The sequence below is a fragment of the Comamonas koreensis genome, assembly GCF_014076495.1.
GTDB lineage: Bacteria > Pseudomonadota > Gammaproteobacteria > Burkholderiales > Burkholderiaceae_C > Comamonas > Comamonas squillarum.
Window position 1 is genome coordinate 4296240 of record NZ_CP043575.1, and the last position, 55637, is coordinate 4351876.

Annotated in this window: 53 protein-coding genes (1 of these 53 only partly in view); 22 read left to right on the plus strand and 31 right to left on the minus strand. The window is 64.1% G+C overall.

The window, feature by feature from the left end; all coding sequences use genetic code 11:
* Positions 1 to 112: 112 nt before the first annotated feature.
* The 11 genes from F0Q04_RS19600 to F0Q04_RS19650 all read right to left on the minus strand — a co-directional run bounded on the left by F0Q04_RS19600 (position 113) and on the right by F0Q04_RS19650 (position 13957).
* Positions 113 to 940, minus strand: coding sequence for an SDR family oxidoreductase (locus F0Q04_RS19600; RefSeq protein ID WP_116927204.1), 828 nt, complete (start codon positions 938 to 940; stop codon positions 113 to 115).
* Between the two features lie 72 nt (positions 941 to 1012).
* Positions 1013 to 1885, minus strand: coding sequence for a DMT family transporter (locus F0Q04_RS19605; protein WP_116927228.1), 873 nt, complete (start codon positions 1883 to 1885; stop codon positions 1013 to 1015).
* A 77-nt stretch (positions 1886 to 1962) separates the two neighbouring features.
* Complete coding sequence (locus F0Q04_RS19610; protein WP_182343039.1) at positions 1963 to 3270, minus strand: DUF3422 family protein; 1308 nt, start codon at positions 3268 to 3270, stop codon at positions 1963 to 1965.
* Positions 3271 to 3395: 125 nt separating this feature from the next.
* Positions 3396 to 4046: a hypothetical protein gene (locus tag F0Q04_RS19615; protein WP_116927202.1), complete on the minus strand. Its 651-nt coding sequence runs from the start codon at positions 4044 to 4046 to the stop codon at positions 3396 to 3398.
* A 277-nt stretch (positions 4047 to 4323) separates the two neighbouring features.
* Positions 4324 to 6738 carry a TonB-dependent siderophore receptor gene (locus tag F0Q04_RS19620; RefSeq protein ID WP_182343041.1) on the minus strand — a complete coding sequence of 805 codons (2415 nt, stop codon included), beginning with the start codon at positions 6736 to 6738 and terminating at the stop codon, positions 4324 to 4326.
* Positions 6739 to 6887: 149 nt separating this feature from the next.
* Positions 6888 to 8060: a FecR family protein gene (locus F0Q04_RS19625; RefSeq protein WP_182343043.1), complete on the minus strand. Its 1173-nt coding sequence runs from the start codon at positions 8058 to 8060 to the stop codon at positions 6888 to 6890.
* A 60-nt stretch (positions 8061 to 8120) separates the two neighbouring features.
* Positions 8121 to 8618, minus strand: coding sequence for a sigma-70 family RNA polymerase sigma factor (locus tag F0Q04_RS19630; RefSeq protein WP_232539411.1), 498 nt, complete (start codon positions 8616 to 8618; stop codon positions 8121 to 8123).
* Positions 8619 to 8790: 172 nt separating this feature from the next.
* On the minus strand, positions 8791 to 10305 hold the full coding sequence (locus F0Q04_RS19635) for a tripartite tricarboxylate transporter permease (protein ID WP_116927198.1): 1515 nt from the start codon (positions 10303 to 10305) through the stop codon (positions 8791 to 8793).
* Between the two features lie 14 nt (positions 10306 to 10319).
* Positions 10320 to 10808, minus strand: coding sequence for a tripartite tricarboxylate transporter TctB family protein (locus F0Q04_RS19640; protein WP_116927197.1), 489 nt, complete (start codon positions 10806 to 10808; stop codon positions 10320 to 10322).
* A 255-nt stretch (positions 10809 to 11063) separates the two neighbouring features.
* Complete coding sequence (locus F0Q04_RS19645) at positions 11064 to 12827, minus strand: GspE/PulE family protein (RefSeq protein WP_116927227.1); 1764 nt, start codon at positions 12825 to 12827, stop codon at positions 11064 to 11066.
* A gap of 344 nt (positions 12828 to 13171) precedes the next feature.
* Positions 13172 to 13957 carry a spermidine synthase gene (locus tag F0Q04_RS19650; RefSeq protein ID WP_182343047.1) on the minus strand — a complete coding sequence of 262 codons (786 nt, stop codon included), beginning with the start codon at positions 13955 to 13957 and terminating at the stop codon, positions 13172 to 13174.
* 226 nt (positions 13958 to 14183) lie between these two features.
* On the opposite strand from F0Q04_RS19650, the gene F0Q04_RS19655 reads away from it, so the two are divergent.
* A complete protein-coding gene (locus tag F0Q04_RS19655) occupies positions 14184 to 14477 on the plus strand; it encodes a DUF2798 domain-containing protein (RefSeq protein ID WP_182343049.1) in 294 nt (97 codons plus the stop codon).
* Here the strand turns inward: F0Q04_RS19655 and F0Q04_RS19660 are convergent.
* From F0Q04_RS19660 to F0Q04_RS19675, 4 genes are read right to left on the minus strand one after another with little or no spacing between them, the layout of a single operon-like run.
* Positions 14456 to 14962 (minus strand): DNA-deoxyinosine glycosylase, encoded by a 507-nt coding sequence (locus F0Q04_RS19660; protein WP_232539412.1) that lies wholly within the window; start codon positions 14960 to 14962, stop codon positions 14456 to 14458. The genes F0Q04_RS19655 and F0Q04_RS19660 overlap by 22 nt on opposite strands.
* On the minus strand, positions 14955 to 15827 hold the full coding sequence (locus tag F0Q04_RS19665) for a TatD family hydrolase (RefSeq protein ID WP_182343053.1): 873 nt from the start codon (positions 15825 to 15827) through the stop codon (positions 14955 to 14957). The genes F0Q04_RS19660 and F0Q04_RS19665 overlap by 8 nt, the downstream gene beginning before the upstream one ends.
* An 18-nt stretch (positions 15828 to 15845) precedes the next feature.
* Positions 15846 to 16529 (minus strand): lipoprotein-releasing ABC transporter ATP-binding protein LolD, encoded by a 684-nt coding sequence (lolD, locus tag F0Q04_RS19670; RefSeq protein ID WP_116927192.1) that lies wholly within the window; start codon positions 16527 to 16529, stop codon positions 15846 to 15848.
* The gene (locus tag F0Q04_RS19675; RefSeq protein ID WP_182343055.1) at positions 16522 to 17778 is read right to left on the minus strand and encodes a lipoprotein-releasing ABC transporter permease subunit; all 1257 of its coding nucleotides are present in this window, start codon (positions 17776 to 17778) and stop codon (positions 16522 to 16524) included. The genes lolD and F0Q04_RS19675 overlap by 8 nt, the downstream gene beginning before the upstream one ends.
* Before the next feature lie 100 nt (positions 17779 to 17878).
* Here F0Q04_RS19675 and F0Q04_RS19680 point away from each other — a divergent pair, with 100 nt between their 5' ends.
* The 3 genes from F0Q04_RS19680 to F0Q04_RS19690 all read left to right on the plus strand — a co-directional run bounded on the left by F0Q04_RS19680 (position 17879) and on the right by F0Q04_RS19690 (position 22065).
* Positions 17879 to 18799 (plus strand): phosphoglycerate mutase, encoded by a 921-nt coding sequence (locus tag F0Q04_RS19680; RefSeq protein WP_182343058.1) that lies wholly within the window; start codon positions 17879 to 17881, stop codon positions 18797 to 18799.
* The gene (gene recJ, locus F0Q04_RS19685; RefSeq protein ID WP_116927189.1) at positions 18796 to 20511 is read left to right on the plus strand and encodes a single-stranded-DNA-specific exonuclease RecJ; all 1716 of its coding nucleotides are present in this window, start codon (positions 18796 to 18798) and stop codon (positions 20509 to 20511) included. The genes F0Q04_RS19680 and recJ overlap by 4 nt, the downstream gene beginning before the upstream one ends.
* Positions 20512 to 20805: 294 nt before the next feature.
* Positions 20806 to 22065, plus strand: coding sequence for an NAD(P)/FAD-dependent oxidoreductase (locus tag F0Q04_RS19690; protein ID WP_182343060.1), 1260 nt, complete (start codon positions 20806 to 20808; stop codon positions 22063 to 22065).
* Positions 22066 to 22122: 57 nt separating this feature from the next.
* On the opposite strand, the gene F0Q04_RS19695 is transcribed toward F0Q04_RS19690, so the two are convergent.
* From F0Q04_RS19695 to F0Q04_RS19715, 5 genes are all read right to left on the minus strand, one after another.
* The gene (locus F0Q04_RS19695) at positions 22123 to 22803 is read right to left on the minus strand and encodes an aspartate/glutamate racemase family protein (RefSeq protein WP_116927187.1); all 681 of its coding nucleotides are present in this window, start codon (positions 22801 to 22803) and stop codon (positions 22123 to 22125) included.
* Positions 22804 to 22811: 8 nt separating this feature from the next.
* On the minus strand, positions 22812 to 23282 hold the full coding sequence (locus F0Q04_RS19700; protein WP_021026316.1) for an Lrp/AsnC family transcriptional regulator: 471 nt from the start codon (positions 23280 to 23282) through the stop codon (positions 22812 to 22814).
* 18 nt (positions 23283 to 23300) lie between these two features.
* Positions 23301 to 24074, minus strand: a complete 774-nt coding sequence (locus F0Q04_RS19705) for an amino acid ABC transporter ATP-binding protein (protein ID WP_182343062.1) — start codon at positions 24072 to 24074, stop codon at positions 23301 to 23303.
* Between the two features lies 1 nt (position 24075).
* Positions 24076 to 24744 carry an amino acid ABC transporter permease gene (locus F0Q04_RS19710; protein ID WP_116927185.1) on the minus strand — a complete coding sequence of 223 codons (669 nt, stop codon included), beginning with the start codon at positions 24742 to 24744 and terminating at the stop codon, positions 24076 to 24078.
* 94 nt (positions 24745 to 24838) lie between these two features.
* Positions 24839 to 25678 (minus strand): transporter substrate-binding domain-containing protein, encoded by an 840-nt coding sequence (locus tag F0Q04_RS19715; protein WP_232539413.1) that lies wholly within the window; start codon positions 25676 to 25678, stop codon positions 24839 to 24841.
* 275 nt (positions 25679 to 25953) lie between these two features.
* On the opposite strand from F0Q04_RS19715, the gene F0Q04_RS19720 reads away from it, so the two are divergent.
* From F0Q04_RS19720 to F0Q04_RS19750, 7 genes are all read left to right on the plus strand, one after another.
* A complete protein-coding gene (locus tag F0Q04_RS19720) occupies positions 25954 to 26841 on the plus strand; it encodes a 3',5'-nucleoside bisphosphate phosphatase (protein ID WP_182343064.1) in 888 nt (295 codons plus the stop codon).
* A gap of 57 nt (positions 26842 to 26898) precedes the next feature.
* Positions 26899 to 27534 carry an L-threonylcarbamoyladenylate synthase gene (locus F0Q04_RS19725; protein ID WP_182343066.1) on the plus strand — a complete coding sequence of 212 codons (636 nt, stop codon included), beginning with the start codon at positions 26899 to 26901 and terminating at the stop codon, positions 27532 to 27534.
* A 173-nt stretch (positions 27535 to 27707) separates the two neighbouring features.
* Entirely contained in the window at positions 27708 to 28361 is a 654-nt protein-coding gene (locus tag F0Q04_RS19730) for a site-2 protease family protein (RefSeq protein WP_043339503.1), read from the plus strand.
* Positions 28362 to 28412: 51 nt separating this feature from the next.
* Positions 28413 to 29705, plus strand: coding sequence for a tryptophan--tRNA ligase (locus tag F0Q04_RS19735; RefSeq protein ID WP_182343068.1), 1293 nt, complete (start codon positions 28413 to 28415; stop codon positions 29703 to 29705).
* A 157-nt stretch (positions 29706 to 29862) separates the two neighbouring features.
* Positions 29863 to 30570 (plus strand): response regulator transcription factor, encoded by a 708-nt coding sequence (locus F0Q04_RS19740; RefSeq protein ID WP_116927181.1) that lies wholly within the window; start codon positions 29863 to 29865, stop codon positions 30568 to 30570.
* Positions 30571 to 30690: 120 nt separating this feature from the next.
* Positions 30691 to 32394 (plus strand): FecR domain-containing protein, encoded by a 1704-nt coding sequence (locus F0Q04_RS19745; protein WP_116927180.1) that lies wholly within the window; start codon positions 30691 to 30693, stop codon positions 32392 to 32394.
* Positions 32395 to 32456: 62 nt separating this feature from the next.
* Positions 32457 to 34802: a CHASE2 domain-containing protein gene (locus F0Q04_RS19750; protein WP_182343070.1), complete on the plus strand. Its 2346-nt coding sequence runs from the start codon at positions 32457 to 32459 to the stop codon at positions 34800 to 34802.
* Positions 34803 to 34832: 30 nt separating this feature from the next.
* Here the strand turns inward: F0Q04_RS19750 and F0Q04_RS19755 are convergent, their stop codons facing one another.
* The 5 genes from F0Q04_RS19755 to F0Q04_RS19775 all read right to left on the minus strand — a co-directional run bounded on the left by F0Q04_RS19755 (position 34833) and on the right by F0Q04_RS19775 (position 40116).
* The gene (locus F0Q04_RS19755) at positions 34833 to 35975 is read right to left on the minus strand and encodes an MFS transporter (protein WP_409935201.1); all 1143 of its coding nucleotides are present in this window, start codon (positions 35973 to 35975) and stop codon (positions 34833 to 34835) included.
* A gap of 288 nt (positions 35976 to 36263) precedes the next feature.
* Positions 36264 to 37505 carry a radical SAM family heme chaperone HemW gene (gene hemW / locus F0Q04_RS19760; protein ID WP_182343072.1) on the minus strand — a complete coding sequence of 414 codons (1242 nt, stop codon included), beginning with the start codon at positions 37503 to 37505 and terminating at the stop codon, positions 36264 to 36266.
* 1 nt (position 37506) lies between these two features.
* Positions 37507 to 38142: a non-canonical purine NTP pyrophosphatase gene (locus tag F0Q04_RS19765; protein WP_116927176.1), complete on the minus strand. Its 636-nt coding sequence runs from the start codon at positions 38140 to 38142 to the stop codon at positions 37507 to 37509.
* A 145-nt stretch (positions 38143 to 38287) separates the two neighbouring features.
* Positions 38288 to 39127: a PP2C family protein-serine/threonine phosphatase gene (locus F0Q04_RS19770; protein ID WP_182343074.1), complete on the minus strand. Its 840-nt coding sequence runs from the start codon at positions 39125 to 39127 to the stop codon at positions 38288 to 38290.
* Positions 39124 to 40116: a serine/threonine protein kinase gene (locus F0Q04_RS19775; RefSeq protein WP_021026330.1), complete on the minus strand. Its 993-nt coding sequence runs from the start codon at positions 40114 to 40116 to the stop codon at positions 39124 to 39126. Before F0Q04_RS19775 ends, F0Q04_RS19770 begins: the two co-directional genes overlap by 4 nt.
* A gap of 72 nt (positions 40117 to 40188) precedes the next feature.
* Between F0Q04_RS19775 and F0Q04_RS19780 the strand changes: the two genes are divergently transcribed.
* The 4 genes from F0Q04_RS19780 to F0Q04_RS19795 all read left to right on the plus strand — a co-directional run bounded on the left by F0Q04_RS19780 (position 40189) and on the right by F0Q04_RS19795 (position 44303).
* Complete coding sequence (locus tag F0Q04_RS19780) at positions 40189 to 41100, plus strand: YicC/YloC family endoribonuclease (protein WP_182343076.1); 912 nt, start codon at positions 40189 to 40191, stop codon at positions 41098 to 41100.
* Between the two features lie 17 nt (positions 41101 to 41117).
* Positions 41118 to 41756: a guanylate kinase gene (gene gmk, locus F0Q04_RS19785; RefSeq protein WP_116927173.1), complete on the plus strand. Its 639-nt coding sequence runs from the start codon at positions 41118 to 41120 to the stop codon at positions 41754 to 41756.
* A complete protein-coding gene (gene rpoZ, locus F0Q04_RS19790; protein WP_021026333.1) occupies positions 41756 to 41959 on the plus strand; it encodes a DNA-directed RNA polymerase subunit omega in 204 nt (67 codons plus the stop codon). Before gmk ends, rpoZ begins: the two co-directional genes overlap by 1 nt.
* 166 nt (positions 41960 to 42125) lie before the next feature.
* The gene (locus F0Q04_RS19795) at positions 42126 to 44303 is read left to right on the plus strand and encodes a RelA/SpoT family protein (RefSeq protein WP_116927225.1); all 2178 of its coding nucleotides are present in this window, start codon (positions 42126 to 42128) and stop codon (positions 44301 to 44303) included.
* Positions 44304 to 44384: 81 nt separating this feature from the next.
* Here F0Q04_RS19795 and greB read toward each other — a convergent pair whose 3' ends face one another.
* The 5 genes from greB to F0Q04_RS19820 form a co-directional block, all read right to left on the minus strand.
* A complete protein-coding gene (gene greB / locus F0Q04_RS19800) occupies positions 44385 to 44945 on the minus strand; it encodes a transcription elongation factor GreB (protein WP_116927172.1) in 561 nt (186 codons plus the stop codon).
* A gap of 98 nt (positions 44946 to 45043) precedes the next feature.
* Positions 45044 to 46555 (minus strand): amidase, encoded by a 1512-nt coding sequence (locus F0Q04_RS19805; RefSeq protein ID WP_182343078.1) that lies wholly within the window; start codon positions 46553 to 46555, stop codon positions 45044 to 45046.
* Entirely contained in the window at positions 46552 to 47505 is a 954-nt protein-coding gene (locus tag F0Q04_RS19810) for a Bug family tripartite tricarboxylate transporter substrate binding protein (protein ID WP_232539414.1), read from the minus strand. The genes F0Q04_RS19805 and F0Q04_RS19810 overlap by 4 nt, the downstream gene beginning before the upstream one ends.
* On the minus strand, positions 47502 to 48101 hold the full coding sequence (locus tag F0Q04_RS19815) for a TetR/AcrR family transcriptional regulator (protein WP_116927170.1): 600 nt from the start codon (positions 48099 to 48101) through the stop codon (positions 47502 to 47504). Before F0Q04_RS19815 ends, F0Q04_RS19810 begins: the two co-directional genes overlap by 4 nt.
* A gap of 179 nt (positions 48102 to 48280) precedes the next feature.
* Positions 48281 to 48478 (minus strand): hypothetical protein, encoded by a 198-nt coding sequence (locus F0Q04_RS19820; RefSeq protein WP_116927169.1) that lies wholly within the window; start codon positions 48476 to 48478, stop codon positions 48281 to 48283.
* Between the two features lie 237 nt (positions 48479 to 48715).
* On the opposite strand from F0Q04_RS19820, the gene F0Q04_RS19825 reads away from it, so the two are divergent.
* The 5 genes from F0Q04_RS19825 (at position 48716) to F0Q04_RS19845 (ending at position 54210) form a co-directional block, all read left to right on the plus strand.
* Complete coding sequence (locus F0Q04_RS19825) at positions 48716 to 50584, plus strand: IPTL-CTERM sorting domain-containing protein (RefSeq protein ID WP_182343080.1); 1869 nt, start codon at positions 48716 to 48718, stop codon at positions 50582 to 50584.
* 86 nt (positions 50585 to 50670) lie between these two features.
* Positions 50671 to 52218: an IPTL-CTERM sorting domain-containing protein gene (locus tag F0Q04_RS19830; RefSeq protein WP_182343082.1), complete on the plus strand. Its 1548-nt coding sequence runs from the start codon at positions 50671 to 50673 to the stop codon at positions 52216 to 52218.
* A gap of 153 nt (positions 52219 to 52371) precedes the next feature.
* On the plus strand, positions 52372 to 52746 hold the full coding sequence (locus tag F0Q04_RS19835) for a hypothetical protein (RefSeq protein ID WP_116927223.1): 375 nt from the start codon (positions 52372 to 52374) through the stop codon (positions 52744 to 52746).
* A 49-nt stretch (positions 52747 to 52795) separates the two neighbouring features.
* Positions 52796 to 53338: an RNA polymerase sigma factor gene (locus F0Q04_RS19840; protein WP_116927166.1), complete on the plus strand. Its 543-nt coding sequence runs from the start codon at positions 52796 to 52798 to the stop codon at positions 53336 to 53338.
* A gap of 2 nt (positions 53339 to 53340) precedes the next feature.
* Entirely contained in the window at positions 53341 to 54210 is an 870-nt protein-coding gene (locus tag F0Q04_RS19845) for an anti-sigma factor family protein (RefSeq protein ID WP_182343084.1), read from the plus strand.
* Positions 54211 to 54551: 341 nt separating this feature from the next.
* On the opposite strand, the gene F0Q04_RS19850 is transcribed toward F0Q04_RS19845, so the two are convergent.
* A complete protein-coding gene (locus F0Q04_RS19850; RefSeq protein WP_021026347.1) occupies positions 54552 to 54725 on the minus strand; it encodes a hypothetical protein in 174 nt (57 codons plus the stop codon).
* Positions 54726 to 55012: 287 nt separating this feature from the next.
* Between F0Q04_RS19850 and F0Q04_RS19855 the strand changes: the two genes are divergently transcribed.
* Positions 55013 to 55333, plus strand: a complete 321-nt coding sequence (locus F0Q04_RS19855; RefSeq protein ID WP_116927164.1) for an FHA domain-containing protein — start codon at positions 55013 to 55015, stop codon at positions 55331 to 55333.
* 179 nt (positions 55334 to 55512) lie between these two features.
* Positions 55513 to 55637 carry the 5' portion of a hypothetical protein gene (locus tag F0Q04_RS19860; RefSeq protein WP_182343086.1) on the plus strand. It continues 364 nt past the right edge of the window, so 125 of the gene's 489 nt are visible here — the first part of the coding sequence; the start codon lies at positions 55513 to 55515; its stop codon lies off the right edge, out of view.

A 55637-nucleotide genomic window follows, 5' to 3' on the forward strand; every position in this document is an offset into this window, starting at 1 on the left:
CGATTTCTTCGCGCTGGCCCTTGCTTGCACCCCGGTGCAAGCTGCGGACCAGCCCTTCGAACTCATCCCGATTGCACTCCAACGCGGCTGCGTAGAGACTTTGAACAGGTTCTTAGAACGTACCGGCGTAGGAGCCGCCGTCGGGCAGGATGTTCTGGCCGGTGATATAGGCCGCCTGCTGGCTGCACAGAAACGCGCAGATCGCGCCAAACTCATCGGCGGTGCCGTAGCGGCCGGCAGGAATCTGCTTTTGCTGCGCCTCGCGGATGTCGGCTTCGCTCTTGCCGGTCTTGCTGGCGGTGGCCGAGATCGTGGCGGCAATGCGGTCGGTGTCGAACTTGCCCGGCAGGATGTTGTTGATGGTCACGCCCTTGCCGGCAATGGGGCTGCGTGCAACGCCTGCGACAAAGCCGGTCAGGCCGCTGCGCGCGCCGTTGGACAGGCCCAGGATATCGATGGGGGCCTTGACGGAGCTGGAGGTGATGTTGACGATGCGGCCAAAACCGCGCTCGGCCATGCCGTCGATCAAGGTCTGGATCAGCACAATGGGGGTGAGCATGTTGGCGTCCAGCGCCTTGATCCAGGCCTCACGGTCCCAGTCGCGGAAATCACCGGGTGGCGGGCCGCCGGCATTGTTCACCAGAATGTCAAAGCGCTGGCCCGGGCCGCCTTCGGCATTCAGCACCGCAGCACGACCGGCTTCGGTGGTGATGTCGGCTGCAACGGCGATCACCTGGGGTGCCACGCGGCCGGGTGCGGCTGCGGCCCACATCGCGGCCATCACCTTGAGCTGGCGGGCGGTGTCCTTCAGCGCTTCTTCGCCGCGCGCGTTGATGACGACATTGACGCCCTCATTGACCAGCGCCTGCGCGCAACCACGGCCCAGACCCTTGCTGGCCGCACAGACGAGTGCCCATTTGTTGGCAATTCCAAAATCCATATTCAAATCTCCTTGTGGGTATCGATGCTATGTCACAAATGGCAGTCGCGCTCGGGCGCCTGGACATGCCCTTTATTGTCTTTTGGCCTGGTGGGTGAACACATAGATGCCGGTCAGCACCAAGGCCGTGCCGGCCACCATCACCGGCGTCAGCGGCTCGCCCAGCAGCCACACGCCCATCAGGATCGTCGAGAGCGGGCCGATCATGCCGGTTTGCGCGACGGTGGCGGCGCCCAGGCGCTCAACGGCCAGCATCACCAGCAAAACCGGCACGGCAGTGCACAAGGTGGCGTTGAGGACGGACAGCCAGATGACGGCCCCATCCACCTGCGCGGCCTGCAGAGGCCGCGTCAGCAAGAACTGCGCAATGCAGAACAGGCAGGCAAAGCTGGTGGCCAGACCCACCAGGCGCAGCGCGCCCAGGCGTTTGACATACTGGGCGCTGTAGACCAGGTAGACGGCATAGCTCACGGCGCTCAGGAACACCAAGCTAGCACCCCAGCCCACCTGCTGGCCGGCGCCATGGGTGTACAGCTCCATGCCAAACACCAGCATCACGCCGGCATAGCTGATGGCCAGGCCCAGCAGCTGGTGGCCGCTGGCCACCCTGCGGTAGAGCAGCCAGCCCAGCGCCAGCACCAAGGTGGGGTTGAGGTAGAGGATCAGCCGCTCCAGCCCCGCGCTGATATAGCTCAGCCCGGCAAAATCCAAGTAGCTGGAGAGGTAGTAGCCGCAAAAGCCCAGCGCGATGACGGCGAGCCAGTCGCGCAGCGACAGCGCCGGTTTGCCCCGCCCGGCCCACCAGGCCATGATGACAAACAGCGGCAGCGCAAACAGCATGCGGTACATGATCAAGGTGATCGCGTCGACCCCATGGCGGTAGGCCAGCTTGACGATGATGGCCTTGCCGCTGAACGCGATGGCGCCCACCACGGCGCAGACCATGCCGGCGCGGCGCACACTGGGCGTGAGCACCGCAGCCGGTGCAACAGAAACAGACAAGATAACTCTCCAAGAACCAGTCAGTGCTGGTGCGCCGACCCATGGAACAATCGGTGGTGCATGCGGCGAATCGACCACCAGACGCCCAAGCCTATCACCGGGATGGCCAGCGCCGCCGTCGTTTCTGGCGACAGAGGCCACCCCCATTTCTGCAGGCCCTTGGCCAGGTAGCTGATGAGGCCGGTGATGTAGTAGGTGATGGCCGCGACCGACAGGCCCTCGACCGTGGACTGCATCTTGAGCTGCAGGCCCTGGCGCTCGTTCATCGCCTTGAGCACCGCCTGGCGGCCCTGCTTTTGGCTGATATCGACCCGCGTCTGCAGCAGGTTGCTCAGGCGCGATACGCGCTGGGACAGCGCTTCGAGCCGCTGGTGGGCCGACACACAGGTGTTGCGTGCGGGGGTCAGGCGCCGGTCCATAAAGTCGCCGATGCTCTGGTAGCTGCCCAGGCGCGTCTCCTGGATATCACCCACACGCTGCTGCACCAATGCAAAGTAGGCGCTGCTGGCCGAAAAGCGAGAATGGTGGGCGGCATACTGGCTCTCGACCTGCGCGGCCAGGCGCGTGAGCTGGTCGAGCAGCTGCGGCTCGCTGGCCGCGCCCGCGCTGCGGATGGCAGCGGACAGCTCGGCCAGCTCAGTCTCGGTGCTGGCGAGCTTTTCCATGGTCTCACGCGCCGCAGGCAGGCCCAGCAAGGCGGCCATGCGGTAGGTCTCGATCTCCAGCAGGCGCTGCACCAGGCGCCCATTGCGCGCGGCCGACAGGCCCTGGTTCAGCACAAAGAGGCGCGATGCGCCATCCGAGTGGATGGAAAAATCGGTATAGACCTGCGCCTTCTGCTCGGAGGCCTTGGAGGCGACCAGCTTGTCCTCGTACAGCCAGCGTTGCTCGACCTTTTTCTCCAGCGCGGGGGACGCGTGCAGCACCCAGGCATTCATCGCCAGCAGGCAGCGGCCGGGCAAACCGGCGAGCCACTGGGCGGGAACCAGGTCGCTGGCAGACGGCAGCTCGGCCTCGTCCAGCGCTTCGGGGCGGATGGGCACCATCCAGGTCCAGGAGACAAATTCGGTGTGCAGCTCCCAGCGCAGGCGGCCATTGCCCAGGTCCAGGCGCAGGTGGTTGGCCTCGGCATCGGGCACGGGCAGCTGCAGATCGCGCAGCAGCTGGTGCAGCCACTGGCGGCTGGCCGCGCGCTCGGCGGCATCGGCCCACATCACCGTGCAGAACACGGCGGTGTTATCGGGCAGGGCTTCAGGGGGGCGGGAATGGACTTCGTTGTGCAGCGCACGGCGCAGGTCGTGCTGCTGCAGCGGAGGCAGGTTTTTCATGAAAGACAAAAAGCGGCAAACACCAGACGGCAAGCCGTCGAACTGCTGCAATTGTCGTGCCAAGCCAATACTTGTGCAGGCGCCCGATAAAAGCGGTGTGCCCGCCCCTGCGGGGGATTAGCGCGTTACTGCGGCACCTCAAAGCTCAGGGTCGCCGTGTGGCGCACCTCGTCGTACTGCTTGCCATCGATCTTGACGCTACCGTTGTTGACGCGGGCTGTGACCTCCAGCACGTAGAGGCCGGGGAAGGACGGCGTAAAGCTCACCGTGCCATCCTTGGCGGGGGCCAGCACACGGCGCCAGCCTTCGCTGGTGTCCACATTCACCTGGCTGGCCGCTACGGGCCGGCCCTTGAACATCAGCTGGTAGGTGTTGCCCTGGGGCGTGGTGGGCACCAGCTCCAGGTCATTGACGGCCTTGGTTTCCTGGCGGCCAAAGCGGGCCTGGTAGTAGGTCAGCACGCCATCGCTGCCCGCGCGCGTCGCGGCAAAGCGCTGGTCGGCCGGGGCGCCCTCTTGCTGGGTCAGCACATAGGGATCGGCCGATGCGGGCACGCTCTTGCCTTCTGCCACCACCTGGCGCGGCTCGCTCAGTTCGCCAAGCGCCCCTGGCGCCTTGTGCAGCTCGCCCACCTGGGCGCGCGTCTGGCCGTTCTCGGTCTGCAGCCACAGGTAATCGGCATGCGCTGGCAGCGCGGCACCGAAGCTGGCCGAAACGGCCAGGGCCGCCGCAAGCAGCGGGCGACACAGGGTGGATGGTTGGTTGTTCTTGGACATGGCTCCTCCTCTTGGGCTGAATGGCTGGCTGGCGGGTTCCCTGCCGCATGCGCGGGGCATGGGCCGGCAATGGCTGGCTCTGGTTGGCAATCGCCTGGGGCACTGGTTGCAGGCCCCGGTGCAAGCTGTAGTGGGTGGTTCCCTGCATGGCCCGCCCACCCGCTTGCGGATCGCAACGCGCAGCCTAACGCAGTTTGCGTGGTGCAAAACCTGAACCCTGCCGTTTTTTGGACCAAGGCCAGGCTTTGCCACTGCAGCTGGGCAGTTCAGCGACCGATCACAGCTTGGGCGTGTACTTCAGGGTCAACATGGCATTGCGCGGATCGCCATAGGTGCCGCCGGTGTAGCCGACAAAGCCGGGCAGGATGTAGTGCTTGTCAAACAGGTTGTTCACGTTGAGGGCGACGCTGATCTCGGGCGTGGCCTGGTAGGCCAGGCGCAGGCTGGTGATGGTGTTGCCCGCAACCTTGAAGGAGCGGTCATAGCTCAAGGTATGGCTTTGCGCCACGACGCCAGTGCCCACACTCAGCCGGTTCCAATCGCCCGGCAGCTGGTAGGACAGCCAGGCGCGCAGCATGTGCTTGGGCGTCCAGGTGCTGAAGACCTGGCCCTGGTTGGTCGGGTCATTCAGGAACTTGCTGGTGTTGAAGGTGTAGCCCACCATGGCCTGCAGGTCGCGCGCCACTTCGCCGCTCACTTCGGCCTCCACGCCCTGGCTGCGCACCTTGCCGGCCGAGGTCGAGCAGTACCAGCCGTCGCAGGCAAAGCCGGAGGCCAGGTCGTTGACCGCCCGGTTCTTGTGGTCGTAGCGGAACAGGGCCAGCGAGGTGTTGAGCTTGCCGTTCATCAGCTCGCCCTTGATGCCCAGTTCATAGTTGGTGCCGGTGATCGGGTCGAGCACCTTGCCATCGACCGTGCGCTCGGACTGGGGCTCGAACACGCTGGTGTAGCTGCCGTACAGCGACCATTCGGGGGTGAGTGCATACACCAGGCCGGCATAGGGGGTGATCTCTGCAGACGTGGTGGTGACCTGGCGTTCACCCGTGACCGCATTGGTGTAGAGCGAGTCATACCAGCTGGTGCGAGCGCCCACAATCGCGGTGAGCGGCTCGGTCAGCCGCGTTCGCAAGCTGCCATAGATGCCTTTTTGCCGCACATCGTAGGCCGACTTCCATTGCCGGCCACCGGCGGCCAGCAGGCTGTCCAGGGTGGGCTCGGGGCGGTGGTGGTCGATGTCAAAGAGATTCGCGCCCGCCGTGAAGGTGCGGGCATAGACATCGTTGGAGCGGTACTTGGAATAGTTGGCACCTACGGTCACATCGTTGCGGAAACCAGCGAGGTCAAAGCGGCCGTTGATGAAGGCATCGAAGGCCACTTTTTTCAGGTCGAAGTCGGTGTACCAGTTGTCATAGGTCACGCCACTGCCATCGGGCTCGACCTTGCCGGTCATGCGCTGGTGCAAGGAGGCGTTCTGCTCGCTCACATGCAGGGCCGAGACCTTGAGCTTCCAGTCGTTGTTGATGCGGTGGCTCAGGTCGGCATAGACCGTCGTTTGCCTGACGTTCGAGCGGTTCCAGTGAGAGCCGGTGAAGGTCGAGCGTGGCAGGTCGGTCATGCTGCCATCGGCATACAGCGGCAGGCCCATGATGAAGGGGCGGCCCTTGCTGTCGAGCTGGCTGACGCCAAAGCCTACCGTGGTGTCGGGGCTGATGTCGTAATCCAATGCGGCGTAGAGCGAGCGTGTGCGCTCATTCACATAGTCGACAAAGGAGTGGCCGCGTGACTCGTCCACCACCAGGCGGCCGCGCAAGCTGCCCTCGTCATTGAGCGGGCCACCGGCGTCGAGCTGCAGGCCATAGCGGTCCCAGGAGCCGGCGCGGGCGGTGACGGTGACGGTCTTCTCGCGCTGGCCGCGCTTGCGCACCAGGTTGACGGCGCCGCCCGGGCTGCCCGTGCCCTGCAGCAGGCCCGAGGCACCGCGCAGCACTTCCAGCCGGTCATAGAAGACCATGCCTTCGGTGCCCCAGTTGCCCAGCGAGTAGTGGTTGCGCGGAATCGCCACACCGTCGTACTGCCAGGCATCGATCTGGAAGCCGCGCGCGGACAGCACCATGCCCTGGCCCACCCCTTGCACGCCCATGGTGCCGGTGACCTTGTTCATCGCATCGCGCAAGTCGGTGATGCCTTGCTCGTCGAGCTGCTTGCGCGTGACCACACTGATGGACTGCGGAATGTCCTTGAGCGCCTGGTCACCCTTGTTGAGGCTGACGGCCGAGGCCGCCAGCGAGCCCGAGCCTTCGCTGGTCGCATTGCGCTCGCCTTGTGCGGTCACCGTCACCGTGGGCAAGGTGCTGGTGTCGCCAGCCGAGGGCGTCGCCTTGATCACCAGGGCCTCGCCCTGGCGCAGCGCCATCAGGCCGCTGCCGGCCAAGAGGCGCTCGGCCGCTTGCTGCGGCGTGAGCGTGCCGGAGACGGCGGGCGCCGTCTTGCCCTCGACCAGCGCCGGCGCAAAGCCGATGGACACGCCCGTGGCTGCGGACAGCGCCTGCAGTGCGGAGCCCAGCGGCTGGGCCGCAATCGACAGGCTGCTCGCCTGGTGGGCGGGCGTGGCAGATTGCGCATACGCGGCGGGCGGCATCGCCAGCGCCAATGCGGCGGCCAGCGCCAACGGTGCAGGATGGAAGCGGGCCATGGTGGCAACCGATGCGCCAGTGGAGCGGGAGGGAGAGCGGAGGGACAAACGGGGTTTGGACATGGTCAGGCAATGCAGTAAATAAATCTCATTACCTTTTATGACGCACTGCAGGCGCAGAACTGCACCCCGTTTTTGCATTTTCTGAATTATTTTTTATCGGACTTCGCGACGATTTCGGCGCGGCCCTCTGGGCCCGGCACCAGGCGCACCGGCAGTACCTGGGTCAGCATATGGGCCAACTCGGCCGGCCTGGCCGTCGCGTAGCTGCCGCCCAGGGGCAGCGCCGCCACAGCGGGGTCGCGCACCATGAGGCCGGTAGGCCCGTAGCGCTCCATCTCCTGCAAGGCCTGGGCCAGCGGGGTGTTGTCAAAGCGCAGCAAGCCCTTGCGCCACAGGCCCACGCTGTCGGGGGCTACGCTGCCCACGGGTGCCAGCAGACCATCGCCTGCAACCTGCGTGGTTTGGCCGGCGCCCAGCAGCAGTGCGGTGGCCGGGCTGTGCACGGCGGCCACGCGCACCCGTCCCTCTTGCACCTCGACCCGCACCTGACCTGCGTCGATGCCGTCTTGGCGGTAGCGCACCGCAAAGCGGGTGCCCACCACGCTGACGCGGGCCGGGCCGGCCTGCACTTCAAAAGGCTTGCTGGCATCGGGTGCCACGATGAACATCGCCTGGCCATGCGCCAGCTGCACCTCGCGCCGGTCGCGGTAGAGGCGCACCTGCGCCTCGGTCTCGGCATCGAGCTCCAAGGTAGAGCCATCGGGCAGCTGCAGGCTTTGGTGCTGGCCGCGCTGGACGACATAGTGCGCGCTGTAGACCGGCTGCATCCACTGCTGCCAGCCCAGGCCCAGCGCCACCAGCAGCACGGCGCACAAGGCCAGGCCACGCGGGCCGGGCAGCAGCGCCTGCAGCCATGTGAGGGGGCGGACCGGCGCTCGCTTGGCGGCTGCGGGTGCGGGTGCGGCTGCGGCTGCGGCTGCGGGTGCGGATCTTGGCACTGCGGCAGCGGCTGCGGGCGGGCTCGCCGCTTGGCTGGCACGCCACTGGGCCACCGCTGCTGTGGGCAGCGCACGCAAGCTGGCCACGCCCGCATCGATCCGGGCCCAGGCCTGGGCATGCGCAGCGCTCGTCTGCAGCCATTGCGCCAGCGCCGCCTGCTCGCCCGCGCTCAGGCCCTGCTCCTGACGGGTGTGCCACTGCGCGGCCTGCACATCCACCGCGTCCTGCTCGCCAAAGAAGGCCTGCAGCGCGCGCTGCTCCGCCGCCTCGTCAACAGACGGGGCACATGCACGGGAGGGCGAGGTGGAAAAACGGCTCATCTCAAAGTTATAGACGCTTGGGCGCAGAAAAACTGCATGTCGGCCCCCCGCCGGATTGGATCAGTCACCAAGGTCCAGCTCCTTTTTGCGGGCGGCGCAGGCGATCTTGCCACGGCTGATGTACTGGTTGACCATGCTGACCGAGACACCCATGTGCTCGGCGATCTGCTGGTTGGACAGCTCGTCGAACAGGTACATGCAAAAAGCCTCGCGGCAGCGCGGCGGCAGCGCATCAATGGTGGCCAGGTAGGCCTGTACGGTTTGCGACGAGGCATAGACCGCTTCGGGCTGCAGGCGCTGGGGACTGGCCGGCTGCAGGGCCTCGTCCAGCGCATCGATGTCCTCGTGCTGGCGCAGCTGGGTGCGCCGGTCCAGGTCGATCTTGGCGTTCAACGCCACCTGCTTGAGCAAGGCGGCCGGCTGCTCGATCACCTTGCCGGCGCGCTGCATGCCCAGCACGCGCGCATAGCTTTCCTGCGCCAGGTCGGCCGCAGTGTCGCGGTCTCTGACCTTGCGCAGGCAGAAGTTCAGCAGTTCTCGGTAATAGCGCTCAAGCACGAACGGGCATCGCCCCATGGAAGGCCAAGGTCTCCATCAGTGGTCCGGCTTCCGCCTCTCAGATGGGAATAACTCTCATTATCAACGATAAGCCGCAGCATTCCTGGGCCGCTGAAATGGAAAAAGGCACCCGAAGGTGCCTTTGTCAGTCTTGCAGCAGCGCTGCGGGCGGTCATTCTTCTTCGACGAAGGCCTCTTCGCGCTTCTTGCTCACCGCTGGCAAGCAGACCACCACCAGCAAGATCGCAGCAGCAATCAGCAGACCGGCAGAGATGGGGCGGGTGACGAACACCGACCAGTCACCGCGCGAGAGCAGCAGCGCACGGCGCAGGTTTTCTTCCATCATCGGGCCCAGGATAAAGCCCAGCAGCAAGGGAGCCGGCTCGGTACCGAGCTTGTGGAACACATAGCCGACGAAACCGAAGATACCCACCATCCACACGTCCCAGCTGTTGTTGTTGGTGCCGTACACACCGACAGCGCAGAACAGCACGATCGAGGGGAACAACCAGCGGTAAGGCACGGTCAGCAGCTTGATCCAGACGCCGATCAGCGGCAGGTTCAGAACGATCAGCATCAGGTTACCGATCCACATCGAGGCAATCAGGCCCCAGAACAGTTCTGGGTTGCTGGTCATCACCTGGGGACCAGGCTGGATGTTATGGATGGTCATCGCACCCACCATCAGCGCCATCACGGCGTTGGGTGGAATACCCAGGGTCAGCAGTGGAATGAACGAGGTCTGCGAGCCGGCGTTGTTGGCCGATTCTGGAGCGCACACGCCACGGATATTGCCTTGGCCGAAAGGAACTTCACCAGGACGCAGCTTGGTCTTCTTCTCGATCGTGTAGGCTGCAAAAGCCGACAGCATCGCGCCGCCACCGGGCAAGATACCCAGGGCCGAGCCCAGCGCCGTACCGCGCAGCATCGCGGGGAACATCAGCTTGAAGTCTTCCTTGGTGGGCATGAGGCCAGTCACCTTGGCAGCAAACACTTCGCGCTCATCGTCAGGCTTGGACAGGTTGGCAATGATTTCACCGTAGCCGAACACACCCATGGCGATCACGACGAAGTCGATGCCATCGGTCAGCTCAGGAATGTCAAAGGAGTAACGGGCCACGCCGGAGTTCACGTCGGTACCCACCAGGCCCAGCAGCAGACCCAGCACAATCATGCCCACGGCCTTGAGCAGCGAGCCCGACGCCAGCACCACGGCGCCAATCAGGCCCAGGGTCATCAGCGAGAAGTACTCGGCAGGGCCGAACATGAAGGCCACTTCGGTCAGTGGAGGCGCGAAGGCAGCCAGAATCACGGTGCCCACGCAGCCGGCGAAGAACGAGCCAATGCCCGCTGCCGCCAGTGCCGGACCGGCGCGTCCCTTGCGGGCCATCTGGTAGCCGTCAATCACGGTCACGACGGACGATGACTCTCCCGGGAGATTCACCAAGATCGCCGTTGTGGAGCCGCCGTACTGGGCGCCGTAGTAAATACCGGCCAGCATGATCAGCGCTGCCACGGGAGGCAGTGCGTAGGTGGCAGGCAGCAGCATCGCGATGGTGGCCACCGGGCCGATACCAGGCAACACGCCAATCAGGGTACCCAACAGACAGCCGACAAAGCAGTAAATCAGGTTTTGAAAGGTAAAGGCAACACCGAAACCGGTGGCCAGGTTGTCAAACAATTCCATGGTCCTGGCCCCTTTTAACCGGTAATAAAGCTAGGCCACACGGGGAACTGAAGGTTCAGTGCCCACACGAAAGCGACGTAACTGCCAATGGCCAGGATGGTGGCCAGAATGAAGACCGACTTGGCACGGAACTCGGAACCAGCCATGCTGGCGATGAAGACCAGTGCGTAGATGGCGACGATTAGGCCCATCGCGGGGATGCCGATGCTGGGCACGCCCACCAGCAAGATGCCGAAGGCAAAGTTGGCCAGCAAGATGAAGAACACTTGTCGCCATGCCCATTTGCCGATCGGGTCTCCGCCAGCGGGGCCGGCAGTGAGGCCCTTGAAGGCCACGGCCGCACCGATCAGCGTCAGCAGGACGCCGAGAATCAACGGGAAGTACCCCGGACCCATGCGAGCACCTGTACCAATCGAGTAGTTCTGGGCGCCGACGGCGAACCCAATACCCACTGCCATGTACATGATGCCCGCCCAGAAGTCTTTCTGGCTTTTGAGCTTCATTACCTTTGTCTCCAAACAATTTTAGGGATGCAGCGCATTGTCAACGCTGACGGCCAGCTGACGCATGTGGATTCCACTTACGATTCCACACAGGAAAACCCCTAGGGTGACACCAGTGCGTACAGCGCCGAAACCCAAGCTGGGCGCGGGTTTGCGCAGCATGAAGAGCTGCCCAAGCGCTTGTAGTGACAAGGGTAAGTCCCTGCCGGCGCAACGCCACCATGTACGCTGGTGGTGGTCGATGCAGCCGGTTTTTTAGCGGTCGCCCATCTCGATGGGGGGGGTGTTGGCCATCACCTCTTCGATGGTGGTCAGGCCCTCGGACACGCGCAGGGCGCCGGCCAGGCGCAGCGGGTGCATGCCGTCCTTCACCGCCTGGCGGCGCAGTACCGACATCGACGGCGAGGCATGCACCTGGTCCTTGAGCGCTTCAGAGACCGTGAGCAGCTCGTACAGGCCCATGCGGCCGCGAAAGCCGGTGTCGCGGCACTCTTCGCAGCCCACCGGCTTGTAGGGCCGGTAGTCGCGCTTGATTTTCCAGGGCTGGATGGCGGCGGTCAGTGCGTCGGTCGATGCCGCCTCGTCAGGCTGCTTGCACTGCGGGCACAGCGTGCGCACCAGGCGCTGGGCCAGCACGCCCAGCAAGGTGGCATTGATCAGGTAGGGCGGCACGCCCAGCTCCATCAAGCGGCTGATGGCGCTGGGGGCATCGTTGGTGTGCAAGGTCGAGAACACCAGGTGGCCGGTCAGCGCAGACTGCACCGCCATTTCAGCGGTTTCCAGATCGCGGATTTCGCCGACCATGATGATGTCCGGGTCCTGGCGCATCAGCGCGCGCAGGCCTTCGACAAAGCTGAAATCGAGCGCTGGCTGCACCTGGGTCTGGTTGAATGCCGGCTCGATCATTTCGATCGGGTCCTCCACGGTCGAGACATTGACCTCTTCGGTGGCCAGGCGCTTCAACGTGGAATACAAGGTGGTGGTCTTGCCCGAGCCGGTCGGGCCGGTGACCAAAATGATGCCGTGGGGGCGCTCAACCAGCTGCTCCCAGCGCTGCGCATCATGGGCGGTAAAGCCCAGGGCCGACAGGTCCTTGACGGTGTTTTCCGGGTCAAAGATCCGCATCACCATCTTCTCGCCAAAGGCGGTGGGCAAGGTGGACAGACGCATTTCCACCTCGTCGCCCAAGGTGTTGCGGGTCTTGATGCGGCCATCCTGCGGGCGGCGCTTTTCCACCACGTCGATGCGGCCGAGCAGCTTGACGCGCGAGACGATGGCGTTGTGCACGCCCAGCGGCATCTGGTAGACCTTGTGCAGCACCCCGTCAATGCGAAAACGGATCACCGACTGGTCGCGGCGCGGCTCCAGGTGGATATCGCTGGCGCGCTGCGCAAACGCGAACTGCCACAGCCAGTCCACCAGGCGGATGATGCCCTGGTCATTGGCATCGAACTGCTGGTTGGTGTTGCTGAGATCGACCAGCTGCTCGAAGTTGCCCAGTGAGCTCAGCGAGCCGCCCAGCTTGCTGGCGGCCTTGACCGATTTGGCCAGCGCAAAGAATTCGCTGCGGTAGCGGTCGATGTCCTTGGGGTTGGCCAGCACCCGGCGCACCTTGCGCCGCGCCTGGCGCTCCACCTCACTGACCCACTCGTCAATCCAGGGCTCCTTGACCGCAATCACCACCTCGTGGGCGGTGACCTGCACTGGCAGGATGCCGTGGCGCTGCGCATAGGGCGCGCCCATGGTTTCAGCCACCTTGGCGGCATCGACCTTGAGCGGATCGATCTTGTAATAAGGCAGGCCGCAGTGCTTGGCGACAAACTCGGTGAGCAGTTCTACATCGAGCGCCTTGCCGTCCTGCTGGCGCGGCACCACCACGCTGGCCAGGCGCACGATCGGGTGCTGGCTGCTGGCCGCGTGGCTGCAGCGGTTGATGGTGGCCTGGGCCAGCTCGGAGCTGATCCAGCCATCGGCCTGCAGCCAGTTGATGATTTGGGTCAGCTCGAGCCCGCGCTGCATCAGCGCAGGCAGGCCGCTGCGCACTGGTGGCACCGAGGCCGGGCCCGACCCGCTGGGTGTGGACGGCACCGAGGCCGGCCCCGTGGATTGGGACGGCGCAGGGCCCTCGTCCACCTTGCCAGGCACAAAGACCGCCGAGCGCCGGATCGGCGCCGCAGCACCGGACGAACCACTGCCCCCCGCACCACTGGACGAGCGGCTTTTGACGGCGGTATCGCCGGGCAAGGCATCGCCCCGGCTCTTGTGGTGTTTGCTTGGCTGGTCAGGCGCTGCCATGGTTTATTCCCTCGGTATTTTTTGTCTTCTGGCTTTATACCTGAATGACCGAGACTCGCTGCGTAAAGTCAGGCGGCGACCGGCTGCACAGGTTTAAAAACCTTTAACCACTTGAGCGCCGGCAAGCCCGTCTGCTGCTGCACCTGGTCGGCGCGCTGGCTGAGCAGCTCGCGGCTGGGGCGGCTGGCCATGCGCTGGGCCAGTACCACGGTGTTGCCCTCCTTGGTCGCCGCAAAGCGCCAGACCGCTTCGGGGCCAAAGGCCTCCTGGATATGGGCGAGGCTGCGGGCAAAGCTGTTGGTGCGGCCAAACAGGTTGACGGTCATGCAGCCGTCCTCGGTCAGCAGGTTGCGGCAGTGCTGGTAGAAGTCGGGGCTGTCGAGCACGGGCGCTGCGGCCTCGTGGTCATACAGATCGACCTGCAGCGCATCAACAGTCTGCAGGTACTGGGGCTTCTGGATTTCCACGCCCGCATCGCCCAGCACAACCTGGAGCTTGTCGCTGTCGGGCGGCAGTTTGAACCACTGGCGGCAGACGGTGATCACTTGGGGATTGAGCTCAATGGCGGTGGTGCTGGCCATGCCCAGCTTTTGCGCGCAGAACTTGGTCGCAGCCGCAGCCCCCAGACCCAGCTGCATCGCACGGCGCTCGGGCACTGTGGGCCAGTCCACCAGCAGCAGCCAGGCCATCATGCGCTGCACATATTCCAGGTCGATATCAAAAGGCTTCTTGATGCGCATCGAGCCTTGCACCCAAGGGGTGCCCAGGTGCAGGTAGCGGGCTCCGTCAAAGTCGGAGATCGTGACCTCGGGCAGCGGCTGGGCCGCCTGCGGAGATTTTCTTTTCGTCGTCATGGGGTGGGATTATCAGCCGTTGTCCTGCCCGGCTCAGTGCATAACCCTGGCCCGCCAGCCTGGGAGCGGATCGGGACAAGGTAGCAGTCGCTCCTTGAAAGCCTTCCATAGTTATTTTGAAATAAATGGTCGCCACAGATAGGCAATGTCGCTTGCAGACCACGGTGAGGCACTTGGCAGACGATGCATCGCTTTAGACTGCGGCATTGATTTTTCTGGCTCGCTGATGTCCAACGCTCTCAAACAACGCTTTCTGTCCTCCGTCATCATGTCCATGCTGCTCTCGGGCCTGATGACCGCCTGGGTCACCTGGTTGAACCTGGGCTTTGTCAGGGATTTTCTCTCGCGCTGGCTGCATGCCTACCTGCTGTCCTGGCCAGCGGCATTCACGATCGTGGTGCTGCTGGCGCCCGCAGTGCAGCGCCTGTCATGGCGCATGGTCGGCGGCAGCCCCGTCTCTCCAAGCCCTGCGCGCGCAAGCGTTGCTGCTGCAAGCGCTCAGGCCAGCAGTCCACAGTGATGCATCACCTCGCGCCAGCCGGCCAGTTTGCGCTCAAAGCTCCATGACGCATTGGCCGGGCTGCTGGAGGGCAGCCGGTAGCTGGGCAGGCCCAGCACGGCCTGCACCCGGGGCGCATGGCGAAAGCTCTCGCCGCCGTTGTGGGCGGCAGCCACCAGCTGCGGGCACTGCTGCTGGAGCGCCACAAAATCGTTGAGCTGCGCATGGCGGATGTTGGTGTCCAGACTGCCTTCGCGCTCGCAGGCGGCATAGACATCCCACAGGCCCAGGCCCCGCGCCAGCAGCCAGGCGCAGCGCTGGGCATAGGCGGCGGGCTGCGGGTGCGCGGGCCACAGCGCTGCCAGCAGCGGCCACATCTGGTTGCGTGGATGGGCGTAGTACTGCTGCAGCTGCAAGGACTGCACACCGGGGAAGCTACCCAGAATCACGACCTTGGTGCCCGGCCCCACAACCGGGGCCAGACCGCACAGCAGCGCATCAGCCATGCGGCGATCCCCCATCGGCGCCGGGCAGCAAAGGCTGCAGCCTTGGCAGCACCCTTGCGGCATTGGCGCTGGTGGCCAGCTGCCAGTCCGTCGCAGTCAATGCCTCCTCCGCTTGGGCCTGGGCTCGCAGGTCGACCATCACCTGGGCAATGCGCGGAATTTCGGCCGGCTGGTTGCGGCCCTGGGCCTGGCCGGCGGCACGCTGCTCGGCGGTGGTGTAGAGCCAGTGCGGCGGAATATCGGGTGCATCGGTCTCGACAACGATGGCCTCCATCGGCAGCTGCTGCAGCAGGCGGCGCAGGTGCAGCGCGCGCTCATAGGTGACGGCGCCGCCAAAGCCCAGCGCAAAGCCGCGCTCGATAAATTGCTGCGCCTGCTGCAGGCTGCCGTTGAAGGCATGCGCAATGCCGCCCTGCACCGGCCAGCGGCGCAGCGCCCGCAGCAGCTGGTCCGACGAACGGCGCACATGCAAGATCACGGGCAAGTCAAAGCGGCGCGCCAGCTGCAGCTGCTGCTCGTAAAACCAGGTCTGGCGCTCGGCATCGAGCCCAGGCACAAAAAAATCCAGGCCGATCTCGCCAATCGCGACCAGGCGCGGGTCAGCCTGGCAGTCTTCGAGCATGGTGGCCAAGGCGTCAATGTCGGCTTCGGCCGCGCGGCCGGTGTAGAGCGGGTGGATGCCCAGCGCATAGCTGTCGCCCCAGCGCTGGGCGAGCTCGCGCACGGTGGCCCAGTTGCTGCGCTCCACCGCCGGGATCACGCAATGCGCCACCCCGGCCACTTGCGCAGCGGCGCGCAGTGCATCGCGGTCGGCATCGAACTCGGGCGCATCCCAGTGGCAGTGGGTGTCAATCCAGAAAGGCATGCGGCCTCAGGGGCGCTCTCAGGCTTCAAAACGCCCGTTGACCATGCGCACCGCACGGTCGCAGCGCTGGGCCAGCTCGCCATCATGGGTGACCATGACAAAGGCCGTGCCGCGCTCGCGCGCCAGCTGCAGCATCAGCGCAAACACGGTGTCGGCGGTGGCGCGGTCCAGGTTGCCGGTGGGCTCATCGGCCAGCACGCAGGCGGGCTGCGTGACCAGCGCGCGCGCAATGGCCACGCGCTGGCGCTCGCCGCCCGAGAGCTCGGCGGGGCGGTGCAGCACGCGGTCCTTGAGGCCCACCGAGGCCAGCACGTCGCGCGCGCGCTCGGCGCATTCGGCATAGGGCAGGCGGCGGATGCGCAGCGGCATCGCGACGTTGTCCAGCGCGCTGAACTCGGGCAGCAGATGGTGGAACTGGTAGATAAAGCCCAGGTGCTGGTTGCGTAGCTCGCCCTGGCGGCTGGCGCTGAGCGTATCGAGCCGCTGGCCGTGCAGGCTGACCGTGCCGCTGCTGGGCGCATCCAGCCCGCCGAGCAAGTGCAGCAAGGTGGATTTGCCCGAGCCCGAGGCGCCGACAATGGCCAGGGTCTCGCCGGCGCGCACCTGCAAGTCGATGCCATGGAGCACCTGCACATCGAGCAGGCCTTCGGTAAAGCGCTTGGTCAGGCCCGAGGCCTCCAGGACGATGGACGAATCATTCATAACGCAGCGCCTCGGCGGGGTTCACGCGGCTGGCGCGCCAGCTGGGATACAGGGTGGCCACAAAGGCCAGGATCAGGGAAATGACGGTAATCGGCACGATATCGCTGCGCTGGGGCTCGCTGGGCATCTGGCTGATGAGGTAAATGTCCTTGGGCAGGAAGCTGGTGTGCAGTGCGCGCTCGATGGCGGGCACGATCACATCGATATTGCAGGCCACCAAGAGGCCCAGGCCCAGGCCGGCCAGGGTGCCGATGACACCAACGAGCGCGCCCTGCACGACAAACACGCCCATGATGCTGCGCGGGCTCGCGCCCAGGGTGCGCAGGATCGCGATATCGGCGCGCTTGTCGGTGACCGTCATCACCAAGGTGGTCACCAGGTTGAACGCGGCCACGGCAACGATCAGCGTCAGGATGATGAACATCATGCGTTTTTCAACCTGAACGGCAGCAAACCAGGTCTTGTTCTGCTGCGTCCAGTCGCGGATCAGCAGGTGGCCGCTCAGGCTATGGGCCAGCTGCTGGGTCACCTCGGGGGCCTGGTGCAGGTCCTTGAGCTTGAGGCGCACGCCGGTCGGGCCTTCGAGGCGGAACAGGCGCTCGGCATCCTCATGGTGCATCAGCACCAGGGTGGAGTCGTACTCGTAGTGGCCGGAATTGAAGGTGCCCACCACCTGCATCTGCTTGAGGCGCGGCACGGTGCCCGCTGGCGTGACCTGGCCGCTGGGCACGATCAAGGTGACCTGGTCGCCCTGACCCACGCCCAGAATGCGCGCCAGCTCCGAGCCCAGCACCACATGGAAGCTGCCCGGTGTGAGCGCCTGCAGACTGCTTTGGTCGATGCCGGTGGTCATGTCGGTGACCTCGGGCTCGAGCGCCGGGTCAATGCCGCGCAGCAAGGCGCCGCGCATGTCCTCACCGCGGGCGACCAGCGCCTGGGCCGAGACAAACGGTGCCGCGCCAATCACGTTCGGGTTGGCCTTGGCCTCGGCAATGGTGCGGGCCGGATCGGGCAAGGCGTCGCCCCCGGGCGTGAAGATCTCGATATGCGAGACCACGCTGAGCATGCGGTCGCGCACCTCTTTTTGAAAACCGTTCATCACCGACAGCACGATGATCAAGGCCGCCACCCCCAGTGCAATGCCCAGCATGGACACGCCCGAGATGAACGAAATAAACCCGTTGCGCCGGGTTGCACGGCCCGCACGGGTGTAGCGCCAACCCAGCGCCAATTCATAGGGAATCTGCATAAATCGTTCTAAAAATATATTTGGTGCATCCGCTCGGCAAATACAGCACCTTAATCCACTGCACCGCAAACCGCATTGTGGCATCGCCGACAATAGACCCATGTCGGAAAACCAGCATTTGATCATCTCCTACGCAGCCACGGACGAGCCGGGCTGCCAGCAAGCCTTGCAGGCGCTCCCCCTGCCGAACCTGCAACGCCTGCTCAAGCGGTGGTCTGTCAGCGCCAGCGACAACGGCGCGCTGGAAGATTTTGCCCCGCCCCATGAACGCGTGCTGGCCAAGGCTTTGGGCCTGCCGCCCAAGGCCACACCCTGGGCTGCGCTGCAGCAACTGCAAAACGGCCAGGCGCCGGGCGATGCCGCCTGGGCCTTTCTCTCGCCCTGCCACTGGCAGATCTCGCCCGACCAGGTGCGCATGAGCGACCTTTCTGCCGCGCAGATGAGCGAGGACGAATCGCGCAGCCTGCTGGCCATCATGGCGCCCTGGTTCAGCGAAGACGGCATTGCGCTGGTCTACGACCGGCCCGACCGCTGGCTGGCGCGTGGCCCCGTGCTTGCGCAGCTCGATACTGCGGCGCTCGACCGCATTGCGCTGCGCGATGTGCGGCCCTGGCTGCCCGACAAGGCCCAAGCGGCGGTACTCCAGCGCCTGCAGACCGAGATGCAGATGCTGCTCTACACCCATGCCTTCAGCGACGCACGCGAGGCCAGTGGCCGCGCGCCCATCAATTCGTTCTGGGTGCATGGCGCTGGCGCCCTGCCCGCCGGCTACCAACTGCCCGCCCAGACGCCGGTGCTGAACATCACGCTGCGCGACAGCGCCCTGGTGGGGGATTGGCGCAGCTGGCAGCAGCAGTGGCAGCAGCTGGATGCGACACTGGCCTCCACCGCGTGGAGCCAGATCAGCCTGTGCGGCGAGAAAAATGCCATCACGCTGGCGCCCCCGGCCCCCGGCTGGCTACCCCAAATCAAGCAATGGCTGGCTCCGACCAAGCCCATGGCGCTTCTAAGTTCTTTATGAAAATTCTGGCCCGAGATATTCCCCCGCGCACCGTCTGGGCGCTGGAGCAGGCAGGCGTGCACCCGCTGCTCGCCCGCCTGTTTGCCGCGCGCGGTGTGCAGGCCGCTGCTGAGCTGGACGATGGCCTGGCGCAGCTGCTGCCGCCCGCTGGCCTGCTGGGCACGCGCGAGGCGGCGCTGCTGCTGGCCGATGCGATTGGCCGCCAGCAGCGCATCTGCGTCGTGGCCGATTACGACTGCGACGGCGCCACCGCCTGCGCCGTGGCCCTGCGCGGCCTGCGCATGTTGGGCGCCCAGCAGGTCAGCTACCTGGTGCCCGACCGCGTGGTCGATGGCTATGGCCTGACGGCAGCGATTGCCGAGCGCGTGCACCAGCAAGGCGCGCAGGTGCTGGTGACCGTGGACAACGGCATTGCCAGCGTGGACGGCGTGGCGCGTGCCAAGGCGCTGGGCATGACGGTGATCGTCACCGACCACCACCTGCCGGCAGCCACCCTGCCGGCGGCCGATGCCATCGTCAATCCCAACCAGCCCGGCTGCAGCTTTGCCAGCAAGGCCATGGCCGGTGTCGGCGTGATGTTCTATGTGCTGATGGCCTTGCGCGCCGAGTTGCGCGATCGCGGTGCCTTTGCCGACATGGCCCAGCCGCGCCTGGACAGCCTGCTGCCGCTGGTGGCACTGGGCACCGTCGCCGATGTGGTCAAGCTCGATGCCAACAACCGCCGCCTGGTGGCCCAGGGCCTGCGCCGCATCCGCGCCGGCCATATGCCCCCGGGCCTGGGCGCACTCTTCTCGGCCGCCAGCCGGCGCGCGGCCACCGCCAGCACCTTTGACTTTGGTTTTGCGCTGGGCCCGCGCATCAATGCCGCCGGGCGCCTGGCCGACATGACCATCGGCATCGAATGCCTGCTGACCGACGACACCTTGCTGGCCGACACCCTGGCGCGCCAGCTCGACGCCATCAACCGCGAGCGCCGCGATATCGAGACGGGCATGCGCGAGCACGCGATGCTGCTGGCAGAGGCCTTGTTTGAAGAAGGCACCGAGCCGCCACCGGCTGTGAGCGTGTTTGACCCGGACTTCCACGAAGGCGTGGTGGGCATCGTTGCCTCGCGCATCAAGGACAAGCTGCACCGCCCAAGCTTTGTGTTTGCCGCCAGCAGCGCACCGGGCCATGAGCATGAGCTCAAGGGCTCGGGCCGCTCGATCCCCGGCTTCCATCTGCGCGATGCGCTGGACCTGGTGGCCAAGCGCCACCCAGGCGTGCTGATCAAGTTCGGCGGCCATGCGATGGCGGCGGGCTGCACGATTGCGCTGGACGATTTCGAGGTGTTTGAGCAGGCCCTCGCCCAGGTTGCGCAGGAATGGCTCGATGAGCGCACGCTCACCCGCCAGCTGGAGACCGATGGCCCGCTGCCGGTGCAGTTTCGCCATGCCGAGACCGTGGACACGCTCAACAGCCAGGTCTGGGGCCAGGGCTTTGCGCCGCCCACCTTCAGCGAAGAGCTGGAGATCGTCAGCCAGCGCCTGGTGGGGGAAAAACATTTGTCGCTGAAGCTGCGCCACCATGGCGAGATGGTGGACGGCATCTGGTTTGGCCATACCGAGCCACTGCCGGCCAAGGTGCTGCTGGCCTACCGGCTGGACATCAATGAATGGCAGGGCCAGCGCAAGCTGCAGTTCCTGGTCGAAGGCGCGCAGCTGCCCAGCTGAGCGGGGCCGGGGATTTGAGGGGCCGCAAGACTTTACTAAAAGTTAAGGAAATAGCGCGAATGCGGAAGACCTGGGTCACCGTAATTTTCTAAAATACGCGCCGCAGTCGCCCGTGCACAAGATCCGTGTTGCACTGGCATTCTGACCATGGGGTGCACGGCGGGACGGGCTGGCCTTCCAGTCCGGCACGGGCCCGGGCGCCAGTACTCGGCCACCCCATGGGTTTGATTGTTAATTTAATATCAGTCATAGGCTAGATACTTTCTAGATGGCTGTGAAGCACCAAGACATTCCATGAGCAATATTTCCGTGGCCGTGCTGGGCGCCGGCATGGTGGGCGTTGCCAGCGCATTGGCGCTGCAGAAAAAGGGTTTTCGCGTCACCTTGCTGGACCGGCTGGCCCCTGGCGAAGAGACCTCGTACGGTAACGCCGGGGTGATCGCGCGCAGCTCGCTGATGCCCTTCAACAACCCCAGCCTCTGGGGCAACCTGCCGGTGCTGCTGAAAAACCAGAGCGCCGGCTTTCGCTACCAGGCCCGCTTTCTGCTGCAGAACCTGGGCTGGGCCGCGCGCTTTGTCGCCCAGGCCCGCACCCAGGTGTTTGAGGAAACCACCACCGCGCTCGACAGCCTCATCCGCCTGTCGATGAACGAGCATGCCCAGCTGCTGCGCGCCAGCGGCGCGGCCCACCGCATGCGCGACAACGGCTGGATGTTTCTCTACCGCCAGTCCAGTGCCTTTGCCGGCGGCGCGCTGGCGCGCGAGCGCATGGCGCACTTCGGCGTGGCCACCGAGGTGCTCGAGCGCGACCACATCCGCCAGCTGGAGCCGGCCCTGAACCCGATTTTTGAGCGCGCGCTGTGGATCAAGGACAGCTGGTCGGTCGACAGCCCCGGCGACGTCGTCAAGGCCTATGCCGAGCTGTTCCGCAAGCAGGGCGGCCAGTATGCGCAGGCGCGCATCAAGACCGTCGAGCCGCTGGCCGGCAGCCGCTGGCGCATCCGCGCCGATGGTGCGCACGATGGCCTGGAGGCCGACCGCGTGGTGGTCGCGCTGGGCCCCTGGAGCCGCCAGTTCATGGCGACCCTGGGCGTGAAGGTGCCGATGGCCTATGAGCGCGGCTACCACATGCACTTTGCGCCGCCCGCGTCCTGCAATATCTCGCGCCCGGTCTATGACACCGCCGGCGCCTATGTGCTCAGCCCGATGGAGCAAGGCCTGCGCCTGACCAGTGGCGTGGAACTGACCGATATCGACGCCCCCGCCAACCCGGTGCAGCTGGGCCTGGCCGAAGCCGCTGCCCGCGAGGCGATCGACATGGGCCAGGCGCTGGAGCCCGCGCCCTGGATGGGCAGCCGCCCCACCCTGCCCGACAGCCGTCCCATCATTGGCGCGATGCCGGGCCAGCGCAACCTCTGGCTGGCCTTTGGCCACCAGCACATCGGCTTTAGCACCGGGCCGGGCACGGGCGCCATTTTGGCGGCGCTGATGCGCGGCGACGATGCACCGGTCGATGTGCGCCCGTTCCGCGCCGAGCGTTATCTCAAGGGCTAAAGAACTTCTGTAATTACGCCCGGGCCGCATGGCCGGGCGCTTCAGGCCTGGCCAGAATCAGGCGGGCAGCGCCGCCCAGCGCTGCGCCAGCAGGCTCACCACATCATGCACTGGCAGCCCGGTGGCGCGCGCCACGGCATCGCGGTAGACGGGCATATTCGTGCACTCCAGCACGATCGATCCCAGCTGCGGATGGGCCTGGCACAGTGCAACGGCAGCGGCCACCACATCGCGCTCGGCCTGGGCGATGTCCATCTCCAATTCATTGCCGAGAATGCGCCTGGCAAATTCCCCCTCCGGCGCCACGCCTTGCACGGGGGTGCCTTCGGGCACGCCTGCGGCAGCCAGAATGCGCGGCGTGAGGCTGGCAGCGGCAATCGTGACCACACCGGGCCGGGGCAGCTGCGCGCACTGCAGCAGGCTGGAGCTGACCACGGGCACATCGACGCTGCTGGCCAGCAGCTCCTGGTAGGCGGCCAGAAAGCCGCAGCTGGTGGTGATCAGCGCCGCGCCTTGCGCCTGCATTGCGCGGGCCGCATCGACAAAGGGCTGCACAAAGCGGGGATCGGCCTCGCGCACGATCTTGGCGGGCGAGGCGCCTTGCACCTTGTGCATCTGCACGGGGATGCCCAGCGCTGCCCAGGTCTGCAGGTTGCCGATGTCCCCGGGCGGGCGCGGGAACTGGGTGTCGAGCATCAGGATGCCGAGGAAAGGCACAGAGGCAGTGGCGGGCAACATGGGCAGGTTCAGTCAAGCAGGGGCAGCGCCGGCAGTGCGCCACGGCGGTCGATCTTGCGGCTCAGCACCACCGAGGTGTAGGTCTGGCGAATGCCTTCGATCAGGCCGATGCGGTCGAGCAAGGCATCGAGCTTTTCGTTGGAGTCGCAGCGCAAAAAGATCATGTAGTCATGCTGGCCGGAGACGGCCGAGACCTCTTCGACCTCGGGGATGCTCTCGAGCACCTGCATGACCGCCTGGGCGGTCTTGGGCATCACGCTGATGCCGCAGTAGGCGCGCACGGCCGACTGCTCGAGCTTGGAGCCCAGGCGCACGCCGTAGCCGGCAATGACGCCTTCTTTTTCGAGGCGCGCAATGCGGGCAACCACCGTCGTGCGCGCCAGGTTGAGCTTGCGCGCCAGCTTGGCCGTGGACTCGCGGGCGTCAGCCTGCAACAGTGCCAGCAGCTTGCGGTCAATATCGTCGAGTCGAAAATCCATGGTTCTCCTCCCTGCTGGTTAGGCGGTGTGGCCGATGATGCGGCCCAGAAAGCTGCGCGTGGCCTCGTGCTGCGGGTTGTCGATCACCTGCGCGGGCGGGCCCTCCTCAACCACCACACCATCGCGCATGAAGACGACCTTGTCGGCCACCTCGCGGGCAAAGGCGATCTCGTGGGTCACCAGGATCATGGTCATGCCGTCGCGCGCCAGCGACTGGATGACCTGGAGCACCTCGCCGACCAGCTCGGGGTCGAGCGCGGAGGTGGCCTCGTCAAACAGCATCACGCTGGGCTGCATGGCCAGCGCGCGGGCAATGGCCACGCGCTGCTTTTGGCCGCCCGAGAGCTGGTCGGGCATCATCTGCACGCGCTCGGCCAGACCCACCTTTTGCAGCAGGGCCGTAGCGCGGGCCTGGGCTTCGGGCTTGCTGATGCGCAGCACCGTGAGCGGGCCTTCCATGACGTTTTGCAGCACCGTCATGTGCGGGAACAGGTTGAAATGCTGGAACACCATGCCGGTGCGTGCACGAAAGCCCGCCAGCACCTTGTCCTTGGGCAGCTGGGTCTGCTTGCCGCTGAAGGCCAGCGACTGCGCATCGACGCGGATGTCGCCGCCATCGGGCACGGTCAGCAGGTTGATGCAGCGCAGCAAGGTGGACTTGCCCGAGCCCGACGGCCCGATAAGCGCCACCACCTGGCCCCGGTTCACATCCAGGCAGATGTCCTTGAGAACATCGAGCTTGCCAAAGGATTTCTTGAGGCCACGAATACAAATGAGCGGTTGGTCTTGCATCTCAGGCCTCCTTGCCGGCCGATGTGCCGTGCTCCAGGCGCTTGGCCCACAAGGTCACAGGGAAAAGAATCACGAAATAGGTGATGGCGATGAAGGTGTAGACCTCCAGCGGGCGGTAGGTGTCATGCGCGATCACCTGGCCCTGGTAGAGCAGATCGGGCACGGCCAGCACCATCAGCAGCGAGGTGTTCTTGAGCTGCAGGATCGACTGGTTGACCAGCGGCGGAATCATCTTGCGGAAAGCCTGGGGCAGGATCACGCGGCGCATCACCTGGCCGCGCGTCATGCCAATGGCCTGGCCCGCTTCGGTCTGGCCGATATCGGTGGAGATGATGCCGCCGCGGATGATTTCGGAATAGAAGGCGCCGCCGTACAGCGACAGGCACAGCGCAGCGGCCACGGGCGCGCTCATCTCGATGCCGGTGAGCACGGGCAGCGCGTAGTAGAACCACACCAGCTGCACCAGCACCGGCGTGCAGCGGAAGACCTCGACAAAGGCGCGCAGCGGCGCCGTGACGATCTTGTTGCTCGACAGGCGCCCCAGGCCAGCAACCAGCCCGACCGCAAGGCCCCCCAGGATACAGATCACCGTGAACAGCAAGGTGTAGCCCACGCCGCCGACCAGCAGCATGCGGTACTTCCACAGGAAACTAAAGTCCCACTCGTACATAAATCAATCTACCTTTAACGCATACACCCCGGAGGCAGCACGCGGCTGCAACCGGGGTGTTTCACATGGGCACCACGCCCATGTGGACCAACCATCAGAACTTGACTTCCTTGGGGAAGGAATCGGCCTTGACGCCAGCGAGCTTTTCCATGTTCTTGAGCACCACGGACTGGATCTCGCCCTTGGAGCGGGCTTCTTCCAGCCAGGCATTGACGGCGTTTTCGAAGTCCTTGTTCGGCTCCTTGCGCAGGCCCACGTTGGTGTTGGCCGTCTCGACCGGCGTTGGCACATAGACTGTGCCCACATCGGGGCGCTTGGCCACCAGTGGCTGCGACAGCAGCACCACCAGCACCTGGCAGTCGGAGCGGCCGGTTTGCACCGACATCGTCGCCGCGCCCGAGCTCTCCAGACGCGAAATATTGGCCTTGGGCAGCGCGCGGGTGGCGAACTGGTCCTGGTTGGAGCCGATATCCACCACCACCTTGGCATCGGGGTTGTTCAGCTGCTCCCAGGTCTGCACCGGGGCATGGCCCTTTTTGCAGACGGCCGTGAAGGTGTTGTTGAGCAAGGGCTTGGAGAAGTTGACCACTTCCATGCGCTGGGGGGTCGGGGCCATCGCGAACATCAGGTCGATCTTGTTGGCCTGCAGGTCCAGCACGGCATTGCCCCAGGTGGTCTCGACGAACTTGACGTTCACGCCGAGCTTCTTGGCCAGGCTCTCGCCAAAGTCAGGGCCAAAGCCTTCCCACTTCTGCGTCACCAGGTCCTTGCTGAAGTAGGGGATCGCACCCGCAACGGTGCCCACGCGCAGCTCTTTGGTGCGCTTGACGCGGTCCATCGTGGACTCACCGCTTTGCGCCAGGGCCGCGCCAGCCACCGATACACCTGCGACCACCAAGGCGGCTGCACCCATCCACTTTTTGACAGAAAACATCTACGTATCCTCTAGACGCAGCGAAAACGGGCTGCGCGACCGTGAAAAACCGACAGTGTATTCCTGTTAAAAACCCTAGTAAAAAACACAAAACGTCGAGATGCATTGTTATTTTCGTCAAATCGGCGAAACAATGACAATTTAAGGGTTAATACTGACATTTCAGAGACAGCAGACGCCGGAAAACCGCGCATTCCCCAGGATGCTGCGCCGGGTCTGACACGCTGGGCGCGGCTCGCGGCCTACAATGGTTCGCTATTACCCTAGCCAAATTCATGCCAGACATGCTGAACGCCGATCTGCACTGCCACTCCACGTTTTCCGACGGCACCCTGAGCCCGGAAGCGCTGGCGCAGCGTGCGCGCGAGCGCGGTGTGCAGCTGTGGGCGCTCACCGACCATGACGAGGTCAGCGGCCTGGACCGGGCGAGCGCCGCTGCCGCCCAGCAGCAGCTGGCGTTTTTGAGCGGCGTGGAGATCTCGGTCAGCTTTGGCGAAACCACGGTGCACATCGTGGGGCTGGGCTTTGACTGGCAGCACCCCGGCTTGCGCGCCGGGCTGGCCCGCACACGCGGTGGCCGCGAACAACGCGCCCGCGACATGGCCGCTGGCCTGGAAAAAGTGGGTATCGGTGGCGCATATGAGGGCGCGCTGCGCTATGTGGGCAACCCCGATCTGATCTCGCGCACGCACTTTGCGCGCTTTTTGGTGGATACGCGGGTCTGCCGCGATCCGGCCGAGGTGTTTCGCCACTACCTGGTCGAAGGCAAACCCGGCTTTGTGCCCCACCGCTGGGCCCGGCTGCAGGATGCGGTGCAGTGGATCGTGCAAGCGGGCGGCATGGCCGTCATTGCCCACCCGGCGCGCTACCACTTGAATGGCGGCGAAGAGCATGCGCTGTTCTCGTCCTTCAAGGACTATGGCGGCCAAGGCGTGGAAGTGGTCACCGGCAGCCACTTTCCGCATGAATACACCACCTACGCGGACATGGCCAAGAGCTTTGACTTTTATGCCTCGCGTGGCTGCGATTTTCACAGCCCGGGGGAATCGGGTACCGATTTTGGTGCCCTGCCCCCGCTGCCCAGCGGGGTGCAACCCGTCTGGCAGGCGCTGGAGGGGCGCATTGTGCACCCCCGCCCACCGCCGCAGGGCCTTGCCCATTGATCCAGGCGCCCTGCAGCCGCACGGCAGCCCCACGATAACAAAAGCAACAGCAACACCATGGCCCAATATTTCGAGGTTCACCCAGACAATCCCCAGCCGCGCCTGCTCAAGCAGGCCGCCGCCATGCTCAAGGACGGCGGCATCCTGGCCGTGCCCACCGATTCGAGCTACGCCTTTGTTTGCGCGCTGGACAACAAGCAGGTGGTCGACCGCCTGCGCCGCATTCGTCAGATCGACGACAAGCGCATGCTGACCTTGCTGTGCTGCGATCTGTCACAACTGTCGAGCTATGCGATGGTGGACAACCACCAGTTCCGCATGCTCAAGCTGGGCACGCCCGGGCCCTTCACCTTCATTCTGGACGCCACCAAGGAAGTGCCCCGCCGCATCAGCCACCCTTCGCGCAAGACCATCGGCCTGCGCGTGCCCGACAACAAGGGCCTGCTGATGCTGCTGGAGCTGCATGGCGAGCCGCTGCTGTCCACCACCCTCATCCCGCCGGGCGAGACCGAGCCGCTCAACGACCCAGAGGAGATCCGCGAGCGCTTTGAATCGCAGATCGAGCTGGTCGTCAACGCCGGCCCCTGCCCGCTCGAGCCCACGACGATTGTCGACCTGACGCCGATGGGCACCGGCGGCTCGCCCGTGGTGGTGCGCGAGGGCCGCGGCCCGCTGGCGCAGCTGGGCCTGTAGCCCCATACTGGCTGGTGGCAGCAGCGCCGCACCAGGGCTGCCTGCCCGGGCCGCGCAATCGTTTGCCACGGCCATTGCCATGGCCTGGCAGCGGCCACTGGCAAATCTGATAGGCTCGCCTCTGCCTGGTGCGCTGCGGCGCGCCCTCCTCCCCTTTGACCACTGCCCATTCCGTGAACGCTGACCTGATACAAACCGTTCTGATCTACGCCCTGCCTGTGCTGTTTTCCATCACTGTGCACGAGGCAGCGCATGGCTATGCTGCGCGCCATTTTGGTGACAACACCGCCGCCATGCTGGGCCGCCTCACGCTCAACCCGCTCAAGCACATCGACCCTATCGGCACCATCCTGATGCCGCTGATGCTGTATTTCATGACCTCGGGCGCGTTTGTGTTTGGCTATGCCAAGCCCGTGCCCGTGGCCTTCGGCAACCTGCGCAACCCCAAGCGCGACATGATCTGGGTGGCACTGGCCGGCCCGGCCACCAATTTTGTGCAGGCCCTTCTGTGGGCGCTGGTCTACGGCATCTTGGTCGCCTCCGGCGTCGATGAGCGCTTTTTCCTCAAGATGGCGCAGGCGGGGGTGCTGGTCAACCTCGTGATGTGGGCCTTCAACCTGTTTCCGCTGCCCCCGCTCGATGGCGGCCGGGTACTGGTGGGCCTGCTGCCCTACAAGCAGGCGGTGGCCGTCTCCAAGATCGAGCCCTATGGCTTTTTCATCGTCATGGGTCTGGTGATTGCCGGCGTCGTCAGCACCTTCTGGATGCGCCCCCTGATGAGCCTGGGCTACGCTGTGGTCAGCGTGGTGCTGATGCCCTTTAGCTGATCGCCCGGCCCCACTGCCGTGCAGCACCGCAAAGCATATTGATGGATAGTTATGACTAAGACACGTTATCTCACTGGTATCACCCCTTCGGGAACGCCCCACCTGGGCAACTACGCTGGCATGATGCGCCCGGCCATCGCTGCCAGCCGCGCAGGCGATGTGGAGAACTTCTACTTTCTGGCCGACTACCACGCGCTGATCAAGTGCCAGGATCCCGAGCGCGTCAACCGCTCGACGCTGGAGATTGCCGCCAGCTGGCTGGCCGCAGGCCTGAACCCCGAGCACGTCACCTTCTACCGCCAGTCGGACATCCCCGAGATTCCCGAGCTGACCTGGTTTCTGACCTGCGTTACCGGCAAGGGCGTGCTCAACCGGGCTCACGCCTACAAGGCCGCGCAGGACAAGAATGCCGAAACCGGCAAGGACGGCGATGACGGCGTGACTGCGGGCCTGTTCATGTACCCGGTGCTGATGGGCGCTGACATCCTGGCCTTCAACGCCAACAAGGTGCCGGTGGGCCGCGACCAGATCCAGCACATCGAGATGGCGCGCGACATGGCATCGAGCTTCAACCACCTGTATGGCGAGCATTTCGTGCTGCCCGAGGCGGCGGTGGACAACAACGTGGCGACCTTGGCCGGCCTTGACGGCCGCAAGATGAGCAAGAGCTACGACAACACGATCCCGCTGTTCTCCACCCAGGCCCAGCTCAAGAAGCTGATCGGCAGCATCGTCACCGACTCGCGTGCACCGGGCGAGCCCAAGGACGTGGAAGGCTCGGCGCTGTTCCAGATCTACCAGGCCTTTGCCAGCGCAGAGGAAACCGCAGCCCTGCGCCAGGCCTATGCCGATGGCATTGGCTGGGGCGAGGCCAAGACCCTGCTGTTCGAATGCATTGACCGGGAGCTCGCCCCGTTGCGTGAACGCTACAACTACCTGATGGCCCATCCCCAGGAAGTGGAAGCTATTTTGCAAAGCGGCGCACAAAAGGCGCGTGCATATTCGGGCCCTTTACTACACAAGTTACGTGCGGCTGTTGGCCTGCGGCCACTGACGCCAGCCAGCACGGCCGCTACGCCCAAGGCTGCGGCCAAGCAAGGCGGCGCTGCTTTCAAGCAGTACCGCGACAAGGACGGCAAGTTCTATTTCAAACTGGTGCGCGCCGATGGCGGGCTGCTGCTGCAAAGCCAGGGCTTTGATGCCCCCCGGGATGCGGGCGCCATGATTGCCCATTTGCAGGCTGCGCCGCAGAATCTGCAAGACGCCATGGACAACCTGCAATTGGGCGACGGCTTTTCGCTGTCGGATGTGCAGTTGGCGTTGAAAGAGATAGCCGAGAGTTAAGAGACTGCCTATACTGCATTTGCAACCAATTGTTGAAGCTGTCACCGTCGTGGCAATTTCCCCGTTTAACGCAGTGTGGAGCCGGTGATTCAATTTGCTTTTATTATTGAGCTATCAAATAAAAGCAAGCTATTGAGCTTAGTGGGAGTGAGCTGTTATGAGAATTGTGGCACTGGATGATGATCTGGTGGTGTTGGATATGCTCTCCAAAACCATGGAGGCGGAGGGCCACGCCTGTACAACCCATTCCTCTGGCGCCTCTCTGATCAAGGACATGCGCCGCGAGACCTATGACCTGCTGATCCTGGACTGGCAGCTGCCAGACACCACGGGTCCGCAGGTGGTGCGCTGGATACGAGAGAACGTCAACCAGGAGTTGCCGGTGCTCTTCATCACCAGCCGCCATGGTGAGGCCGACATTGTTGAGGGGTTGGAGTCTGGCGCGGACGATTTCATGATCAAGCCGCTGCGGGTGGCCGAGTTGGTGGCGCGCGTGCGCGCGTTGCTGCGCCGCGCCTACCCGGCTGCCACCAAGGGCGTATTGGAGTTTGGCCGCTACAAGTTCCTCTCCGATTCGCGGGCCCTGGAGGTCGATGGCAAGCTGGTCGAGCTGAAGAACCGCGAGTACGACCTTGCGCTGTTCCTGTTTCAGAACATGGGCCGCCTGCTGTCGCGCGACCATTTGCGCGAAATCATCTGGGGCCAGAACTCCGATGTCATCTCGCGCTCGCTCGATACCCATGTATCGCGGCTGCGCACGCTGCTCGATCTGCGACCGGAGAACGGTTTCATCATCACGGCAGTCTATGGCGTCGGCTACCGGTTTGAGGCCGTCAAACCGCTGTCCGAGACGCAGCCTGAATAAATTTCTGCTGTTGCATGCAGCGCGGTTTACGGCCAACACGCCACACGTGTTGGCCGTATTTACTCTGCCGCATGCAGCGGCCCTGCCAGGCACCATGGCCTGGCTGTAAGGAGAGCCATTTTGTATCTTTCTCGTCTGCCGTTTTCTGCTGCCGTTTTGCTGGCCTTTGGCGTGGCCGCCCCTGGTCTCGCGCTGGCGGCATCGGCAGACCAGTTGCCCGACATCCGCCACACGGTGATCAGCGGTGACACGCTCGAGGCCGTGGCCAAGCGCTACCTGAAGGACCCGCAGCAGTGGCGCGCCGTGGGCACGCTCAATGGCGTCAAGGACCCTTTGCGCCTGCCCATTGGCTCGGTGATCGTCATCCCCGCGCACATGGTGGGCTACCAGGAGGTGACGATCAGCCACGTCAAGGGCGTGGCGCGCGTGCGCTCGCCGCTGGCCGGTGGCGACTGGCAAAGTGCAGCTTCGGGCACCATCTTGACCGAGGGCGACGAGCTGCAGGTGCCGGCTGGCAGCTTTGTGACCTTGCGCTTTGCCGATGGCAGCTCGGTGCGCATCAACGAAAACTCCGAACTCAAACTGAGCGAATTGCGCAAGAACAGCCGCACCGAGGAGCAGCAGTCGGTGCTGGACCTGAGCCGCGGCGGGCTGGAGTCGCATGTCACGCCGGTGATGGACCAGCGCCGCAAACGCAAGTTCGAGATCAAGACCCCGATGGCCACCACCAGCGTGCGCGGCACCGTGTTCTCCGTCAGCATTTCCGACTCCGGCAAGGCCATCACCGCTGTCGACAAAGGGGTGGTCGAGGTCCAGGGCCGCCAGGCGGCGCAGCAGGCGCGCGTACAGGCTGGCCAAGGGGTGGCCGTGGCCCGCAGCGGCCAGGTCGGGCCCACGGTGGCACTGCTGCCAGCGCCCAGCCTGCAGGCCAATCCGCCAGTGTTTGAGGACGCTAATTTTCTGACTTTGCAGGTGGGCGAGGTGCCACAGGCCCAGAAATACGGTGTGATTCTGGCCCTGGATCCAGAGCTCGCGCGCGTGGTGCTTCAGCAAAGCCATTCCAGCCCCACGTTCAAGTTCGACGCCATTGCCGATGGCACCTACTACATGAGCGCCCGGGCCATCGATGGCCAGGACATCCCGGGCACACCGGCAGTCCAGACCATCAAGGTCAAGGCTACACCGGTGCCTCCGCTCTACGCCAACCCGGCCCCCGGCGGCCTCATTGGCCTGGCGGACGGCGAGCTGCTGTGCACCGAAGGCGGCCCGGGCATTGTGGGCTACCGCATCCAGGTCGCTGCCAGCCAGGACTTCAGCACCCCGCTACAAGACAGCGGCGTCGTCGATAACTGCCAGGCCAGTGCGTCCGGTTTGGGCGTGGGTTCCTATTTCTGGCGCGTGGCCAGTGTGCGCAGGCTCGCCGATGGCAGCCTGGACCAGGGCCCGTTTGCACAGCCCCAGGCTTTCAAGACCGGCAGCAACCCGCCGACCCTGGGCGCCGACGCCTTAAGCCCTGCCGAGTCCAACAACCCCAACCAGCTGCAGTTGTCCTGGCCTGCTGAAGCCGGTCAGCGCTTCAACCTGCAGCTGGCCTCTGATGACAGCTTCACCGATGCCCGCACCTTCGCGCTCGATACCCCGCAATGGGCATCGGACAGCCTGCCCCCGGGTGACTACTATGTGCGCATCCAGGTGCTGGACCCGTCCGGCCTCAAGAGCCGCTACTCGGCCCCGCGCAAGCTGCCCGTCGAGCCGGCGATTCTGACCGGTGCTGGTGGCGTGCTCAAAACCGGTGACGGCAAATCGGTGCTCAGCCCGAGGTAAGGGGCACGGCGGCCCCTGCCCATGCGCATGACCGCGTTGACCCCCCGTCCATTCCCTAGCGCATGGCTGCCCCTTCCTTTTCGCTGAGCCGAACGCAACTGCGCTGGCTGGAATGGCTGGCGCTGTCGGCCCTGCTGCTGGGCCTGGTGGCCTGGGCCAGCCTGCGCGAGCAGCCCCGCGTCATCAACACCTTTGTGCAGGACATCACCGGCTGGCTCAGCGCACCGGATCCGCGCGATGACATCGTCATCGTCGCCATTGATGATGCCAGCCTGCAAAGCGTGGGGCGCTGGCCCTGGAGCCGCGCCGTGCATGCGCAGCTGATCGCACGCATTGCCGCCCAGCACCCCAAAGCCTTGGGCGTGGACGTGCTGTTCAGCGAGCCCGACAGGCAGCACCCCGACGACGATGCCCAACTGGCCCAGGCGATTGCCCAGGCCGGCAATGTCGTGCTGCCGGTGGACTGGCGCATGGCCAATGTGGACATTGGCGCCGAGCTGCCGCTGGCCAGCCTGCGCCAAGCCGCGCGCCAGCTGGGCCATGTGAATGTGACTGTCGACGATGACGGCGTGATACGCCGCTACTTTGGTGCGCAGGGTGAGAACACCGGGCCCTGGCCCCACTTCAGCATTGCGATGCTCTGCGCCAGCGGCCAGAGCCACCCGCTGTGCCAGGGCACCCGCCCGCCCGAGCCCGGCGAGCAGTGGGAGCAGCGCTCGCCGGAGATGTTCAACTTTGCCCGCGGTGACCGGCCCTACACGCTGTATTCGGCCGAAGATGTGCTGGCCGGGCGTATCCCCGAAGACAGCTTTCGCGGCAAGTATGTGCTGCTGGGGGCTACGGCCTCGGGCCTGGGCGACTACTTTGCCAGCCCCGCCCGGCCCGCATCCCGGCATATTGCAGGGGTGGAGCTGATTGCCCATGCGCTGGACTCGCAGCTGTCGGACCAGCATGTGCATGCGCTGCCGACCGGCGCCAATCTGGCAGTCAATCTGGGAGCGATCGTGCTGGCCCTGATGGCGATTGCGCTGCTGGGCCCCATGGCAGGTTTGATCGCCCAGATTGCCGCGGCAGCGCTGCTGCTGCTGCTGTGCCTGGCGCTGCGCAGCTTTGCCGGCCTGCAACTGGCGCCCGGCGCGGCCCTGGTGGGCCTGTTGGTCATCTACCCCATCTGGAGCTGGCGGCGCCTGAGTGCAGCGGCCCGGTTTTTGCAGCAGGAGATGCACAACCTGCGCGCCGCGCTCGATACCACCAGCGCCCCGCAGCGCAGCGGCATGCTGATGGATGACTTTCTGGAGCGGCGCATCAAGGCCGTGGAGACCGCTACCGACACCTTGCGCCAGATGCATGGCTTTGTGCGCGATACGCTGCGCCAGATCCCCTCGCCCACCTTTGTGGTCGATCCGCTGGGCATGGTCAGCCTGCACAATGCTGCAGCGGTGCGCTACCTGCAAAACCTGGGCATGCCCAGCCAGGGCCTGATCGCGATCCAGTCGGCGCTGAGCGGCATGCGCATCAAGGATTCGGGCCAGGTGCTGTCCTTTGCCAATGCCGAGCAGCTGCGCGCGCTGCCGGCCGAATGCGAGGTGCTGGACCGCGAAGAACATGCCTGGCTGCTGCTGGCCGAGGCCTTCCGCGCGCCAGCGCCTGCGGGCTGGCTGCTGATGCTGGTGGACCTGACCGAGCTGCACAAGGCCCAGCAGCAGCGCGACCAGGCGCTGCGCTTTATCTCGCATGATTTCCGCTCGCCCCAGTCCTCGATCATCACCTTGCTGGAGATGTACAAGGAGTTCCCCGGCCAGATGAGCGAGGCCGAGCTGCACCAGAAGATCAACCGCCTGGCCCACCAATCGCTGGAGATGGCCGAGAGCTTTGTGCAGTTGGCCTCGGCCCAGTCGCAGGCCATGCAGCCCCAGTTGCTCAGCCTCGATGTGCTGCTGCAGGAGGCGGTGGACGACTGCTGGGCCAAGGCCTCGGAGAAAAAGATCCAGGTGCGCTACCTGCCCGGGGCCCTGGAGGCGGCCGAAACCGATATCGCCTGCTTTGGCGACCGCTCCTTGCTGCAGCGCTGCTTTGTCAACCTGCTCAGCAACGCCATCAAGTACAGTCCCAGCGGCACGGCGGTGGAGGCCAGCATTGCCGATGATGGCGCGTACTGGCGGGTGGAGGTGCGCGACCAGGGCTTTGGCATGACGCAGGAGCAGTTGAACCAGCTCTTCCAGCCCTTCCAGCGCTTTCACCACAACAGCCAGCCGCAGATCTCGGGCATTGGCCTGGGCCTGAGCTTTGTGCAAACCGTGGTGCTGCGCCACCAGGGTTTTGTCCATGTGACCAGCGGCGTCAACGAGGGCTCGTGCTTCAGCCTGCATTTGCCCAAGGCGCCGGGCACGCAGCAGGAGCCGCGCTAGCTGGCGCTGTCACAGGCTGGGCGGCAGCGCTCAGTGCAGCTCTTTGCCTTTGAGTTCGGGAATCAACCACACCGTCGCCAACGCATCGAGCACATAGATGGCGGCCAACAGCCCAATGGCCATCTGGAAAGAGTACTGCGCCGCAATCGCGCCAATCACCACGGGGCCTGCCCCGCCCACAGCGCGGCCAATGTTGAACAGCACATTCTGCGCGGTGGCGCGTGCTTCTGTCGGGTAGGCCTCGCTCATCAGCGCGCCAAAGCCGCCCATCATGCCGTTGACGAACATCCCCATCACCGCACCCGCCCAGAGCATGGTGAGCGGATCATTGAGCTGCGAGTAGAACAGCACCATCAGCGCCGCACCGGCCTGGAACAGCAAAAAGCTGGGCTTGCGGCCGATGCGGTCGGCGAGCTGGCCAAAGATCCAGATGCCAGCCATCATGCCCAGGATGGTGACCGCCGTCCACAGCGCGGACTTGGTCAGGTTGAAGCCCAGCTTGTTGGCCAGGAAAGCGGGCATCCAGATCATGATGCCGTAGTAGCCAAAGTTCTGCACCGAGGTGAGCACGGCAATGCCAACGCTGATGCGGGTGGTGGCGCGGTCCTTGACCAGCAGCTTGAAGCACTGCAGCACCGACTGCTTTTTCTCCTGGCTGCGCACAAACACCTCGGGCTCATGCAGGCGGTTGCGGATGAACCAGGCCACAAAGGCGGGGATCACCCCCACCAGGAACATGCCGCGCCAGCCGATATGGGGCAGCAGCAAGGGGGTGAGCAAGGCCGCGCCCAGCACGCCCACCTGCCAGCCCAGCGCCACATAGGACGACACCCGCGCCCGGTAGCGCGCAGGCCAGGCTTCGGCCGCCAGCGCCATGCCGATGCCGAACTCGCCGCCCAGGCCAATGCCGGCAATGGTGCGGTAGATCAGCAGGTCCCAGTAGCCCTGCGCAAACGCGCACAGCCCGGTGAACACCGCAAACAGCACGATGGTCCAGGTCAGCACGCGGATGCGGCCATAGCGGTCGCTGAGCATGCCAAACACAATGCCGCCCAGCACTGCGCCGATCAGGGTCCAGGTGACCAGGGAGCCGGCCTGGGCCGTGGTCAGTCCCAGGTCCTCGCGGATGGCGCTGAGCATGAAGCCCAGGATCAGCAGGTCAAAGCCGTCCATGGCGTAGCCCACGGCCGAGCCGGCCAGGGCCTTCCAGCCATAGCGGTTGACGGTATCGGACGAGGGAGAGGCAGTGCCTGAAGCGGCAGACCCGGCGGCGGAAGAAGACATGACAAGCGCTTTGTAGTAGGTGTTATGACAGCTGCGCGCACAAAAATGCCGCACAGACGGCGGCATGGTTGCTCAGCAGCGGGCGCTATTGTGCGCGATATCTATACGCTCTGCGTAGGGGCAGCGCAGTCCACATATTGACTAGTCGGTAAAAAATGACCGCCTCCTGTGGAAGATTCAAGCCAGAAACAGCTCCTGCAGGTCGCTCAGAAAGTCAAAACCACGCTCTGTGGGGGTGACCTTCTGAAAGTCCAGCTTCACGAGGCCCTTGGCCTCGGCCTCGTGCAAGGCCTTGGCAATGGAGCTGAGCGGCAGACCGGTGCGGTCCAGGTAGTCCTGTAGCGCAAAGCCCTCGCGCAGGCGCAGCGCATTGAGCATGAACTCAAACGGCAGATCGGCGCGCTTGACCTCGTCGTCCTGCGCCAGTGCATTGCCCTGCAAAGCCTGGGTCATGTAACGGGCCGGGTCGCGCAGCCGCACCTGGCGCACCACGCGGTGGGCAAAGCTCAGCTTGCTGTGGGCGCCCGCGCCAATGCCCAGGTAGTCGCCAAACAGCCAGTAGTTGCTGTTGTGCACGCAGGCATGGCCGGGCTTGGCATAGGCCGAGACCTCGTAGCGCTGCATGCCGGCCTGCGCCGTGCGCGCGGTGATCTGGTCAAGCATGGCATAGGCCACATCGTCCTCGGGCACGGCGGGCGGGTACTTCGCAAAAAAGGTGTTGGGCTCGATGGTCAGGTGGTAGATCGAGATGTGCGGCGGCGCAAATCCCAGCGCCTTGTCCAGGTCCCGCGCCAGGTCCTGGGCGGTCTGGCCTGGCAGGGCATACATGATGTCGAGGTTGAAGGTCTCGAAGCTGCTGGCGGCCTCTTCGACGGCGGCCATCGCCTGCGCGCCATTGTGCACGCGGCCAATGGCCTCCAGAAAGCGGTCATCAAAGCTCTGCACGCCAATCGACAGCCGGGTGATGCCCGCGCCGCGAAAGGCCCGAAAGCGGTCCTTCTCGAAGGTGCCAGGGTTGGCCTCCATCGTGATCTCGCAACCCGCGTCCACGCGCAGGCGGGCGCGAATGGCCGAGATCAGCCGGTCAATCGACTCGGGCGAAAACAGGCTGGGCGTGCCGCCGCCCAGAAAAATGCTGTGGATGCTGCGCCCCCAGATGAGCGGCAGGGCCTGCTCCAGGTCGGCGATCAGCGCATCGATATAGCGCTCCTCGGGCACCGCATGGCGGCCGTCCCGCACTTCGTGCGAATTGAAATCGCAGTACGGGCATTTCTTGATGCACCAGGGCAGGTGCACATAGAGCGACAGCGGCGGCAGGCTGGGCAGCTGCAAGGTGCCCGGGCGCATGTAATGCTGGATGTCGCGCTGCACCACCTGCTCAGAAGGCTGCGCCACTTGCAGCGGAATATGCACCCCCATCTCAGTCCTTGGGGGCAGCGGCCACCATCGGCGCGCCGGCCAGCCAGCTGTCCCGCAGCAGTGCCATCATCTGGCGCGAGGAGCGGCCCCGGTGGCTGTGCGCATGCTTGACCTCGGTGGCCATCTGCGCAAAGGTCATGCCCAGTGCGGGAATCAGCAGCACCGGGTCAAAGCCAAAGCCGCCCTCGCCCAGCGGCTCGGTCGTGATCTCGGCGGCCACGCGGCCGACGGCCACCAGCGGCTCCGGGTCCTTGGGGTGGCGCACCGCCACCAGCGTGCTCACCATGGCCGCGCGGCGGTCGGTGACGCCCTGCATTTGCTCGAGCAGCGCGCGCACATTGTTGGCATCGCTTTTGTCGTAGCCAAACTGCGTGCAGTAGTAGGCGGTATCCACCCCGGGCAGGCCGCCAAAGGCTGCCACGCACAGGCCGGCATCATCGGCAATCGCGGGCAGTCCGGTGCGCTCGGCGGCAAAGCGGGCCTTGCTCAAGGCGTTTTCCAGGAAGGTGCCATAAGGCTCGGGCGCCTCGCCCTCCATCAACGCGCCTTGGGGCACCAGGCTCACGCCCAGGGGCTCGAACATGGCCTGCAGCTCGGCGAGTTTGCCCTGGTTGTTGGAAGCAAGAACGATTTTCATGGGTCGGCACCAGCGGCTGCGCCGGGATCCCCGGGCAGCCCGCTGCTTTTTTGAGAACGGTAAAAACAGGCCTGGCGGCCTTGCGCCGCCATGCCAGGACAGGCTGAATTATCGGACCAGCGACAAAACGCAGTGCGTGCCGGGCTTATGCGGCCGGGGCGTCGGGCTTGGGCGGGGCCTGATGGCCAGCCTCAGGCTCTGGCGCTGGCGGCAAGGTGTCGCTCACCGGGTCTTCGGATTCAAAGCGCTCGGCACCGGGCATCTCCCACTCCATCGCCACGGCCGTGACGTTGTCGCTGGTCGCCCCCGCCTTGCGCAGCGCGGCATCGATCAGGTCGGGAATGGCGCGCGAGACCGACTTGTTGGCCAGCTCGCGGGCAATCACGGTCTCGGAGACGCTGCTCCAGAGGCCGTCGGAGCACAGCATGATGCGGTCGCTGCGGTGCATCTCGGTGGGGCCGGCCACATCGAAGAACGGACGCGAGGGGCTGCCCAGGCAGGTGAACAGCACATTGCGGTTGAAGCGGTCGGGGTTGATGCTGGTCACGCCCGAGCCGCGCAGCTCCATATAGGAGTGGTCGCGCGTGCGCGCCAGCACCTTGCCGCTGCGCACCAGGTAGAGGCGCGAGTCGCCGCAATGCACCCACCAGATATTGCCATCCTGCACCACCGAGGCCACCAAGGTGGTGCGTGGCGGGTCATCCATATTGTTGGCAATCGCGTACTTGAGGATGTTGTGGTGCGCCGAGAGCAGCGCGTTCTCAAGGAACTCGGCCGGGTCTTCCAGCTTGGGGCGCGCGAGGCGCTGAAAATCCAGCGACACCGTCTGCAAGGCCAGTTGCGCGGCCACTTCCCCTTCCGGATGCCCTCCCATGCCATCGGCCACGACAAACAGACAGGCTTCCTTGGTATAGCTATACCCCATCCTGTCTTCGTTTTTTTCCCGCCCGCCCTTGCGGCTGAGCTGGAAGACCGAGAACTTCATTTGGTTTGGCCTCCGCCCACGCGCTTTTTGGTATCGCTGACCAGCGAATCAATCGACATACGAACCTTCTCGGAGACGCTCAGTTTGGTATAGCGGCGCTCGTCTTCGCGCGCCAGCTCTTTTTGTAATAGGAACACCGATTGGGGCCGGGCCTGGGGGTCAAGCGCCATGCACCACTCCACCAGCTCGATCAGGTTGTCCGAGTACACGCCGCGCACCTTGGACATGGCCAGGCTCAGGCGGTCCTTTTCCTGGCGCTTGGGCGCATCGTTGGGCGGAATACCCTGCATGCAGGCATAGATGCAGGCACCGATCGCATAGATGTCGGTCCAGGGGCCCAGCGACATATCGCGGCGGTACATCTCGGGCGCGGCAAAACCGGGCGTGTACATGGGGCGGACAAAGTTGCCCTCCTTGCTCAGCACCTCGCGGGCAGCGCCAAAGTCGATCATCACCGCCTTGTTGTCGTCGGTGATGAAGATGTTGGCCGGCTTGATATCGAGGTGAAGCATCTTGTGCTGGTGCACGATGCGCAGACCGCGCAGCACCTCGTCGAACAGCGAGCGGATCGTGGACTCGCGGAAGACCTTGGCTTCCTTGAGATCGCGGGCGGTGACGACAAAATCCTGCAAGGTGGCCCCTTGCAGGTAGTTCATCACCATGTAGACGGTGTCGTTCTCGCGGAAGAAGTTGTATACGCTGACGACCGAGGAGTGCGAGATCTGGGCGAGCGCGCGGCCCTCTTCAAAGAAACTCTTGAGGCCCAGGCGGTACAGCGACAGCTTGTCGGGCTCGATGCTCGGCGACAGCGACCCCGGCGCACGGGTGGCCAGGCTGGACGGCAAATACTCCTTGATGGCGACCTGCTGGCCATCGGGCGCCAGCGCCAGATAGACCACCCCGAACCCCCCCGCCGATATGCGCCGCACGATCCGGTAGCCACCGATGACGGTATTGGCTGGTAGCGGCGCAGGCTTTACTTTTGACATAGTTTGATGAACAACGCAGGTATATGAGAAGCCTGATAATGAGCGCGATTGCAAGCAACCTCATACAGTCCTATGCCAGTTTACAGCATGACAGGCTATGCCTCTGTCCAGCAAAGCATCCCACCTGACGGTGACAACAATGCTCCCTCCCTCTGGCGCGTCGGACTGGAAATTCGCTCGGTTAACAGCCGTTTTCTCGATTTATCTTTCAAGCTTCCGGAAGATCTCAGAAGCTGCGAACCACAGTTACGCTCTCTGGTAGATAATAGTCTCAAGCGTGGCAAGGTGGAAGTACGTGTACTGATCAACAGTGAACAGGCTTCCAGCGTGCCCGTCGCCTCGCCCCGCCTGCTCCAGCAGCTGGGCAGCTTCCAGGACACTGTCAAGGCCTGGATGCCAACGGCCCAGCCCTTCACTGTGGCAGAAGTACTACGCCTGAGCGGCAGCGGCAACATCGAGCTGCCCGAGAACTGGGCCGACAATGTGGCCGCGCTGTGCCAGCAAGCCCTCAAGACCCTGCTCGACGCCCGCCAACGCGAAGGCAAGCGCCTGGCCGACATGCTGCAAGACCGCATCAAGCAGCTGCGCCAACTGGCTGAACAGGCCGAGCCCCTGATCCCCGAGCTGGTCAAACAGCAAAAGCAGCGCTTTTTGGAGCGCTGGCAAGAAGCGATGGCGCTGAGCGCCGGCAGCGTCTCGCCCGAAGCGGCCCAGGACCGTGCGCTGACCGAAGCGACCTCCTTTGCGATCCGCATCGATGTGGCCGAAGAACTCACCCGCATGCGCTCGCACCTGGAAGAAATCAGCCGCCTGCTGACCAAGGGTGGCGATATCGGCAAGCGCCTGGACTTTCTGATCCAGGAGCTGCACCGCGAGGCCAACACCTTGGGCTCCAAGTCCGCTGCGCTGGATCTGACCCGCATCAGCGTGGACATGAAGGTCCTGATCGAGCAGATGCGCGAACAAGTGCAAAACATCGAATAAGAAGCCAGAGTCTCTCTATGGAATACCCCGGAAACCTCTTTGTCGTCTCAGCCCCCAGCGGCGCGGGCAAGTCGTCCCTCGTCAAGGCCCTCCTCGAGCTCGACTCGCAAGTCTTTCGCTCCATCTCCCACACCACGCGCTCGCCGCGTGGCCAGGAAAAGCATGGGCGCGAATACTACTTCGCCTCGCGCGATGACTTCGAGCGCATGATTGCCTCCAATGCGTTTGTCGAATGGGCCAATGTGCATGGCAACCTCTACGGCACCTCCAAGAAGGCCATCGAGGAGCGCCTGGCCAAGGGCACCGATATCGTGCTGGAGATCGACTACCAGGGCGCTTTGCAGATCAAGCAAAGCTTCCCCCACGCCGTGCTGATCTTCATCCTGCCACCCAGCTGGGAAGAGCTGCGCTCGCGCCTGGAGAACCGCGGCGAGGACGCCTCCGACGTCATCGAAAAGCGCCTCACGAACGCGCGCGAGGAGATGGCGCAGGTCCACAAATTCGACTTCGTTATAATTAACGAATTGTTCGAGCGCGCTTTGTTCGATTTGAAGGCCGTTGTACATTCACAACGCTTGCGCTATTCGGCCCAAAAGCGTGTTCGCAGCGAAATATTCTCGTCACTCGACATCCCTGTTACCCTGGAGAACTCCTGATGGCCCGCATCACCGTTGAAGACTGCCTCGACAAAATCCCTAACCGCTTCCAACTGGTTCTGGCCGCTACCTACCGCGCCCGCATGCTGAGCCAAGGCCACACGCCCAAAATCGAAAGCCGCAACAAGCCGGCCGTGACCGCGCTGCGCGAAATCGCTGCAGGCAAGGTAGGCCTGGAAATGCTGAAAAAAGTACCCGGCTAAGCCCCTGCTTATGCAACAAAATGGCACCGAATGGCGGTGCCATTTTTCTTGGTATTCACACAAATTTGTCATCGCACGCTACAGTTAAGGCGTGAAGTCCGTGTCCATCCCCTCCGCACCCGCCCAAGTCTCTGGCGTCATCGCTACCGCCGCAGCCAAGCCTGCCATGTCGTATCCGGTAGTGGTGAGTGCCTACGCCGAATTTCTGGAGAAGCTCGACTACCTCGGTGAAGCAGATCTGGCCCTGGTCGAAGAAGCTTTTGATTTCGCAGCCAAGGCCCACACCGGCCAGTTCCGCAGCAGTGGTGACCCCTACATCACCCACCCCATTGCGGTCGCCGAGATCTGCGCGAGCTGGAAGCTCGACGCCCAGGCGCTGATGGCCGCGCTGATGCATGACGCGATGGAGGACTGCGGCGTCACCCGTGATGACATTGCGCGCCAGTTTGGCGACACGGTGGCCGAGCTGGTCGATGGCCTCACCAAGCTGGACAAGCTGCAGTTCAACTCGCGCGAAGAGAACCAGGCCGAGTCGTTCCGCAAGATGCTGCTGGCGATGGCGCGCGATGTGCGCGTCATCCTCGTCAAGCTGGCTGACCGCACCCACAACATGCGCACCATGTCCGACATGCCGCGCAGCAAATGGGGACGCATCTCGACCGAGACCATGGAGATCCATGTGCCCATTGCCAACCGGCTGGGCATCAACCGGGTCTACCGCGAGCTGCAGGACCTGGCCTTCAAGCACCTCTACCCCTGGCGCCATGACACGCTGGTCAAGGCGCTGGGCCGCTCGCGCAACCGGCGCAAGGACGTGGTCCAGAAGATCCATGCCGAGGTCGATTCGGCCTTTGCCAAATCTGGCATCAAGATCCGCCTGGGCAACCAGGAAAAAACACTCTACGCCATCTACAAGAAGATGGATGGCAAGCGCCTGTCGTTTGCCCAGGTGACCGACTCCTACGCGGTGCGCGTCATCGTGCCCAACCTGATCGACTGTTACACTGCGCTGGGCGTGCTGCACCAGGTGTTCCGCCCCGTGCCCTCCAAATTCCGCGACTACATCGCCAACCCCAAGTCGAACGGCTACCAGTCGCTGCACACCACGTTGGTCGGCCCCTCGGGCGTGAGCATGGATTTCCAGATCCGCACCGAAGACATGAACCTGGTCGATGAGTACGGCGTGCTCACACACTGGATGATCCAGGCGCGGGCCATGCCCAACGGCGAGCAGCTGGGCAACAAATGGGTGCAGTCGCTGCTCGACATCCAGGATGAGACACACGACGCCCATGAGTTCTGGGACAACGTGCGCGTGGACCTGTTCCCCGACTCGGTCTATGTGTTCACGCCCAAGAACCAGATGCTCACCTTGCCCCGGGGCGCGACCGTGCTGGACTTTGCCTACGCGATCCACTCCAATGTGGGCGAGCGCACGCAAGGCGCGCGCATCAACAACGAGCAGGTGCCGCTGAGCACCGTGCTCAAGAGCGGCGATGTGATCGAGATCTCGACCTCGCCCGATGCCGCGCCCCATCCCTCCTGGCTCACGATTGTGCGCACGGGCCGCGCCAAGTCCAAGATCCGCTACTACCTCAAGACCCAGGGCCAGAACGAGACCGCTGCGCTGGGCGAGCGCCTGCTCTTGCAGGCGATGCGGGCCGAAGGCATCTCGCAGTTGCCCGAAGACAAGGCCGTCTGGGACAGCCTGCTCACCCGCCTTGAAGCGCGCAACAAGGTGGAGCTGTTCAACGACATCGGCCAGGGCAAGCGCATTGCCGTGTTTGCCGCCAAGCAGGTGGTGGACCTGCTGGCCGAGCAAGGCCAGCGGCCGGACGCTGTGCTGCTGAGCCAGGAGCGCTTCAAGACCGGCGCCAGCACCGCCACCTCAGCGCTGGTGCTTGATGGCTCACCCAATGCCGCTGTCAAATACGCCAAATGCTGCCGCCCCGTGCCGGGCGACCCGATTGCCGCCCACCTGGACCGCAATGCCGGCCTCGTGGTGCACAACGCCCAGTGCGCCGTCTGCAAGCGACTGCTGGCCAAGGATGCCGAGCATTTTGTCGATGTGGAATGGGCCGATGAGCCCGCCAGCGAGTTCGACACCGGCGTCGTCGTCACCATCAACAATGGCAAGGGAGTGTTGGGCAAGATTGCCGCCGAGATTGCCGCCATGGGCTCGGACATCACCCACATCACGATGGATGACGAAGTGGCGATGGACACGATGGCGCTGCGCTTTGTGCTGACCGTCAAGGACCGTGCCCAGGTTGAGCTGCTGCTGCGCCAGCTGGTCAAGCTGCCCTATGTGCTGCGTGCGCACCGGGTGCTGCCCGTCGCCTGAGCTCCTCCCGATAGCGATCGGGACAGCCCCCCAACAACAGCGCGCCTTAAAGGCGCGCTTGTATTTTGAGAACGGGCTATTTCAAGAGGTCCCCGGCTCCGGGTACTGCACACCCAGCACCTCCAAAACCCGCATCCCGCCGGGCGTGGGCAGCTGCACCTCATCGCCAATGCGGGCCTTGAGCAGCGCCCGCGCAATCGGGGCCACCCAGCTGACCTGGCCCCGGCTGGCATCGGCCTCGTCGATGCCCATGATGGTGATCGACTCCTCGCTGCCATGCTGGTCGCAGTAGTGCACCGTCGCCCCAAAATACACCTGGTCGCTGCCGTGGTGCACCCCCGGGTCCACCACCTCGGCCGCCTCCATGCGCTTGGTCAGAAAGCGGATACGCCGGTCAATCTCGCGCAAGCGCTTCTTGCCATACAGGTAGTCGCCGTTTTCCGAGCGGTCGCCATTGCTCGCCGCCCAGTGCACCACCTCCACCACCTTGGGCCGCTCATCATCGATCAGTTGCAGCAGCTCCTGCTCGAGCGCGCGGTAGCCCCCGGGCGTGATGTAGTTCTTGCCGCCAGCAATCTTGGGCAGCTGCGGCAGGTCATCATCGTCGTCGTTGTCTGTCTCTTTGGTAAAGGCCTTGTTCATCCTGCTATTTAAACAAAGATTGGCGAAGGCTCCCACCAGAAAGAAAAAAGCCTGCCATCGCCATGGCAGGCTTGCCGTCTCAGGGGAGGCCGCTTTGCTTACACCGCCTGGCCCACGTTGGCCTGCGCAGCACCACCCAGCTCTGGCGGGTGGGTGACGATGCTGCGCAGCGCGGGCCGGGGCTGGGCCAGTGCAGCCAGGTCGGGGCGGGGGCGGGCAAAGTCGCTGTTGTGCAGGCCCAGCTTTTCGACTGCCGCCGCCATCGCCAGCAGGCGCCCGTCCTGGTGCAACGGGCCAATCATCTGCAGGCCAAAAGGCATGCCCGCCTCGTCACGGCCGCAGGGCAGCGACAGCGCAGGGTTGGTCGCCAAGGTCACCACATAGGTCAGGCTCAGCCATTCGTAGTAGTTGCGCTGGGTCTTGCCCTCCACCTCCTGCGCATAGAGCTGCTGCCAGGGGAAGGGCGACAGGGGAGTCACCGGTGCCAGCACCAGGTCGTATTGCTCGAATGTGCGCTGGAACATGCGCTGGATGCGCGTCTGCGCCAGATGCGCCCAGGCCCGGTCGCCCAGGCTGATGCTCGCAGCCATCTCGACATTGGCCCGCACATTCGGGCCCAGGGTCTCGGGGGCGGTGCGGTAGATATCGGCAAAGGCGGCGACAAAGCTCTCGGCGCGGATGATGTCAAAGCAGCGGTGCGCTTCTTCCAGGTTCCAGGGCAAGGCGTCCATGCAGGCCACCTCACCGGCCAAGGCCTGCACGCGCTTTGCAAAGGCACGGCGCACCACCGGGTCGACCGCGCAGGTGCCAAAGTCCTCGGTATAGGCCACGCGCAGGCCGCGCAGGTCCATCTCGGGCACGGGCCAGACGGGCGCATGGCTCACCCCCATGCTCAGCGGATCCATCGGGTGCGGGCCCATGCTGGCCTGCATCATCAGCGCGGTATCGGCCACATCGCGACCCATGGGGCCGAGCACCGAGATGGCCGACCAGCCCAGCGGCCGGTCGTCATTGGCGATCAGGCCCGGCGAGGGGCGCAGGCCGACCACGCCGCACAGCGCCGCCGGAATGCGCAGCGAGCCGCCGGTGTCCGAGCCGGTGCACAGCGGAAACATATCGGTGGCCAGCGCCGCGGCCGAGCCGCCCGATGATCCCCCGGCATTCAGATCCGGGTTGAAGGGATTGCCCGTAGCGCCCCAGACCGGGTTGCGGCTGTTGGCACCTGCGCCCATGTCGGGCGTGTTGGTCTTGGCCGTCACGATCGCGCCCTGGCCGCGCAGCCGGGCCACGAACGCATTGTCCTTGCCCGGCACATGGCCGCGCAGCCGCACATTGCCGCTGGTGGTCAGCAGGCCTTCGGTGGCCTGCAAGTCCTTCACGCCCAAGGGCAGGCCATGCAAGAGCGGCAGCTGGCTGCGCCGCCCCACCTGCGCTTCGGCCAGTTGGGCGGCAGTACGGGCACGCTCAAAATCGGTGGCGCAGAGCGCATTGACCGCCGGGTTGAGCGCCTGCATGCGGGCGATGCAGTCATCGAGCAGTTCGACCGGCGAGATCTGCCGGCTCTGGATCAGGCTGCGCAGCTCGACGGCGCTGTGTTCTACCAAACTCATTGTGTGGCCAATCCCAGTTTGTCGATCAAAGGCTTCCAGACAGCGATGTCGCGCTCGGCAAAGCCCAGCACATCGGCAGGTTGGCTGCGCATCAAGGTCACACCCATCTTGTCCATGCTGTTGGCATAGACCGGGTCGCTGTAGCACTGGTTGGTCGCGTCGTTCAAGGCCTTGACCACCTCCGGCGGCGTGCCCTTTTTGGCCACGACCGCAATCCATGACGGCCGCGCCAGCACGGCCGGCCCACCGGCCTCGGCAATGGTCGGCACATCGGGCAGCACCGCCGAGCGCTGGCCGGCGAAAATCGCCAGCGGCACGAGCTTGCCGGCCTTGACCTGGGGCGCGGCTGTGTTCAACACCAGAGTCATCGCCTGGATCTGCTGGCCCATCAAGGCCGTCAGGCCCGCGCTCTTGCCGACAAAGGGCACATGGGTGGCGGGCCAGTGCATCGCATCGGTCAGCGCCGTGGTCAGCAAATGCGCGGGGCTGCCCTTGCCGGGCGAGCCAAAGTTCAGCCCGCCGGCCTGGGACTTGGCGACCTTCTCCAGGTCGGCGAGTTTGTGGATGCCCGCGCCCGCCGGCACCACCAGCACCAGCGGCGATGAGCCAATCATCGCGACACCGGCAAAGTCCTTGAGCGGGTCATAGGGCATCTGCTGGTGCACATATGGCGTGATCGTCATCTGCGACATGCCGATGGTCATGGCAAACGCGCCATCGGCCGGCTGGCCCTTGAGGTAGTTGATGGCCAGGATACCGTTGGCGCCGGGCTTGTTCTGCACCACCACCGGCCGCCCCATCAGCCGCCCGGTGCATTCGCCCCAGGCGCGGGTCATCGCGTCCGATCCGCTGCCTGGCGGTTGCTGCGCGATCACCTGCAGCGGGGTCTGGGCGGCGGCGCCAAGGGCCCAGGCCGACAGGCCACAGGCAAGAAGGGTTGCTCTGATCAAGGGGTCACCTCGCTGGAAAAAGATTGAAGAAGGACAGACAGCTGCTGCAGTTGCTGCTCAATCGCAGCCGGGCTGGAGAACGGCGCGAGCACGCCCAGGCCGCGCAGGCAGGACAGCACCAGCTGAAAGCGCGCTTCAGCGGCGGGCCCACCGGCCCATTCGGGAAAGCTGCGCAGCATGCGCAGCAGCAGCTTGTCGTTGATCGGGGCGCGTGCGGCCTGGATATGCGCCACCATCGCGGCGTCGGCACGCACCGCCAGGTAGGCCTCCCAGGCCACCGCAAAGCGGGGCTGGCCATACAGCCGCCGCCAGGCCTGTTGCACAAAGTGGTCGGCGCGCCGCTGCAGAGGCCAGTGCGGCGCTGGCCAGAAACTGTCGTCGGTGTCGATCTGCTGCACCAACCGCTCAATGATCTGCAGCATCAGCGCGGCCTTGGACGGGAAATGGTGCTGCACCGCTCCGGTCGTCATGCCCGCGATACGGGCCACCTCATGCATCGACAAGCTCGCAAGCCCCTTGGCTTGCATCACTTCGAGCGCAGCATCCATCAGCCGCTCACGCGTCTGTTCACTTTTGATCTGATGCAGGTTGGGCACAACAGGGGGGTCTCCTGAAATACATTATGCGTGTAATGTAATTTGGCAGACATCCGGGTTTGGCCTAGGAGAGAGACGCCAAGTCTGCGGTCTATCCGCGCTGCATCAAAGGGATGAGGCCCCTCTTCCTCCTTGTCAAAATGCGCAGTGATTGCCGCTTGCCCAACAGCGAACCGGCCTCAAAAAAGATTCGCAAGCACCGCCAGCTCGGCCAGAAACGCCTGCATCTGAGGGCTGGCCTCTTCACCCGGCGCCAGCAAGCCATGCTTGTGCGCCAGTTGCCGAAACACCGACGCGGCGGCCAGCTGCGGCAACGCGGCAGCACCGTCTCCCTCCTCCCAGGCATCGCTCAGGTTGTCATGGGCTACTTCAATCATGCGAACTCCTCTCTTCTTGTGGGCAGCCAACGCAGAGCTTCGTTTACAGCTGCTGCCGGATGGCGACATCAAGCCTAGCCAGTTTATCGAAAATGCTGTATGAATATACAGTATTTTTATATCGCCATCGAAGGCACTAGGGTGAGCTCTATCACCACTTTCAGGGATTGACACCGTCTTGCACACATCGCACATTTAAATGTCAACATATGTAAAAAGCTTATGAAGGTGTACTAAATGGCCGTGAACCAGTTTTTAAGTGCGGGAGCGTTTGCAGCATTGGTTTCCATAGGGGTGCACCACAGTGCACATGCTCAGGCGTTTACAGAAGCTTTTAACGACATCAACACCCTGGCTAGTGGCGGATGGGTAATGAGCAATGCCAGCGTGGGTGTCGGGTCCACCGGCTGGTTTCAAGGCAATCCGCCCACTGCAGGTGGTCCTTTTGACGCACAAAGCGGCGCGGCCAATGCGTACATCGGGGCCAATTACAACAACACTGGCAGTGTCGGAACGATCAGCAATTGGCTGCTCATGCCTGATCGAACCATACGCAACGGCGATGTGCTGACTTTTTATACAAGAAAGCCCTCCCCGGACACCTACGCCGATCGCCTGGAAGTGCGCCTCAGCACGAATGGGGCCAGCACAAATGTCGGCAGCGGCACTGGCGTAGGTGATTTCACGACGCTGCTGATGAGTGTCAACCCTGGCCTCACCTTGGGGGTCTATCCAACCACCTGGACGCAGTACTCCGTCACCGTTTCGGGCCTGCCAGCCCCCACGTCCTCACGCATGGCCTTCCGTTATTTCGTCACCAGTGGCGGTTTGTCCGGAACGAACTCTGACTACATCGGCATCGACACTGTGAGCTATACGCCCTATGTATGCCCTTCTGTCGTGCTGACGCCTGCGGGCGCCCTTGCTGGAGGCAGCGTGGGCCAAAGCTACAGCACCACACTCAGCCAGAGTGGCGCGCTGGGCGCTCCAAACTTCGCCGTCACCTCGGGGGCACTGCCACCAGGTTTGACGTTGTCGAGCAGCGGCGCCATTTCCGGCACCCCCACAGCCTCCGGAGCCGCCAACTTCACGGTCACGGCGAACGATGCGAGCGGTTGTTCGGGAGCCCAGCCCTATTCCATCTCTGTGGAACAGGGATTGCAATCCATCAGCTTCCCATCGCAAAGCCCTGCCAGCCAGCTGTACACACCCGGGGGCAGCTTCTCGATCAATCCTCAGGCAAGTGCAAGCTCCTTCCTGCCCGTGAACTATGACAGCAGCACGCCAGCGGTCTGTACGGTGGCAGGCACCAATGTCTTCATCAACAGTGGCGGCATCTGCACACTCGTCGCACAACAAGCTGGAGATGTGAACTACAAAGCTGCGCCGTCCCAGGCTCAGAACGTCACCATTGACAAGGCAGCGCAGACCATCAGCTTCAGCTCGTTCATCCCCGCCAATGCCAAGGTAGGCGGCAGCTATACCGTTTCAGCCGATGGTGGCGCCTCTGGCAACGCCGTTAGCTTCTCGATCGACAGCGGCAGCCTGTCAGTCTGCAGCATCAGCGGCAACCTGGTCTCCTTCAATGGCGCCGGCAACTGCAGCATCAAAGCGAACCAACTGGGCAACGCCAACTACAGCGACGCTCCCCAGGTGCAACAGACGGTCGCTGTCGCTCAAGGTGGATCGGGCATCAGCATCAGCTCCAGCCAAAACCCTTCACAGCCAGGTCAGAGCGTGACGTTCACCGTATCGGTGACGTTTGATCCCAACAAGACCGCTGCTCTGCAGGCAAAAGCAGCGCCAGTGCCCACGGGAACGGTCGAGATCCTGGACGGCTCCACATCGCTGGGGAGTGCTGCACTCGTCAATGGCACGGCCACCATCACTGCCGTACTGCCTGCTACTGCGGGAGCGCACAGCCTCGTTGCCAGTTACAGCGGCGATGCCAACTACCCCGCACTCCAGAGCGAAGCCTTTGTCCAATCCGTTGTGGCAGCAGTGCCCACGGCGGTGCCTACGCTATCCGCATGGGCCGCACTCAGTTTGTCCGCCCTTCTGGCACTTGTCGGACTCACTGCAGTTCGCAGACGCCCTGGCGCATAAGCGCAGCAAGCCACCCCAACGGGGTGGCTTGCTGCCATCTCTTCACCACTTCGACCACCACCGACCATTTTGACCAGGCCCTTGCCATGCACACATCCCTTCACATATTGCGGCGCGCATCGCTTTTTCTCATCGCACTTTTATGTACTGCGCTTGCCCATGCAGCCACACTGACGACCACGTATAACGCAGGCAATAACCATCGAGGCAATATGTTCGATGTCATGGCCAACCAGGCCATTGCCATTACGCAGTTTGATATGTCGCCGATGGGAAATACGGATTATGAAATCTACTACAGGATCGGCACCTGGGTAGGCCATGCCAATTCGCCTGCTGACTGGACCTTGCTGCAAACAGGACCGGTATCGGCAAATGTGTCAGGTACAGGTGTACCGGTAGCACTGGACACCCCTTTAAGCCTGCTTGCCAATCAGACATATGCGTTCTATATCACCTCCACATCAACCGAAGTCAGCTTGAACTACAGCGATGGCAGCAATGTGGGAGCGCTTTTTGCTTCAGACAGTGTGTTGTCATTTTTCGAGGGAGGCGGTATGGAATACCCCTTTACCAACAACACGGGAGCGGTATACCAACCTCGGGTCTGGAACGGTGCCATCCACTACGAAGTCGTGGGCCCCGCCAGCCGCCTTGCCGTCAAAACACCTGCCACCGCAACCCAAGGCACGGCGCTCGATTTCAGCGTGACCGCCGTCGATGCCGCAGGTTACCAAGTGCCGAGCTATACCGGTACGGTGCAATTTTCCAGCTCGGATGCAGCTGCGACGCTGCCCGCCAGTGCAACACTGGTGAATGGCCAGAGCACATTCTCGGCAACATTCCTCACCACAGGTACACAAACTATCGTAGCTACAGATACAGTCGTCCCCGGCATCGTCGGCACATCCAACAATACGCTTGTTGCAGCAGCGCCGGTTCCTGATGCCCCGACCATCACTTCGGCCGTTGCAGGCAATGCAGAGGTAGAGCTGAGCTGGTCCGTACCTGCAGACAATGGTTCGGCCATCACGGAATATGTTGTGACGGGTCTGCCCCAGGGCAGCTGCACATCGGTGTCGACAAGCTGCCTGATCACCGGTCTGACCAACGGCACCCCCTACACCTTTACGGTGGTGGCCAAGAATCTGGGCGGCGGCAGCGCCGCCTCAGCTGCAAGCGTTGCCGTCATCCCCAGCGCAGATTTGCTCTTTTCTGGCGCCGGTCCCACCATTACTTTGCCCCAAGGCGCCATAGGCCAGAACTACAACGCACCGATACAAGTCAGTGGTGGCTTGCTCCCCTACAGCTTTGCACTCAGCGGTAACCTGCCTGCAGGCCTCAGTCTCAACACCAATACCGGCGTGATCAGCGGAACGCCCACTACGGTGCAGACGGAAGAGTTCAGCATCACGGTCACGGACAGCGTAAGCGCGCAACAGTCCTTTGATAAGGCGGCGGCTGTCCATACCGCAACGCAGAGCTTCAGCATTACCATCACGGCAGCGCCCGTGGCGTCAACGCCGACGCCTGTTCCTGGCCTGGGCACCTGGGGTCTTCTGGCGCTGTCGGCCTTGCTGGCACTGCTGGGCATGGCGCGGGGCCGTGGTCGGTTCAAGGCCTGGTCGCTATAAGCGGTCCATAAGGTCTGAAGATTGGGCGTCGCCTCAGCGCTCCAGACCAGCGCAAACTGCGCGCCATCAAAATTCTCAGCATGCCGGGAATAATCCCGGCAGGCCATCCGTCTACAGAGGTGTTCCTCCACCCAACCTTGAAAGATGGTCACCATGAAAACCCCTTATGCATCCCTGATCGCTCTGTCTCTGGCCGCGCTGCTGGCCCCGTTGGCCCAGGCCGAGCCGGCGGCCAAGATGGCCCATGGCATGCTGGTCAATGCCAGCGGGATGACGCTCTACACCTTTGACAAGGATGTGGCCGGCAGCAACAAGAGCATGTGCAACGGCCCTTGCATCGCACTGTGGCCTGCCCATGCTGCGGCGGCCGATGCCAAGCCCGAAGGCGACTACAGCATCGTCACCCGCGACGACGGCAGCAAGCAGTGGGCCTACCAGGGCAAGCCGCTCTATACCTATACTGCAGACAAGAAGGCTGGCGACGCCACGGGCGACAACTTCAAGGACGTCTGGCACGTCGTCAAGTAAGCGCTGGCTGCTGCTGATTCCCCTCCTCACCCCGGACCTCACTGCCCCCATGCGCGCACAGGACGAAGCGGAGATTGTGGCCTGCATCCCCAGCCTGCGGCGTTATGCGCGCGGGCTGGTCAGTGACCCGGACCGCGCCGATGACCTGGTGCAGGACACGCTGGAGCGCGCCTGGTCGCGCTTGTCGATGTGGCAAAAGCGCAATGAGCTGCGCGCCTGGATGTTCGGCATCATGCACAACCATTTCATCGACCGGCTGCGCGCCCAGCGCAGCCGGCCCGAAGACAGCGCAGGCGACGAGCTGCCTGAGCTGCCCCAGCGGGCCCAGCAGACCGATGCATTGGAAGTGCGTGACCTCGACCGGCTGCTGCAGCGCCTGCCGCCCGAGCAGCGCGAGGTGCTGCTGCTGGTCAGCGTTGAGGCGCTGAGCTACCAGGAGGTGGCACAGATCACCGGCGTGCCGCTGGGCACGGTGATGTCGCGGCTGTCGCGGGCGCGCGCACGGCTGCGCGACGAGATGGCCAGTCCCAGCCAGCGCAAGGAGCAGGACAAAGTCAGCCATGCAGCGCAAAGAATTCAACGGGTGAAGTGACCATGGACCAGCCCAACCTCCAAGCCCTGGACGCCAGTCCCATGCCGCCGGTGACCGAAGCCGATCTGCATGCCTATGTGGACCAGCAATTGCCCAGCGCACGCCGCCTTCAGGTCGAGCACTACCTGCACGAGCACCCGGAAGAGCGCGCCCGGGTGCAGGATTGGCTGCAGCAGAATTCGCGGCTGCGCGAGATGCTGGCCCCCGTGATGGACGAGCCCTTGCCGATGGGCCTGCCGCTGCGCCCCACACACAGCAGCCTGCCCTGGCGCAGCCTGGCCGCCGGCGTGCTGGTGGCGGTCATCAGCGCCGGTGCCGCCTGGTCGATCCGCGGCGCAGTCGATGCCAAGGCCGTCCAGCTCGCGATGGCGGGCCAGCCCGCAGCCCACAGCCCGCGACCCGCCCAGCCCCCGCTGCCACCTGCCAGCGGCAGCGCCCTGAGCGGTTTTGCCCAGCGCGCCGCGATTGCTCATGTGGTCTACAGCCCCGATGTGCGGCGCCCGGTGGAGGTTGGCGCCGAGCAGGAGCAGGCGCTGGTCACCTGGCTGACCAAGCGCATGGGCACCCAGGTGCGCCCACCGCCACTCAATGCGCTGGGCTACCGCCTGATGGGCGGCCGCCTGCTGCCCGGCGACAGCGGGCCGGTGGCGCAATTCATGTACGAGACCGAGGCGGGCTTGCGCCTGACCCTGTATGTGACCCGCGAGGTGAGCAGCCAGAGCGATGCGCAGTTCAAGTTTGGCCAGGACGGCCCTGTCAACGTCTTCTACTGGGTGGAGAACCACCTGGGTTACGCCTTAGCGTCAGATGCCGACCGGGCCGAGCTGATGCGTGTTTCGCAGGCGGTCTACCAGCATCTGCAGCAGGACTGAATGGCCGCACCATCGCTGCCAACTGCGACACCATCCAAATAGCCTCCGGCCTTTGCATCGCCAGGGCGAGAACCATGCGCACGCCCCCCCGGCCTTTGGGCACGAGCCGCAGTCGCCCGCTGGGCAGCCCATTTTTGTGCCGATAAGGCGGGCAGAAATCTGCCGCCCGCGCAGGGACACAGCCTGCAGATGCTGCGCTCAGAGCCCGCCGCCAGTGATGCTGCCAACGGGCGATCAGGCTGGGGCGTTTTGCTGTAATAAAGCCGCTGCCTTTGCAGGCGGCGCATGCAATACGTCTGTGGGACTGGGAGTGAGCCACATGCGCGCGGCTGGAAACCGAATCAATCCCCCAGGGGCTTGGGATGCTGCATCGCAGCCAGCCGGCGGTACTTCTCGAAAGTCTTGCTGATGTCGGTGGAGACCGAAGGCACATAGCGCTTCGCTTTCTCGCCGCGATGGGCCACCAGCGGACGAGTCGGCATGGTCAGCATCGGAAATGATGGCTGGTTTTGCATACCCAACTCCTTTCACAAAAGACTTTTCAATCGATTCAGTCAATGATTTAAGAATGTAAGCCTTGCTTGCGCAAAGTCAAGCCACCGGCCCGGTTCGGCGCCGTCATGGTTGTAATTAATTGCAAACAAAACGCAGAAATTCCACGGACTGGCCACACCGATCTGCAGCGGCCCAGGTTAGAGATTGCTGACAATCCATTTCAATAATTTCATACAGAATCCCTGGTCTCAAGATAGCCACCAGGGTCTGTTTTCCCAGGTTGGCCTTCCACGGTGGGAGGTTTTCCATGCCAGCGCTTATCCAGGTTCGATCACCCCAATCTTCATCGCCCAGCCAGCTCAGACTGGGCAAAGGTCAGACCCTGATTGGCCGTGGTCAGGGCTGTGGTTTGCGCCTGAATGACCAGGGTGTCAGCAGGGACCATGGCGCATTCAGCTACTACATCGGGGTATTGGTGGTGGAGGACCACGACAGCACCAATGGCATCTTCGTCAACGGCACCAAGGTCAAGCGCCAGGTGCTCTACACAGGCGACCGGGTGACAGTGGGGCCGATCGAGATCTACATCCAGAAGGGATCGGCGGCTCCGCCCCCTGATGCCGCATGATCGCCGCCAGCGATTGCTGCTACTGGCCAACGGGGCTGGGTCCAGCGCAGGCACAGGCCACCGCCTGGCAGATTCAACGCAGGTGGTCAGCAGCCTTTCTCAACACCATCCACATGTTCTATTTTTCCACGACAGGCTGAGAAATCAACGAGGGTCCCTGCTGCCCCAAGGATCCGACCATGCCATCTCTGTTTGCTCGTGCAAAAAACCAGTCTGTATCGTGCATCGGCGCCTTATGGCTTGCCAGCGCAGCGGGTCCCAGCGTAGTGCAGCAGTATGTGTTTGCCCGCAGTACTGATTCCGG

What these genes read in the sequence shown, in the direction of transcription:
- F0Q04_RS19600 (WP_116927204.1), bottom strand. Translation starts at nt 940, where the DNA reads ATGGATTTTGGAATTGCCAACAAATGGGCACTCGTCTGTGCGGCCAGC.
- F0Q04_RS19605 (WP_116927228.1), bottom strand. Translation starts at nt 1,885, where the DNA reads ATGGTCTGCGCCGTGGTGGGCGCCATCGCGTTCAGCGGCAAGGCCATC.
- F0Q04_RS19610 (WP_182343039.1), bottom strand. Translation starts at nt 3,270, where the DNA reads ATGAAAAACCTGCCTCCGCTGCAGCAGCACGACCTGCGCCGTGCGCTG.
- F0Q04_RS19615 (WP_116927202.1), bottom strand. Translation starts at nt 4,046, where the DNA reads ATGTCCAAGAACAACCAACCATCCACCCTGTGTCGCCCGCTGCTTGCG.
- F0Q04_RS19620 (WP_182343041.1), bottom strand. Translation starts at nt 6,738, where the DNA reads ATGGCCCGCTTCCATCCTGCACCGTTGGCGCTGGCCGCCGCATTGGCG.
- F0Q04_RS19625 (WP_182343043.1), bottom strand. Translation starts at nt 8,060, where the DNA reads ATGAGCCGTTTTTCCACCTCGCCCTCCCGTGCATGTGCCCCGTCTGTT.
- F0Q04_RS19635 (WP_116927198.1), bottom strand. Translation starts at nt 10,305, where the DNA reads ATGGAATTGTTTGACAACCTGGCCACCGGTTTCGGTGTTGCCTTTACC.
- F0Q04_RS19640 (WP_116927197.1), bottom strand. Translation starts at nt 10,808, where the DNA reads ATGAAGCTCAAAAGCCAGAAAGACTTCTGGGCGGGCATCATGTACATG.
- F0Q04_RS19645 (WP_116927227.1), bottom strand. Translation starts at nt 12,827, where the DNA reads ATGCAGCGCGGGCTCGAGCTGACCCAAATCATCAACTGGCTGCAGGCC.
- F0Q04_RS19650 (WP_182343047.1), bottom strand. Translation starts at nt 13,957, where the DNA reads ATGACGACGAAAAGAAAATCTCCGCAGGCGGCCCAGCCGCTGCCCGAG.
- F0Q04_RS19655 (WP_182343049.1), top strand. Translation starts at nt 14,184, where the DNA reads ATGTCCAACGCTCTCAAACAACGCTTTCTGTCCTCCGTCATCATGTCC.
- F0Q04_RS19660 (WP_232539412.1), bottom strand. Translation starts at nt 14,962, where the DNA reads ATGGCTGATGCGCTGCTGTGCGGTCTGGCCCCGGTTGTGGGGCCGGGC.
- F0Q04_RS19665 (WP_182343053.1), bottom strand. Translation starts at nt 15,827, where the DNA reads ATGCCTTTCTGGATTGACACCCACTGCCACTGGGATGCGCCCGAGTTC.
- lolD (WP_116927192.1), bottom strand. Translation starts at nt 16,529, where the DNA reads ATGAATGATTCGTCCATCGTCCTGGAGGCCTCGGGCCTGACCAAGCGC.
- F0Q04_RS19675 (WP_182343055.1), bottom strand. Translation starts at nt 17,778, where the DNA reads ATGCAGATTCCCTATGAATTGGCGCTGGGTTGGCGCTACACCCGTGCG.
- F0Q04_RS19680 (WP_182343058.1), top strand. Translation starts at nt 17,879, where the DNA reads ATGTCGGAAAACCAGCATTTGATCATCTCCTACGCAGCCACGGACGAG.
- recJ (WP_116927189.1), top strand. Translation starts at nt 18,796, where the DNA reads ATGAAAATTCTGGCCCGAGATATTCCCCCGCGCACCGTCTGGGCGCTG.
- F0Q04_RS19690 (WP_182343060.1), top strand. Translation starts at nt 20,806, where the DNA reads ATGAGCAATATTTCCGTGGCCGTGCTGGGCGCCGGCATGGTGGGCGTT.
- F0Q04_RS19695 (WP_116927187.1), bottom strand. Translation starts at nt 22,803, where the DNA reads ATGTTGCCCGCCACTGCCTCTGTGCCTTTCCTCGGCATCCTGATGCTC.
- F0Q04_RS19700 (WP_021026316.1), bottom strand. Translation starts at nt 23,282, where the DNA reads ATGGATTTTCGACTCGACGATATTGACCGCAAGCTGCTGGCACTGTTG.
- F0Q04_RS19705 (WP_182343062.1), bottom strand. Translation starts at nt 24,074, where the DNA reads ATGCAAGACCAACCGCTCATTTGTATTCGTGGCCTCAAGAAATCCTTT.
- F0Q04_RS19710 (WP_116927185.1), bottom strand. Translation starts at nt 24,744, where the DNA reads ATGTACGAGTGGGACTTTAGTTTCCTGTGGAAGTACCGCATGCTGCTG.
- F0Q04_RS19715 (WP_232539413.1), bottom strand. Translation starts at nt 25,678, where the DNA reads ATGTTTTCTGTCAAAAAGTGGATGGGTGCAGCCGCCTTGGTGGTCGCA.
- F0Q04_RS19720 (WP_182343064.1), top strand. Translation starts at nt 25,954, where the DNA reads ATGCCAGACATGCTGAACGCCGATCTGCACTGCCACTCCACGTTTTCC.
- F0Q04_RS19725 (WP_182343066.1), top strand. Translation starts at nt 26,899, where the DNA reads ATGGCCCAATATTTCGAGGTTCACCCAGACAATCCCCAGCCGCGCCTG.
- F0Q04_RS19735 (WP_182343068.1), top strand. Translation starts at nt 28,413, where the DNA reads ATGACTAAGACACGTTATCTCACTGGTATCACCCCTTCGGGAACGCCC.
- F0Q04_RS19740 (WP_116927181.1), top strand. Translation starts at nt 29,863, where the DNA reads ATGAGAATTGTGGCACTGGATGATGATCTGGTGGTGTTGGATATGCTC.
- F0Q04_RS19750 (WP_182343070.1), top strand. Translation starts at nt 32,457, where the DNA reads ATGGCTGCCCCTTCCTTTTCGCTGAGCCGAACGCAACTGCGCTGGCTG.
- F0Q04_RS19755 (WP_409935201.1), bottom strand. Translation starts at nt 35,975, where the DNA reads ATGGACGGCTTTGACCTGCTGATCCTGGGCTTCATGCTCAGCGCCATC.
- hemW (WP_182343072.1), bottom strand. Translation starts at nt 37,505, where the DNA reads ATGGGGGTGCATATTCCGCTGCAAGTGGCGCAGCCTTCTGAGCAGGTG.
- F0Q04_RS19765 (WP_116927176.1), bottom strand. Translation starts at nt 38,142, where the DNA reads ATGAAAATCGTTCTTGCTTCCAACAACCAGGGCAAACTCGCCGAGCTG.
- F0Q04_RS19770 (WP_182343074.1), bottom strand. Translation starts at nt 39,127, where the DNA reads ATGAAGTTCTCGGTCTTCCAGCTCAGCCGCAAGGGCGGGCGGGAAAAA.
- F0Q04_RS19775 (WP_021026330.1), bottom strand. Translation starts at nt 40,116, where the DNA reads ATGTCAAAAGTAAAGCCTGCGCCGCTACCAGCCAATACCGTCATCGGT.
- F0Q04_RS19780 (WP_182343076.1), top strand. Translation starts at nt 40,189, where the DNA reads ATGCCAGTTTACAGCATGACAGGCTATGCCTCTGTCCAGCAAAGCATC.
- gmk (WP_116927173.1), top strand. Translation starts at nt 41,118, where the DNA reads ATGGAATACCCCGGAAACCTCTTTGTCGTCTCAGCCCCCAGCGGCGCG.
- rpoZ (WP_021026333.1), top strand. Translation starts at nt 41,756, where the DNA reads ATGGCCCGCATCACCGTTGAAGACTGCCTCGACAAAATCCCTAACCGC.
- F0Q04_RS19795 (WP_116927225.1), top strand. Translation starts at nt 42,126, where the DNA reads ATGTCGTATCCGGTAGTGGTGAGTGCCTACGCCGAATTTCTGGAGAAG.
- greB (WP_116927172.1), bottom strand. Translation starts at nt 44,945, where the DNA reads ATGAACAAGGCCTTTACCAAAGAGACAGACAACGACGACGATGATGAC.
- F0Q04_RS19805 (WP_182343078.1), bottom strand. Translation starts at nt 46,555, where the DNA reads ATGAGTTTGGTAGAACACAGCGCCGTCGAGCTGCGCAGCCTGATCCAG.
- F0Q04_RS19820 (WP_116927169.1), bottom strand. Translation starts at nt 48,478, where the DNA reads ATGATTGAAGTAGCCCATGACAACCTGAGCGATGCCTGGGAGGAGGGA.
- F0Q04_RS19825 (WP_182343080.1), top strand. Translation starts at nt 48,716, where the DNA reads ATGGCCGTGAACCAGTTTTTAAGTGCGGGAGCGTTTGCAGCATTGGTT.
- F0Q04_RS19830 (WP_182343082.1), top strand. Translation starts at nt 50,671, where the DNA reads ATGCACACATCCCTTCACATATTGCGGCGCGCATCGCTTTTTCTCATC.
- F0Q04_RS19835 (WP_116927223.1), top strand. Translation starts at nt 52,372, where the DNA reads ATGAAAACCCCTTATGCATCCCTGATCGCTCTGTCTCTGGCCGCGCTG.
- F0Q04_RS19840 (WP_116927166.1), top strand. Translation starts at nt 52,796, where the DNA reads ATGCGCGCACAGGACGAAGCGGAGATTGTGGCCTGCATCCCCAGCCTG.
- F0Q04_RS19845 (WP_182343084.1), top strand. Translation starts at nt 53,341, where the DNA reads ATGGACCAGCCCAACCTCCAAGCCCTGGACGCCAGTCCCATGCCGCCG.
- F0Q04_RS19850 (WP_021026347.1), bottom strand. Translation starts at nt 54,725, where the DNA reads ATGCAAAACCAGCCATCATTTCCGATGCTGACCATGCCGACTCGTCCG.
- F0Q04_RS19855 (WP_116927164.1), top strand. Translation starts at nt 55,013, where the DNA reads ATGCCAGCGCTTATCCAGGTTCGATCACCCCAATCTTCATCGCCCAGC.